Source organism: Bradyrhizobium sp. CCBAU 25360, assembly GCF_028128695.1.
Classification (GTDB): Bacteria; Pseudomonadota; Alphaproteobacteria; order Rhizobiales; family Xanthobacteraceae; genus Bradyrhizobium; species Bradyrhizobium ottawaense.
Genome location: NZ_LBJA01000036.1, coordinates 114015 through 170181 on the forward strand (window position 1 = coordinate 114015; position 56167 = coordinate 170181).

The following is a 56167-nucleotide window of genomic DNA, read 5'->3' on the forward strand; positions in this document are numbered from 1 at the left end:
GACCGCCGGGTTCACCAAGACCCTGGTCAACGGCGTCGATCTCATCGTCGACGGCGGCGTGCGCGACAAGAAGCAGCAGAGTGCGTTCTTTTCCAGCCCGACGCCGGTTCCGGCTTTCTTCTCGTCGACCTATGTCGGTTCCCATCTGACGACATGGTCGATCACGCCGCGGCTCAGCGTGAAGAGCCTGCTGCTCGGCATGCCGTCGCAGCTTCTGACCGGCATCGACTATTACGATGCGAGCTTTGAGCAGAACCGCGGCGCCGGGCAGGGGCTCGCCCCCTGGCACAATTACGACCTCAGGCAGCAGACGGTTGCGGGTTATTTCCAGCACACATTGGGAATCGCCCCCACGACAGACATCTCCTACGGCGCGCGGTTGCAGAACGTCAGTCTTGCGGCACGCGACAATTTCGACCCGGCAGCTCCGTTCAACGCCGACATCGGCGCGTTGCCGCTGACGAGCAACGAGACCCAATATGCGCTGCATCTCGGCGCCGAGCATCGCCTGAACGACCAGGTCTCGCTGTTCGGCCGCGTAGCGCGCGCGTTCCGCACGCCTGATGTCGACGAGCGCCTGTCCTCAGGGCCTTCGTTCGATCCCTTGACCTTCGCTGCGATCCCGCAAACGTTCCAGCTCAAGACCCAGACCTCGCAGGACATCGAGGGCGGTGTTCGCATCAAGGGCGGCGGGTTGCAGCTGCAGAGCAGTCTCTATCTGATGGATCTCACCAACGAGGTCCATTTCAATCCGGTCCTGTTCTACAACACAAATCTTGATCCGACCCGCCGCTACGGCTCTGAGACCAGTCTGTCCTATCGCGTCAACGACGCCCTGCTGCTGCGCTCCGGCGTGGCCTATACAAGTGCGGTCTTCCGCGAAGGTATCTGGGCCGGCAACGACGTGCCGCTGGTCTCGCGCTACACGGCGAGTGCGGGTGTCACCTGGAACATCTGGCAGAATTACGTGGTGCTCGATGCCACCGCGCGCTTCTGGAGCGAGCGTCGCATGGACAACGACCAGGCGGGCACCCAGAAGCCGATCCCCGCCAACGGCACGATCGATCTCAAGCTCAGCGGCCAGGTTGAGCGCTACTTCTGGTCCCTCAGCGTCAACAATGTGCTGAACGCGCTCTACTACGACTACGCCATCGCGAGCACCTTCACGGACGGCCGCTTCAGCGCCTATCCGCTGCCCGGCCGCACCTATCTGCTCAAGGCCGGCGCAACGTTCTGATTTTCGCCAGGGCCGTCACACGCCCTCAAACGGACTAGAATTCGAAGAGAAGGAGATTCAACCATGGCTCTCGGCATCCTGCCGTCTGGTGACGATCGCTCCCGGCTTCACCCGGTCGCGCCGCGCCTTGCGCCGATGTTCTGCTTTGCGCTGCTGACGGCGTCATGCGCGCTCGCAAGCTTTGCGTTCGCGTGCGCCACGCCGTTCGCGGCCTTCGCCGTCATTGCCGCGGCGATGCTGCCGCAGCGTCCGGCGCTGCTCGTCGTCACCGGCGCCTGGCTCGTCAACCAGATCATCGGTTTCGGCGTGCTGCATTATCCCGTTGATGCCAGCACGATTGCCTGGGGCTTCGTCATCGGCGCGGCTGCGCTTCTGGCGACCGCGGCAGCTTCGGCGGTGCTCGGCCTGCTGCCGCAGGGCCGCACGCCGTTGGCGCTGCCGATCACGCTCATCGCCGCCTACGGGATTTACGAGATCGCGCTGCTCGCCGCGACGCCGTTCCTCGGCGGCGAGGGCGCCTTCACCGCCGCCATCGTGACGCGCATCGCTCTGACCTGCGCCGTCTGGCTCGCCGGCCTCGTCGCGATCTGCGAGATCGTCCGTCTGGTCGACCCGGCCGGACGCAAGCGTGCGATGTCGGCCTGAGCGGCCGCTCGTGGCCGTAGCCTGTGTCGCCCTCTGTCAATCCGCGTCGCTGAAAATATTCCACTTTACCGAAATTCGGTTTCGGCGTATGTGTGGTCCATCCCGGCTCACCAAGAGGGGCGATCATGTGTCGTCACGCATCGCGAGCCGGGCTTGCGGTGGACGCGGCAGCGTCGGCACGAGAGGCGCGGGCAGGGCGGGGTGTCCCTGTGAGCCCGAGGCTTCGTGCGACGAGCGGCGCTGTCAGGCTTCGTCTCGTCTGTAAGTTTCCGGCTTCGTCGACAGGGCCAGGAAAAACTGCGGCGAAATGGCGGGCCGCGCGTACGGCAAAACCGTGTGGTCCTGGCCGTCGTTGCTACGGTCAAGCTTCCGCGGAGGTGCGAGCGAGCCCAACCGGGCAGACTGCATCATCCAATTCGCGGGGCGAGGGAGGCCAGAAGGAATGGTCGGCTCCCGGGAGATCACGGCATAAGCCGTCCAGCCACTGCGCAGCGAAGGCGGAGTGATTGGCCACACCTGTACGCTGCTGTGCGGTTCTTTCTGCGTGTGCATTTCGCGCAGCGGACCGCGGGTGCGAGCCAGCACCCGGCCTTCCCTGCGCCCTCTTGGATTGGAGGGTGGAGAGTTGAATCAAAGCTCGGGCGAAATCCGCCGCGAGGACGCGAAGACGTGTCTACGATTTAAATGCAGGTTGGAGGAGTGCCGCCACCTCATACTCCGTCATTGCCGAGCAGGAGAGAGCCTACGTCAAACTCTCGTCTCGTGCCTCGGACGCAGCGCAGCGCCCCGGCGATGCGAAAGCATCGTCCGGTGCGCTGCAGAGCCGGGGCCCATGTCTCCGCGAGCGCTATCTGTGGTTTCTGGGTCCCGGCTCTGCGCCGCAACGCTCGCGCGTTGCGACTTGTCCGGGATACGGGAGGGAGTAGCCAACGAGCGGAAGGGCACACCGACTCACTTGCGCACGCCTGGTCGCCGAGGAGGAGTTGGGCGCAGTGTGCGTGCCACAAAATCTGAAGTTGTGGATCGTCATCTTCCTGAGGGTATTGCAGTAATCCAACCCGTGTCTTCCCGGTAACGATTGTGCTGTCTCCGCAACACTCATCCCGGATTTAACCCTCATCACCGGCGGTTCGCATCGCCGCCGCTTTTTGGCCACACCCGAACATGAATAAAATCACTCTAATGTTTTACGGGCAGCGGCGGTCTTCGAAGGGCCACGAGAAAATCCCAAGGTCGATTCAAATCTTGGCTCTGATTTTTCGGGTCTGAAAGGGTTGACCGAGGAAACTGGTTTGCGATGAACGCGAAGACCGACATCAAGCAGAGGCTGCCGAGCCGTCACGTGACGGAAGGCCCTGCGCGCGCGCCGCATCGGTCCTATTTCTACGCCATGGGTCTGACCACCCAGCAGATCCACCAGCCTTTCGTCGGCGTTGCCTCCTGCTGGAATGAAGCCGCTCCCTGCAACATCGCGTTGATGCGCCAGGCGCAGGCGGTGAAGAAGGGCGTGGCGTCGGCCGGCGGCACCCCGCGTGAGTTCTGCACCATCACCGTCACCGACGGCATCGCCATGGGGCATGACGGCATGCGCTCCTCGCTGCCGTCGCGCGAATGCATCGCCGACTCCGTCGAGCTGACCGTCCGCGGCCATGCCTATGACGCCCTGGTCGGGCTCGCCGGCTGCGACAAGTCGCTGCCGGGCATGATGATGGCCATGGTCCGCCTCAACGTGCCCTCGATCTTCATCTATGGCGGCTCGATCCTGCCCGGCACTTTCCGCGGGCAGCAGGTCACCGTGCAGGACATGTTCGAGGCCGTCGGCAAGCATTCGGTCGGCGCCATGTCGGACGAAGACCTCGACGAGATCGAACGCGTGGCGTGCCCCTCGGCGGGCGCCTGCGGCGCGCAGTTCACCGCCAACACCATGGCGACCGTGTCCGAGGCGATCGGCCTCGCACTGCCTTACTCGGCCGGTGCCCCGGCCCCCTATGAAATCCGCGACGCCTTCTGCATGACCGCGGGCGAGCAGGTGATGGACCTGATCGCCCAAAACATCCGGCCGCGCGACATCGTCACCCGCAAGGCGCTGGAGAATGCCGCCGCCGTGGTCGCCGCCTCTGGCGGCTCGACCAATGCTGCGCTGCACCTACCGGCGATCGCGCATGAGTGTGGCATCAAGTTCGACCTGTTCGACGTTGCCGAAATCTTCAAAAAGACACCATATGTCGCGGATTTGAAGCCGGGTGGCCGTTATGTCGCCAAAGACATGTTTGAAGTAGGTGGCATACCGCTTCTGATGAAGACGCTGCTCGACAACGGCTTCCTGCACGGTGATTGCCTTACCGTCACGGGCCGTACGATCGCCGAAAACCTCAAGAGCGTGAAGTGGAATCCGCACCAGGACGTGGTGCACCCGGCAGACAAGCCCATCACCGTGACAGGCGGTGTGGTCGGTCTGAAGGGCAATCTGGCGCCAGAAGGTGCGATCGTGAAAGTCGCGGGAATGTCCAACCTCAGGTTTACCGGTCCGGCCAGGTGCTTCGACCGCGAGGAGGATGCTTTCGAGGCGGTCCAGAAGCGCACCTACCGCGAAGGCGAAGTCATCGTGATCCGCTACGAGGGGCCCAAGGGCGGCCCCGGCATGCGGGAAATGCTCCAGACCACCGCGGCGCTGACCGGCCAGGGCATGGGCGGCAAGATCGCGCTCATCACCGACGGCCGCTTCTCGGGCGCCACCCGCGGCTTCTGCATCGGCCATGTCGGGCCGGAAGCTGCCATTGGCGGCCCGATCGGGCTGCTCGAGGACGGCGACATCATCGAGATCGACGCGGTCGCCGGTACCCTTAACGTAAAATTGAGCGACGCCGAGCTCGCCCAGCGCAAGACCAAATGGACCGCTCGCGCGACTAACCACACGTCGGGTGCGCTCTGGAAATATGCTCAACAGGTTGGACCAGCGGTCGGGGGGGCAGTGACCCATCCGGGCGGCGCGCACGAGAAACAGTGCTATGCGGACATCTAGGCGTGCCATAGTTGCGTTTGTGTTGGGGGTCGGTGCGCTGGCCGCGCCGGCGCTTGCCTTCGACGGGGCTCCGGTCAACCCGAAGGACGCGACCATCCCGGTCGTGACCACCTTGCCGGGGAGCGCGGCGACCGCACGCGGCAAGGTCGCGCCGGCGGCCGTGCCTCAGGCGACCTCGCTTAGTGCGCTGCAATATGCCGCCGAGGGTGGTCACCCCATCGCGCAGTGGAAGCTCGGCCGCATGTACGCCAATGGCGACGGTGTCGCCCAGGACGATCTGCGTGCCTTCGAATATTTCAGCCGGATCGCCAATGCGCATGCCGAGGACAGCCCGTCGGCACCGCAGGCGCAGATCGTGGCCAACGCCTTCGTCGCGCTCGGCCGCTACTATCTGAGCGGCATCCCGAACTCGAAGGTCAAGTCGGACCCGGAGCGGGCGCGGGAGATGTTCTCCTATGCTGCCTCCTATTTCGGCAATGCCGACGCGCAATACGATCTCGCCCGGCTCTACCTGAAGACGCCGGACGCCTCGCGCGAGGATTTCCGCTACGGCGCGCGCTGGCTCGGCCTCGCCGCGCAGAAGGGCCAGCACGAGGCGCAGGCGCTGCTCGGCCAGATGCTGTTCAACGGCGACCGTCTGCCGCGACAGGCCGCGCGCGGCCTGATGTGGCTGACGCTGGCGCGCGACAGCGCCGGTGCCGACGAGACCTGGATCAAGGAAAGCTACAGCCGCGCCTTCGCCAAGGCCTCCGACGACGACCGCGCCATGTGCCTGCAAATGCTGGAACAGTGGGTGCAGGGCGGCCGCCGCGAGTAGGGCGGCAACTCGGTGCCGGTAGGGTGGGCAAAGCGCAGCGCGCCCACCAACTCTGCGGACGTTAGGCTGCCTCCAGATCCAGATCCGCCCACACCGGCACGTGGTCCGAGGGCTTCTCCCAGCCGCGCACATAGCTGTCGATCCCGACATTGGCCAGCCGGTCGCTGGCCTGTGGCGACAGCAGCAGATGGTCGATCCGCAGGCCCTGGTTCTTCTGCCAGGCCCCGGCCTGGTAGTCCCAGAAGGTGTAAAGCCCGGGTTCATCCGTGACGGCCCGCAAGGCATCGGTGAGGCCGAGGCCGAGCAGGGACTGAAAGCTCTCCCGCGTCTCGGGCTTGAACAGGGCGTCCTCGGTCCAGGCGGCCGGATTGTGCACGTCGCGGGCGTGCGGGATGACGTTGAAATCGCCGGCGAGGATCAGCGGCTCCTCGGTCTTGAGGCGCTCTTTCGAATAGTCAAGAAGCCGGGACATCCATTTGAGCTTGTAGGGATATTTCTCCGTCCCGACCGGATTGCCATTGGGCAGATAAAGGCAGGCGATGCGCAGCACCCCGCGCTTGAGCGTGACCACACCCTCGATGAATCGGGCATGGGCGTCCTCGTCGTCGCCGGCGAGCCCCGACTTGGTCTCGTCGAACCGGAGCTTGGAGAGCAGCGCGACGCCATTGAACGTCTTCTGCCCGTGCGTGACCACGTTGTAGCCGAGCGCCTCGATCTCGAGCCGCGGGAAGGCCTCGTCGACGCATTTGATCTCCTGGAGGCAGACGATGTCCGGCTGGCACTCCCTCAGCCAGGTCAGCAGGAGGTCGATCCGCTGCCGGACCGAGTTCACGTTCCAGGTGGCAACTCTGATGGTCATGTCGGCGGGCTCCGGGCAGGGGCCATGGTTAGAACAAACTGCAAACGCGCCCGTCAAGGACGCCGCAAAATCTCCCACAAAATTAACCCGGCTTAAGCAGGCGGCAGGCCATTGATCGTCAAAAGGTTCCGCGAATGGGATGGCCGGACAAATCGATGAAGCGAACCGAGCCGCGTGACGGCCTGATCGGCGCGTTCCTGTATTGGCTCGGCGGCTTCGAGATCGAGGACGGCCTGACCGCCGATCTCAGCGAGCGCGAGATTCGCCGCATCCGCGCCAAGCAGATCGACGCCGTAACGCGGCTGATCCCCGTGACGATGGCGGTGACGATGCTGAACGTCGCCATCGTGCTGATCCTGTTCTGGGGCCGGGGATGGAACGACTTCCTCGCGATCTGGGGCCTGACGCTCGCCGCCACCGCCTCGCTCGCGGTGCGCGCCTGGCGGCGGTCGCATCAGAACCCGCCGCAGGAGGCCTCGCCCCGCGCCGCGCGGCAGATGCTGCGGCAGGCGGTCTTGCTCGCCGCGATCTGGGGCGCGTTGCCGCTCGCTCTGTTCAGCCGCATCGAGCCGACCAGCCAGCTGATCCTGGCCTGCCTGATGGTCGGCATGATGTCGGGCGGCGCCTTCACGCTGTCGACGTTCCCGCGCGCCGGCCTCGTCTATCTCGCCACCATGACGACCGCCTGCGCCGGGGCGCTATTGCTCTGCGGCGCCGGGCCGTATCTGGTGACGGCGGTGTTCCTGCTGCTGTTCGCATTCTTCATGGCGCGCAGCATCGTCTCGCAGGGCAATCTGTTCCTCGGCAATCTCAAGGCCCAGCTCGAACTCGAACGCCAGACCGAGATCATCTCGCTGCTGCTGAAGGACTTCCAGGAGAACGCCAGCGACTGGCTGTGGCAGACCGATGCCGAAGGGCATCTGGTCGATGTGCCCGAGCGCTTCGCGGACGTCGCTCAGTTGCCGCTGCCGCTATTGAAGGGATCGCATTTCGCCGACGTGCTCGACATGCTGTGCCCCGAGGACAAGAGCGCGGCCTACAACGTCGTCGGCCTGATGGAGCAGAACGAGCCGCTGCACGAGATGAACCTCAAGGTCGTCGCCGGCGGCGAGGCGCGGCTGTGGTCGCTGACGGCCAAGCCGGCCTATGATCGCGAGGGACAATTTTTGGGCTATCGCGGCTTCGGCCGCGACGTGACCGAACGCTGGCGCGCGGAAAAGGCCGAGGCCGAGAGCCGCGCCAAGTCGGACTTCCTCGCCGTGATGAGCCACGAGATCCGCACGCCCATGAACGGCGTGCTCGGGCTTGCCAGCATGCTGCTCGAAACCAAGCTCGATCCGGAGCAGCGCGAGGCCGTGACCACGATCCGCGAGTCCGGCGACAATCTCCAGCGCATCCTCAACGACATCCTCGACCTGTCCAAGCTCGAGGCCGGGCGCTTCACCTTCGAAGTGATCGACTTCGCCCCGCAGGCGCTGGTGGAGGCTGTCGTGACCGTGGTCCGCGCGAGCGCCAAGGGCAAGGGGCTGACGGTCAAGCTGGCACTCGACCCGAACCTGCCGCCGACGCTGCGCGGCGACGTCGCGCGCATCCGCCAGGTGCTGCTCAACCTCGCGTCCAACGCGGTGAAGTTCACCGATGAAGGCGAGGTGACGATCTCGGCGACCTGCCAGGCGCGCCGCGATCTGCTGGCGACCGTCGAATGGACGGTGACCGACAGCGGCATCGGCATCGCCCCCGAAAAGCTTGGCCAGCTCTTCAGCGACTTCGCGCAGGCCGACGCCTCGATCAGCCGCCGCTTCGGCGGCACCGGGCTCGGGCTTGCGATCTCCCGGCGCATCATCGAGCAGATGGGCGGCACCATCGGCGTCACCTCGACGCCGGGCGAGGGATCGACCTTCCGCTTCACGCTGGTCCTGCCCTGGAGCCAGGCGCAGGCCTCCGAGCAGACGGCCGGCCACGATGAGGCCGACGAGCTCAAGACCCGTATCGCCGGTCTCGATCGGCCGCTGAAGGTGCTGGTCGCGGAGGACGATGCGGTCAACCGCATGGTCGTGAGCAAGATGTTGGGGGCCTTCGACGTCGAGCTGCGCGTCGTCACCGACGGCACCGAAGCCGTCGCGGCAGCATCCGAAGGCAATTACGATGTGGTGCTGATGGACGTGCGCATGCCCGACATGGACGGGCTTGCCGCCACCCGCGCGATCCGCGCGCAAGGCGGGCGCTGCGAAGCTTTGCCGATCGTCGCGCTGACCGCCAATGCCTTCCCCGAGGACGTCAGGATCTGCCGCGAGGCGGGCATGTCGGACTTCCTCGCCAAGCCGCTGCGCAAGCCGGCGCTGGTCGCGGCCTTGCTGCGTGCGCTCGACGGCCACGTGATGTCCGAGGACGCGCCGCTGCAGCCGGAACTGTTGCCGGCCGAGATGGAGTGGACGGATGAGGAGAAACAGATAACCGGCGTTTAGCCGGTCAGACCGAGAAGCTGGTGCCGCAGCCGCAGGATGCCGTTGCGTTCGGATTGTTGACGCGGAACGAGGCGCCGATCAGATCGTCGACGAAATCGACCTGCGACCCCGCCAGGAATGGCTGCGAGGCGGAATCGACCAGCACCACCGCATGGTCCTGCTCGATCACGAGATCGTCGTCGGTTCGCGCACGGTCGATGTCGAATTTGTACTGGAAACCCGAGCAGCCGCCGCCCTCGACCGAGATGCGCAGCATCGCGCCAGAGCCTTCGCCCTTGAGGATCTCCCCAATCCGGCGTGCGGCGCGGTCACTGATGGTCACGTCGGTCGTCATGGCTCGTCTCCGATAGTCCCGCGGTCATACCAGGTTCACTTGCCCAATTCATTTGGTATCCCGCGTCCGGCATAGTTAAGTGCAAGGATACGCAGAATCAAATGGATAGGGACTAAATTCGTCGTGTCCGTCGGAATGGCTGCCCCCCATGCGCCCTATGCCTGCGATCCCGACCGCAGCCGCGGCCGGCTGGTCGCGGAGCCGCCGAGCCGGACCCGCAGCCCGTTCCGGCGGGATTGCGACCGGGTGATCCACTCCACCGCGTTCCGCCGCCTGAAGTACAAGACCCAGGTGTTCGTGTTCCACGAGGGCGACCACTACCGCACCCGGCTGACCCATTCGCTGGAGGTGGCGCAGATCGCCCGTGCGCTGGCCCGGCAGCTCGGGCTGGACGAGGATCTCACCGAAACCCTGGCGCTGGCCCACGATCTCGGTCATCCCCCGTTCGGCCATGCCGGCGAGCGGGCGCTGGACGCCTGCCTGAAGGATTTTGGCGGCTTCGACCACAACGCCCAGACGCTCCGCGTCGTCGCTTCGCTCGAGCATCGCTACCCCGATTTCGACGGGCTCAACCTGACCTGGGAGTCGCTGGAGGGCATCGTCAAGCATAACGGTCCGCTGACCGACCGCAGCGGCGCGCCGGTGGGGCGCTATCGCGAGCACGGCATTCCCGTCGGCATCGCCGACTATATCGAGACCTACGACCTCGAATTGTGGAGCTTCGCCTCGCTGGAGGCGCAGGTCGCCGCCATCGCCGACGACATCGCCTATGACGCCCACGACATCGACGATGGTCTGCGTGCCGGCCTGTTCCATCTCGACGATCTCAAGGTGATGCCGCTCACGGCTGAGATCATCGCCGAGACCTCGGCGCACTATCCCGACCTCGAAGACCTCAGGCGCGGTGCCGAGCTGGTGCGCGAGCTGATCTCGCACCTGATCGGTGCGGTGTTCGCGCAGGCGCAGAAGAACCTCGCCGCGGTGAAGCCCCAATCGGCCCAGGATGTCCGCCAGCAGAGCCGGGCGCTGGTCGCATTTCCGGCCGAGGTCGCCGAGGAGGAGGCCGCCATCAAGACCTTCCTCTACCAGCACATGTACCGTCACAAGCGGGTGATGCGGGTGATGGGGGAGGCGGAGCAGATCCTGTTCGACCTGTTCGCGAAATACCTGAAATCCCCGGGTGACCTGCCGCCGGAATGGCTGCTGGGAGCGGAGGCTGACAATGAGGGTGACCGGGCCCGCCGGATCGGCAATTTCATTGCCGGAATGACCGACCGTTTCGCCCTGACCGAGCACCAGCGGCTTTTTGACTCGACCCCGGATTTGCGTTAGGCGGCGGCCATGCCCGACACATCCTCAGCACTGCATCTGTTCGCCGACGTGCTTGCACGCGTGCACGCCGCCTGCCGTACGCTGGCGGCGGAAGCCAACTGGCCCGAGGGCATCGATTTCTCGCGCGTGGTGGTCGAGCCGCCGCGCGATCCCTCCCATGGCGACATGGCGACCAACGCCGCCATGGTGCTGGCGAAAGAGGCAAAGGCCAAGCCGCGCGACCTCGCCGAGCAGATCGCCGAGCGGCTGCGTGCCGACGCGCTGATCGCCAAGGTCGATGTCGCCGGTCCCGGCTTCATCAATCTGACCTTGAGGCCGGCCGCCTGGGCCGAGGCGCTGCGGATGGTCCTGCGCGAGGGCGCCGATTACGGCCGCGTCCGCGGCGGCTCCAAGGTCAATATTGAATATGTCTCGGCCAATCCGACCGGGCCGATGCATGTCGGTCATTGCCGCGGCGCCGTGTTTGGCGACGCGCTGGCGAGCCTGCTCCGTTTCGCAGGCCACGACGTCGCGCGCGAATATTACATCAACGACGCCGGCGCCCAGGTCGACGTGCTCGCGCGCTCCGCGTTCCTGCGGTACCGCGAGGCGCTCGGCGAGGACATCGGTGCGATCCCGGAAGGCCTCTATCCGGGCGACTATCTGAAGCCGGTCGGCGCGGCGCTGGCGAAAGAGCACGGCGACAAGCTCCTCGCGATGAGCGAGGTCGAATGGCTGCCGACGGTGCGCGCCAAGGCGATCGCGATGATGATGGACGAGATCAAGGACGATCTCGCCGCCCTCAACATCCGTCATGATGTGTTTTTCTCGGAGCGCTCGCTGATCGAGACCGGCAACAACAAGGTTGCCGAGACCATCGATTTCCTGAAGGCCAAGGGCGACGTCTACGAAGGCCGCCTGCCGCCGCCAAAGGGCGCGCCGGTCGAGGATTGGGAAGACCGCGAGCAGCTGCTGTTCAAGGCGACGGCTTACGGCGACGACGTCGATCGTCCGCTGATCAAGTCGGACAATTCCTACACCTACTTCGCCGCCGACATCGCCTACCACAAGAACAAGTTCGACCGCGGCTTTGCGGAAATGATCGACGTCTGGGGCGCCGACCATGGCGGCTATATCAAGCGCATGCAGGCGGCGGTAAAGGCGACGACGTCGGGCAAGGGCTCGCTCGACGTCAAGATCGTCCAGCTCGTCAAGTTGCTGCGCAACGGCGAGCCGGTGAAAATGTCCAAGCGGAGCGGGGACTTCGTCACCTTGCGTGAGGTGGTGGATGAGGTCGGCCAGGACGCCGTCCGCTTCATGATGCTCTACAGGAAGAACGACGCCGTGCTCGACTTCGACCTCGCCAAGGTCATGGAACAGTCGCGCGACAACCCGGTGTTCTACGTCCAGTACGGCCACGCTCGCGGCCACTCGATCTTCCGCAACGCGCGGACGGAGGTGTTCCCGGAACTGCCGGAGGATGCCGGCGAGCGGATCGCCTGGCTCGCTGAGTCGGCGGTGGAACGGCTCTCAGACCCCGTCGAGCTCGACCTGCTCAAGCGTCTCGCAATATTTCCGCGCATGCTGGAAGCCGCAGCCGCGGCCCACGAGCCGCACCGAATTGCCTTTTATCTCTATGATTTAGCCAGCGAATTTCATGCACTTTGGACGAAGGGGCGCGATTTGCCCTATTTACGCTTCATTATCAATAATGATGCAGAGCTTACAAAGGCGCGACTGGCCATGGTCCAGGGCGTCGTCTCGGTTCTGGCATCGGGCCTCGCCATCCTCGGCGTCCATGCTCCGAACGAGATGCGGTAGTTTGGGGCGAACTACTTAAGGGGAATATCGGGGGTAACCGGCAGAAGCCGGATCGCTTAGACTTGGTTGAAAGCCTTGTGGGTCGAAAGCCGTGCCTTGGTCGAGGGGCGCGCGGCTTTCCCGAAGGGACGCATCATCACGATGGCCGAACGATATCAGGACAGACCGTTGCCCTCCGATGACTATGGTCGCGGCGGCGCCCAGCATGGCAAGGCGGAGAGCGATCCCTTAGCCGAGCTCGCCCGCCTGATCGGACAGACCGATCCGTTCGCAGCTCAGGGGCGGCCCGGCGCACATCCGCCGGCAGCCCCCGCGCCCGCGCAGGGCTATCAGGACGACGACTATCGGCAAGAGGATCGACAGGACGATTATCAACAGGACTATGCCGAGCAGGCCCCCCCGGCGCAGCCCGGGCCGCCCTCATGGATGCGGCGGGCCAACGTGCAGCCGCAGCCGGCGCCAGCTCCCGAGCCAGACTATCCCGTGTCCGTAAACCCGGTCCACCCGTTGCACCGCTATTCAGCCCAGCCTGCCGCGCCCGAGCCTGAACTTCATCAGCCCCAGGCTTATCAGGATCACGCCTATCAGGCGCAATCCTACCAGGATCAGGCCTCCCAGCAGGATCAGGCTTACCAGCAACAGGCCTATCAGGAGCCACATCAGCAGCCCGATCCGGCGCGTTACGACGATGCGCTCTACGGCCGGCTGGAGGCAGGCGAGCAGGATTATCAGCGCGATCCCGCCTATCCCGACGATCCCTACGCGTATCAGAGCGACTATCCGGAGGCGGAGCTCGAAGAGCCCAAGAAGCAGCGCGGTGGCATGATGACGGTCGCAGCGATCCTGGCGCTTGCCGTGGTCGGCACCGGCGCCGCCTTCGCCTACAAGACCTATGTCGGCTCGCCCCGCAGCGGTGAGCCGCCGATCATCAAGGCCGACAACACCCCGACCAAGATCGTGCCGGCGCCGACGGATTCCTCGGCCAAGGTGCCGGATCGCATGGTGAGCGGCGATGGCACCGAGAAGATCGTGCCGCGGGAAGAGGCGCCGGTCGACGTCAACGCCAAGGCGGGCGGTCCTCGCGTGGTGTTCCCGCCGCTGAACCAGAATGCGAACCCGCCGTCGGTGGCGAGCGTGTCGCCGTCTGCGGTGCCGCCGCCGAGCACGGGCGCGAGCAACGGCACGATGTCGAACAATTCGCCGCGCCCGATCAGGACTGTCGCCGTGAAGGGCGATCAGACCGACAGCGCCACGCCGCAATCGGCCGCTGCCGCCAGGCCAACGGCTGCGCCGAAGCCTGTGGCTGCGCCCGTTGCGCCGGTCGCGCCGCGCAATCCGCCGACCTCGGCCAATGCCAGCGCCAACCAGCCGATGTCGCTGGCGCCGCAATCGGTCCCGGCAGCCGAACCGCCGCAGCGGATGGCTGCGACCACCCCGACGCAAATCGCGCCCGCCAGCAGCGGCGGTGGCGGCTACATCGTGCAGGTCTCCTCGCAGCAGAGCGAGGATAGCGCGGCCGCGTCGTATCGCGTGCTTCAGAGCAAATATGGCAGCGTGCTCGGCTCCCGTTCGCCGGTGATCAAGCGGGTCGACCTCAGCGACAAGGGCAAGGGGGTCGTCTACCGCGCCTTCGCTGGGCCCTATGGTTCGGCAGAGGAAGCGACGCACGCCTGCAACAGCCTGAAGTCCGCAGGCTTGTCCGCCTGCTTCGTCCAGAGGAATTAACGGCCGTTTCCTTGACCCCCTCGCGGGTCAGGGTTAATCGGCCGTTATGAGCACGCGGGCCTTCATTACCGGTGTATCCGGAACGGAACTGACCGCCGTCGAGCGGGAGTTTATCCGCGACCAACGCCCATGGGGCTTCATCCTATTCAAGCGCAATGTCGCAACGCCAGCTCAAGTCGCTGCACTGGTTGCGGAATTGCGGACGGCGGCAGGTGCTGCCGACGCGCCCATCCTGATCGATCAGGAAGGCGGTAGGGTACAGCGGCTCGGTCCGCCGCACTGGCCGGTCTATCCGCCGGGCGCCGTTTTCTCGACCTTGTACGGCACTGATTCGGCGCTCGGGCTCACCGCGGCGCGCCTGTCCGCCCGCCTGATCGCGGCTGATCTTGCCGATCTCGGCATCACCGTGGATTGCCTGCCGCTGGCCGACGTGCCCGTCGAGGGTGCCGATGCTGTCATCGGGAACAGGGCCTATGGCACCGAGCCCGGCAAGGTCGCGGCGATCGCGCGCGCGGTCACCGAGGGCCTAGCGCAGGGCGGCGTGTTGCCGGTGCTCAAGCACATCCCCGGCCATGGCCGGGCCACTGCCGACACCCATTTCAAGCTGCCGACGGTCGATACGCCCAGGGACGAGCTGGAACGGACCGACTTCGCCGCCTTCAAGCCGCTGTCGGACCTGCCGATGGCCATGACTGCACATGTTGTGTTTAGCGCGGTCGACCCCGCCCATCCGGCGACGACATCTGCGACAATGATTGCTGACGTGATTCGCGGCGCAATCGGGTTCCAGGGTTTGTTAATGAGTGATGACGTGTCGATGAACGCGCTGTCGGGGAATATCGCCGAGCGGACCCGCGCCATCTTCGCGGCCGGCTGCGATGTGGCCCTGCATTGCAACGGCAATATCGAGGAGATGCGCGAGGTCGCCGGCCAGACACCTGAGCTGTCGGGCAGGGCGCTGGAGCGGGCGAACGCCGCGCTCGCCGCGCGCAAGGCGCCGCAACCGCTCGATCGCGTCGCCGCACGCACTGAGCTGGACGCATTGATCGCACGGGCAAACACGGCATCGGCATGACCGCAGAAATTCTATCTTTCGAAACCGGGCGGCCCGCAGAGCTTGCCGAGGGTGAGCCGGCGTTGGTGGTGGACGTCGAGGGCTATGAGGGTCCGCTCGATCTGCTGCTCGCGCTGGCGCGGCAGCAGAAGGTCGACCTCGCCAAGATCTCGATCCTGGCGCTGGCCGACCAGTATCTCCACTTCATCGAAGCCGCGCGAAAGATCCGGCTCGAGCTCGCCGCCGATTACCTCGTCATGGCGGCATGGCTCGCCTTCCTGAAGTCGCGCCTGCTGCTGCCGGAGCCGCCGAGCGCGGAAGGCCCGAGCGCCGAGCAGATGGCGACGGCGCTCGCCAACCGCCTGCGCCGGCTGGAGGCCATTCGCGAAGCCGCCAACCGGCTGATGAACAGGCAGCAATTGCTGCGCGACATCTTCCCGCGCGGCGAGCCCGAGCAGATCGCCGAGATCAAGCACCCGAAATACACGGCGACGCTGTACGATTTGCTCACCGCCTACGCCTCGCAGCGCCAGTCGCGCGTGCTGGCGAGCGTGCATCTGGCCAAGCGCACGGTGTGGTCGCTCGCCGAGGCGCGCGCCACGCTGGAGCGGCTGGTCGGCAGCATCAGCGAGCAGGACGATTGGGGCGTGCTCGACGACTTCCTGGTCCGGCACGTCGCCGATCCGACGCAGCGCGCGACGGTGTTCGCCTCGAGCTTTGCTGCTGCGCTCGAATTGGTGCGCGAAGGTCAGCTGGAGCTGAACCAGAAAGAGGCGTTTGCGCCCATCTATTTCCGGAAGGGGCGCCCCAAACCGGTGCCGGACGCAGCTCCTGCGCCTGATGCGCCGGTCGGTTAAGTGCAAGAAGGAGAAGCTGCCATGGCAAGCCTGGCTGAAGTGCGGGTAGAAGAGGCCGAGCCGATGGAGAACGAATCCCAGGCACGTCCCGAGGAATTGCGGCTGCTGGAAGCACTGCTGTTCGCTTCGAGTGAACCGCTGGATACCGCGACGCTGGCCAAGCGCATGCCCGAGGGCGTCGACGTCAAGGCCGCGCTCGAGCAATTGCAGGCCGACTATTCCTTGCGCGGGGTGAATCTCGTTCGCGTTGCGAACAAATGGACCTTCCGCACCGCCGGCGATCTCGCCTGGCTGATGACGCGGGAGAGCACCGAGACCCGCCGCCTGTCGCGCGCGGCAATCGAGGTGCTGGCGATCATCGCCTATCACCAGCCGGTGACGCGCGCCGAGATCGAGGAGATCCGCGGCGTCGTCACCTCGAAGGGCACGCTCGACGTGCTGCTGGAGACCGGCTGGATCAAGCCGCGTGGCCGCCGCAAGACGCCGGGCCGTCCGCTGACCTTCGGAACCACCGAGGACTTCCTGTCGCAATTCACCCTGGAACAGCTTGGCGATCTGCCGGGCCTCGAGGAGCTGAAAGGCACGGGCCTCTTGGATTCGCGCTTGCCGACCGGATTCAGCGTGCCGACGCCGTCGGACGACCCGCAGCTCCGCGAGGACGAGGATCCCTTGGAACCGGGCGAGGATCTCGATCTGGCGCTGGCGCCTGCGGTTGAGCCCGAGACTCCGGACGAGGCACCGGAAGGCGGCCAAGACGAGGGCGGCGAAGGCGGCACCGAAGAGTGAGGCCTTTGCGTTTTACCGGTGCCCTGCGACCGGTTAACACTAGCAAGATTACGTAGTGCCAACAGCGAATTGGCGCTGCCTTGGTCCTTGTTTTTGACACCCGCCAAGCCTAGGTTTCAGTGAAGATCGGCCGGGTCCCCGGCCATGCGCGTTTGGAGGGTTGCAGGATGGGTTCACTCAGCATTTGGCACTGGATCCTGGTGATCGCAGTGGTCCTGCTGCTGTTCGGCCGCGGCAAGATTTCGGATCTGATGGGCGACGTGGCGCAGGGCATCAAGGCGTTCAAGAAGGGCATGCAGGACGACGACAAGCCCGCCGAGAAGCCCGAGCCGGCCAAGTCCATCGAGCACAACAATGCGCCGACCGCGGCGCGGTCCGACGTCGGCAGCAAGGCCGTCTGAGCCAAAGAGCACGCGAGACGCGGGGTGCGGCCCGATCCTGCGCGCAAGGGATTGGGTCGGCTGCGGCTTCGCGTGAACGGAAGACCTCATGTTCGACATCGGGTGGAGTGAACTGGTCCTGATCGGGGTCGTGGCCTTGATCGCCATCGGCCCGAAAGAGCTGCCGGGCGTGCTGCGCATGGTCGGACAGTGGATGGGCAAGGCCCGCAAGATGGCCGCCGAATTCCAGGGCCAGTTTCAGGAAGCGATGCGCGAGGCCGAAATGGCCGATCTCAAGAAGAGCTTCGACGAGGTCAAGGAAGCCGCGACCGGCTTCAATCCGCTGTCCTCGCTCCAGAAGGACGTCAGCGACGCGCTCCGCGTCGACGCGCTGGACAAGCCCGCCGAGACGCCGACCACGACGGCTGTCGAACCACCGGCGACTTCAATTGAAGCGCCTGTCACTCCTACCACTCCGGAAGCGCCGACGCCCGCGACCTTCATGGAAGCCGAGGCGCATGCGGCTGCGAACGAGCCGCTCGCCATCACCCGTGAGGTCGAGCAGGCGCAGGTTGCGCAGGACACCGCGCCATCCGAAGCGATCAAGGACGCCAAAGCGTCATGAGCGACGCCGATATCGAGGCCAGCAAAGCCCCGCTGATGGACCACCTGATTGAGCTGCGCTCGCGGCTGATCAAGGCGCTGCTCGGCTTTGGCGTGGCCTTCATCTTCTGCTTCTTCTTCGCCAAGCAGATCTACAACGTGCTGGTCTGGCCGTTCGTGTGGGTCGCGGGTCCGGAGAATTCCAAGTTCATCTACACGGCGCTGCTGGAATATTTCATCACCCAGCTCAAGCTCGCTTTGTTCGGCGCCGGCTTCATCTCGTTCCCGATCGTGGCGACGCAGATCTACAAATTCGTCGCGCCCGGCCTCTACAAGCACGAGAAGCAGGCCTTCCTGCCGTACCTGGTCGCAACGCCGTTCTTCTTCGTGCTCGGCGCGGCGCTGGTCTATTTCGTCGTACTGCCGATGCTGGTCCGCTTCTCGCTCGGCATGCAGCAGGCCGGCAGCGACGAGACCGCGCAGATCCAGCTTTTGCCCAAGGTCGGCGAATATCTGTCGCTGATGATGTCGTTGATCTTCGCCTTCGGCATCGCCTTCCAGCTTCCGGTGATCCTGACGCTGCTCGGGCGGATCGGCATCGTGACCTCGAAGATGCTGCGCGAGAAGCGCCGCTATTTCATCGTCATCGCCTTCGTCATCGCGGCGGTGCTGACCCCGCCCGACGTGCTCAGCCAGTGCTCGCTCGCGCTTCCCTTGCTCTTGCTCTACGAGGGTTCGATCATCGCGGTGGGGATGGTGGAGAAGAGGGCGGCGGCAGCCTCGCAGGCGACCACCGGCACCGACGTGTCGACGCCGGCCAATCCGGCGGAGTAGAGGCGCTTTCGCTCTATCATAGCGCCATTCAGCCCATGATTCGTCATGCCCGGGCTTGACCCGGGCATCCACGACTTGATCTAAGGCGGCAGATACGTGGATGGCCGGGATTAACCCGGCCATGACGGGAAGACAGCCATGCACGACATCAAATCGATCCGCGACAATCCGCAAGCCTTCGACGCCGGCCTCGCCCGGCGCGGCCTGAAGCCGTTGTCGGCCTCGCTGCTCGCGATCGACGAGACGCGGCGCGCGGCGATCCTGGCCTCCGAGCAGGCGCAGGCTCGGCGCAATGCGGCGTCGAAGGAGATCGGCGATGCCAAGAAGGCGAAGGACGAGGCGCGCGCGGCCAAGCTGATGGCCGAGGTGGCCGGGCTCAAGACCACGATGCCGCAGCTCGAGGCCGCCGCGAAAGCCGCCGATGAGGAGCTGACCAAAGAGCTGTCCGCGATCCCGAACATTCCGTTCGACGAAGTCCCCGACGGTGTCGACGAGCACGGCAACGTGCAGCACCACGTGTTCGGCAACAAGCGCAACTACGGCTTTGCGCCGAAGCTGCATGACGATCTCGGCACCGCGCTCGGTGACATGGATTTCGAGGCGGCGGCAAAGCTCTCCGGCGCACGCTTCGTCGTGCTGAAGAAGGGACTGGCGCGGCTCGAACGCGCGCTCGGCCAGTTCATGCTGAATCTGCACGTCGACGAGCACGGCTATACCGAGATCAATCCGCCGCTGCTGGTGCGCAACGAGATCATGTTCGGCACCGGACAATTGCCGAAGTTCGAGGATGATCAGTTCTGGGCGATCAAGGGCGAGCTCCTTGCCTCGCCCGACCAGGAGCGGCTGAGGACAGAGCGCCTCGGCCTCATTCCGACCGCGGAAGTCTCGCTCACCAACCTCGCGCGCGAATCCATCCTCGACGAGAAGCAATTGCCGATGCGGCTCACCGCGCTGACGCCGTGCTTCCGCGCCGAGGCCGGCGCGGCCGGACGTGACACGCGCGGCATGATCCGTCAGCACCAGTTCACCAAGGTCGAGCTGGTCTCGATCACGACGCCGGAGGTGAGCAAGGACGAGCTGGAGCGCATGCTGTCCTGCGCCGAGCAGGTGCTGCAGCGGCTCGGGCTGCATTATCGCGTGATGACGCTTTGCGCAGGAGACATGGGTTTCTCGTCGCAAAAAACCTATGACATTGAGGTCTGGATGCCGGGGCAGGGCGAGGGCGGGGCATTCCGCGAGATCTCGAGCTGCTCGGTCTGCGGCGACTTCCAGGCACGCCGCATGGATGCGCGCTCGCGCGGTCCCGACGGCAAGCCGCGTTTCGTCCACACGCTGAACGGCTCGGGCACCGCGCTCGGCCGCGCGCTGATCGCCGTGATGGAGACCTATCAGCAGGAGGACGGCTCGATCGCGGTCCCCGACGTGCTTCAGCCCTATATGGGCGGCGTGAAGGTGATCGGGCGCGAGTAGGGCGTGTTACCTGCCTGAAACGCAGAAACGTTTGGTTGCGAAGATCGGGCGGCCGGCTATCCTGCCGGCCACCCGCAACGCGAACCCTCCGTTCATGGCCTTGCACCGCGACATCTTCTGGGTCGGCCGACAATGGGCGGTGACGGGGGCCGGGATCCAGGCCGTCGATCAGCGCCTGCGCGGCGTGCTGGACATCGAGATCGCCCGGCTCTGGGACGACGATCTCGTGCAGAGCCGGCGGGCCAAGCCCGGTGTGAACGCTGCCGACTTCGACAACGCGCTGACGGTGGCGCGCGAACGCTTTCCGCGAGAGCCGGAGCCGGATGCGTTCGTTGTGCAATTGGAGGCGCTCGGCGTGATCGAGGCTGCCGTCGTCAGTCCGGCGGTACCCGCGATGAGTCTGCGTGCGGAGGGGCGGCTGGCGCGCTTCCTTCCGCAATGGCGAATCCGCCGGTAACAGGATTAAGCCGGAACCTGCCGCCGAACCCCAAGCGGTCGGTTTGCCTGATCGGCCGGAGCCGGATAAGACGGCTTGGACCCCGCTTTTTTGGAATCGAACCTCCGCATGCGCATTCTCTGCACCAATGACGACGGCATCCACGCCCCCGGCCTCAAGGTGGTCGAGGAAATCGCGCGCGCGCTGTCCGACGACGTCTGGGTGGTGGCGCCCGAGCTCGACCAGTCCGGCGTGTCGCACTCGCTGTCGCTGAACGATCCCTTGCGCTTGCGCGAAGTCGGGCCGCGGCACTTTGCCGTGCGCGGCACGCCGACCGACTGCGTCATCATGGGCGCGCGCCATATCCTCGGTGCCAAGCTGCCTGACGTCGTGCTGTCCGGGGTCAACAAGGGCCGCAACGTCGCCGAGGACGTGGTCTATTCCGGCACCATCGCCGGCGCGCTGGAAGGCACCATCTTGGGGTTGCCGTCATTCGCGCTGTCGCAGGAGTTCAGCGTCGAGACCCGCGAGCGCCCGCCATGGGACACCGCGCGTAAATTCGGGCCCGACATCTTGCGCAAGGTGATTGCCGCGGGCATTCCGAAGGACACGGTCATCAACGTCAATTTCCCGTCCTGCGCGCCGGAGGATGTGCTGGGCATTCGCGTCACGCGCCAGGGCAAGCGCAATCTCGGTTTCCTCAGGATCGACGAGCGCCAGGACGGCCGCGGCAATCCCTATTTCTGGATCGGATTCGAGCGCGCCGCGATGATGGATACGCCGGCCGACGGCACTGATCTGGCGGCGCTTCGCGAGCGCTATGTCTCGGTCACCCCGCTCAGGCTCGACCGCACCAACGAAGCGTTTTCGGAAGAGCTCAGCGCGACGCTGAAGTAACGCTAAAGCGCGATGCGATCAGGATGAATCGTCATCGCGCTTTAGGTTGTCGTTTAAGCATGATCTTTTCGGAAAACCGCTGCGCACTTTTCCGGATCATGCTTTAGCCACCGCGAAGCGCGGCTTCGATGGTCTTGCCGAGCGCGTCGAGCTGGAACGGCTTCTGGAGCGCCGGCCGGTCGCGGTACTGCTCGGGCAGGCCGGAGGAGCCGTAGCCGGTGGCGAAGATGAACGGGCAGCCTTTCGCCTTGATCACATCGGCGACCGGCGAGATCACCTTGCCGTTGACGTTGACGTCGAGAATGGCGATGTCGAACTCGGTCGCCTGGGCGAGCCGCATGGCCTCGGTGATGTCGCCCGCCTCAGCTGCGACCTTGTAGCCAAGCTCCTCGAGCATGTCCGCGACCATCATCCTGATCATCACCTCGTCCTCGACGAGGAATACAGAGCGGCCGGAAAGCCCTGTCGCGGTCATAGTTGAGTCCCTTGCCCATTGCCAAAAACGTTCGCAGATAACACGAATTGACGCAATGCGCGTTTCGACGAACGGATACCTGAAAATGGTCATCGCGGCTCGCCCATGGCAAGCCAATTTGTGGTCAAATGCTCCAGGCGAAGGTTATCATGGGTTCCTGAGCAGGAACACGATTCCTGCGCCCGGGCTTAACGTCCACCGGACCCGGCACGACAGCACAAGCAGGCAATGACCCCCGATCAGCATCCGCCGGAAAAGATGATGTTTCAGCTCTCGCTGAGGCGTCGGGGCATCAGCGATCAGGCGGTGCTGCGAACCATGGAGGAGGTGCCCCGCGAGCTTTTCGTCGACGAGGCCGATCGCGAGGGCGCTTATCGTGACAGCGCGCTGCCGATCGCCTGCGGGCAGACCATCAGCCAGCCCTTCGTCGTGGCCTACATGACCGAGCAGCTCCAGCTTCAGAAGCGGCACCGCGTGCTCGAGATCGGGGCAGGTTCCGGCTATCAGGCCGCCGTGCTGTCGCGGCTCGCCGGCCAGGTCCTGACCGTCGAACGCTATCGCAAGCTTGCCGATACGGCGCGCGCTCGGCTCGAAAAGCTCGACTGTCACAATGTCGAGGTGATGCTCGGCGACGGGCTCAATCTGGCGCCCAATATCGGCCCGTTCGACCGCATCATCGTCACCGCCGCAGTGGAGCGGCTTCCGGACAATTTGGTCGAGCGGCTCGAGGTCGGCGGAATCCTGATCGCGCCGGTCGGCCCGCATCAGGGCGTGCAGACGCTGGTCCGCCTGACCCGCACCGAAGCCGGGATCGAGCGCAAGGAACTCGTCGAGGTCCGCTTCGTGCCGGCACTGCCCGGGGTGGCGCGGGAGCTGTAGATTTCCGGATCGGCTGCGCGGCCAACATCTTATTGGGAGGGTTAAGCCGTTATTTACTCGGCGCGTGTTTACTTAAAACACCAGTTCTGTTGCGTACGAGTGAGTAACCATGTCCGTCGTCGCCGAGTTGCTTTACTCGCGCCGCGTACCGCAGGTCGCGGTGCTGGCGCTGATCTCCTTCAGCTTCGCAGGGTGCAGCGCCGACATGTCGTCGCGGCTGTCCCAGTCGAACTTCTCCAACCCCTTCTCCTCTGACCAGACCGGTTCGGTGCAGCAGGCCCCGCCGCCGCAGCAGCGCGAGCTGCCGCAATATTCGCGGCCGCAGACGCAGCCGGGCTATTATCAGTCGCAGCCCTTGCCGCCGCCGGCGGTGGCCGCACCGCAATCCTATCCCGTCACGGGTGGTGGTGGCGTGTCCGGAGGCGGGCGCGGCGTCAGCTCCTACGCGCCCCCGGCGCAGCCGCATCTGGAAACCACGGCCACCGTGCCGCCGCGTTCCGTTGCCGCGGCTCAACCGGCCGGAGGGACCAAGATCATCGTCGGCACCAGCGATACGCTCGACGTGCTCGCCAAGCGTTATCGTGTCACGCCGCAGGCGATCCTCGCGGCCAACGGCTACAAGGGGCCGCGCTCGCTCTCGCCCGGCCAGCAGCTGATCATCCCGCATCCGGCCACCGCCGCTGCACCCGCGCCCGCGTTGGCTCCCGTCGCGGCGGCTCCCGCGATGGCGCCTGCAGCCAAGCCGGTTGCGGCGTTGGCTGCGCCGCCGAGCACCCACTTCGTCAATCACGGCGACACGCTCGCCAGCATTGCCCGCAAGAACCATATATCGTCGGCTGAGCTCGCCCGTGCCAACGGCCTCGATCCGTCGGCCAAGCTCAAGCTCGGCACCAGGTTGACCGTGCCCGGTGCCAAGACCGCTGTCCTCGCGGCGCCGGTTGCGGCGGCTCCCGTGGGGGCTGCTCCGGTTGTCGGGACGCTCCAGCCGGTTGCTGCCGCTCCTGCGCCCGCCACCAAGATGGCGGCTGTCGCCGCACCGGTGCAGAGTGCTCGGCTGGCTCAGGCCACGACCAATGTCGAAGAGAAGCCCGCCGAGGCTCCGGCGAAAGCCGCGGAGACCACCAGCGCGCTGCCGACCTTCCGCTGGCCGGTGCGCGGCAAGGTGGTCACCACCTACGGCGCCAAGACCAACGGCAAGTCCAATGACGGCATAAATCTCGCGGTGCCCGAGGGGACGCCGGTCAAGGCGGCCGAAGACGGCGTCGTCGCCTATTCCGGCAATGAGCTGAAAGGTTACGGCAATCTGGTCCTGGTTCGGCACTCCAACGGCTACGTCACCGCATATGCCCATGCGAGTGAGCTGATGGTGAAGCGCGGCGATACCATCAAGCGCGGTCAGGTCATTGCCAAGTCGGGTCAATCCGGGGAGGTGGCGTCGCCGCAGCTCCACTTCGAGATCCGCAAGGGATCGAGCCCGGTTGACCCGCTTCAATTCCTGAACGGGGCGTAAGGCCTAAATTGCCTCCGCATTGAAGCTGTCGTCGCCCGGCCTGGCCGGGCGACCCAGTATTCCAGAGACAGTCATTGTTGAGCCGAAAAGCCACTGCGTACTGGATTCCCCGCTCCAGTGCGCAATTGCGCACAAGGCGGGGAATGACAGTTGTGGGCGGGGCTATAGCTAGCCTTACTTCGCCGTCAGCTTCACGCCGAGCCGACCCGCAAGCTCCTGCACGAACTGCCAGGCGACGCGGCCCGAGCGGGAGCCGCGCGTGGTCGACCATTCCAGCGCTTCGCGCTCCAGTGCCTCGTCGTCGACCTTGACGCCGAAATGGCTGCAATAGCCGCGCACCATGGCGAGGTATTCGTCCTGGCTGCAGCGGTGGAAGCCGAGCCAGAGGCCGAAGCGATCAGACAGTGAAACCTTCTCTTCGACGGCTTCGCCGGGATTGATCGCGGTCGAGCGCTCGTTCTCGATCATGTCGCGCGCCAGCAGATGGCGGCGGTTGGAGGTGGCGTAGAGGATGACATTCTCGGGCCGGCCCTCGATGCCGCCTTCGAGCACGGCCTTCAGCGATTTGTAGGACGCGTCATTGCCGTCGAAGGAGAGGTCGTCGATGAACACGATGAAGTGGAAGCTGGCGTCCCGGAGCTTCTCCATCAGCGTCGGCAGCGTTTCGATGTCCTCGCGGTGGATCTCGATCAGCTTCACCCTGTCCGCCGGCTTGCGCTCCGCGTTGATGCTGGCGTGCGCCGCCTTCACCAGCGACGACTTGCCCATGCCGCGCGCGCCCCAGAGCAGGGCATTGTTGGCGGGCAGGCCATTGGCGAAGCGCTCGGTGTTCTCCATCAGGATGTCGCGCATCCGGTCGACGCCCTTGAGCAGGAACAGCTCGACGCGGCTGACCCGCGGCACGGCTGCGAGGCGGCCGTCGGGGTGCCAGACATAGGCATCCGTCTGCTTGAACGACTCGCGTTCGAGGGCCGGCTTGCCCTGGGCGGACAGGTGCGCCGCAATTGTCTCCAGCGCGCGGACGATGCGCTCCTGGGAGAGGTCTGGGGCTGCCTTGACGGCCCCCTTGGGGCGTTTTGCCGCGATGGGGGCGGGCTTGCGGGCAGGGGTGCGGGGGCCTTTGCCGGCCGGGCTTTTGCTAAGGTTTTTGGGCATGTCCGAAGTTCCTGAGAACGCAGCCTTATCGGGCCTGACGGCGCGCCGCAAGGTGGGTCAAAAGGGCAGTCTGGCAGCGTTGCAATTGGGGCAATGGCCGCTATAGTCCGCGCGAATTTGACCGAACCGGTCGCCTTTGAGGGCCTGACCGGCTTTCCCCCGTTCTCACGAGGATCGTCCGAATGCTGATTACCCCTGCGTATGCCCAGGCCGCGGGCGCCGGCGACACCAACAGCATGTTGATGTCGCTGCTGCCGTTCGCCCTGATCTTCGTGATCATGTACTTCCTGATTCTGCGTCCGCAGCAGAAGAAGGTCCGTGATCATGCCGACCTCGTGAAGAATATCCGCCGCGGCGACACCGTCGTGACCTCGGGCGGCCTCGTCGGCAAGGTCACCAAGGTCGTCGACGACGACCAGATCGAGTTCGAGATTTCCGACGGCGTCCGCGTGCGGCAGATGCGCCAGATGATCTCGGGCGTGCGCGCCAAGGGCGAGCCGGCGAAGGAATCCAAGGATAGCAAGGAAGCCGCCAAGGACGACGCCGCCTCGAAGTGAGCGCGTCCGCGGGCATCTCAAGTCTCCTGATCTGACAGGTCCAGTCGATGTTGTATTTCACGCGGTGGAAGGCGCTCGGGATCATCCTGACGGCGCTGATCGTGTGCCTCTGCGCGGTCCCGAACTTCTTCCCCGAGGCCCAGGTCAAGACCTGGCCCGCCTGGGCGCAGCGCCGGCTCGTGCTCGGCCTTGACCTCCAGGGTGGCTCCTACCTGCTGCTCGAGGTCGATTCCAACTACGTGAAGAAGGAACGGCTCGACCAGGTCCGTGACGACGTTCGCCGCACGCTGCGCGATGCCAAGATCGGCTTCACCGGCGGCGTCACCGTGCGCAACGACGCGGTCGAGGTTCGCATCACCAAGGAATCCGACGCTCAGGCGGCGCTCGCCAAGCTGCGCGAGCTGTCTCAGCCGCTGGGCGGCCTGATGGGATCCAGCGGTCAGCGCGACCTCGAGGTGACCGATGCCGGCGGCGGAGTGATCCGCCTGAGCGTCCCGCAGGCCGCGATGCTCGATCGCCTGCGCAAGACCATCGAGCAGTCGATCCAGATCGTCGAACGCCGCGTCAACGAGCTCGGCACCGTCGAGCCCGTGATCCAGCGCCAGGGCAATGACCGCATCCTGGTGCAGGTCCCCGGACTTCAGGACCCGACCCGCCTGAAGGAACTGCTGGGCAAGACTGCGAAGATGGAATTCCGCATGGTCGACACCTCCGTGCCGCCGGATCAGGCGCAAGCGGGCAGGTTGCCGCCGGAATCCGAACTCCTGATGAGCGCATCGCCGCCGCCCACGCCCTATGTGGTCAAGAAGCAGGTGCTGGTCGCCGGTGGCGATCTGACCGACGCCCAGGCGAGCTTCGACCAGCGCACGGGCGAGCCGGTCGTCAGCTTCAAGTTCAACACCTCGGGTGCGCGCAAGTTCTCGCAGGCCACACAGGAGAACGTGGGCCTGCCGTTCGCGATCGTTCTGGATAACAAGGTGATCTCGGCGCCCGTCATCCGCGAGCCCATCACCGGCGGCCAGGGCCAGATCTCCGGCAGCTTCACCGTGCAATCGGCCAACGATCTGGCGATCCTGCTGCGCGCCGGCGCATTGCCGGCGCCGCTGACGGTGGTCGAGGAGCGCACCGTCGGTCCGGGCCTCGGCCAGGACTCGATCGAGAAGGGCGAACTCGCGGCCTATGTCGGCTCCATCCTCGTCATCATCTTCATGCTGCTGACCTACCGGCTGTTCGGGGTGTTCGCGAACATCGCGGTGGCCATCAACGTCGCCATGATCTTCGGCCTGCTGTCGCTGCTCAACGCCACGCTGACGCTGCCCGGCATCGCCGGCATCGTGCTCACCGTCGGCATCGCCGTGGACTCCAACGTGCTGATCTATGAGCGTATCCGCGAAGAGCTGCGCGGCGGTCGCAACGCGATCTCGGCGATCGACGCCGGCTTCAAGCGGGCGCTCGCGACTATCCTCGATTCCAACATCACAACCTTCATTGCCGCCGCGGTGCTGTTCTACATCGGCACCGGCCCGGTGCGCGGCTTTGCCGTGACGCTCGGCATCGGCATCATCACCACGGTGTTCACCGCCTTCACGCTGACGCGGCTGATCGTCGCCTGGTGGGTGCGGTGGAAGCGGCCGCAGAGCGTGCCGATCTAGGAGCCTGATCGTGACTCACACCGTTCTCATCGGGCTCGGCGTCCTCATTGCCGTCCTCACCGTGGTTGCCGCGCTCGGCCTGCTGCCGTCGCTGCGTATCGTCCCTGACGAAACGCATTTCGATTTCACGCGCTTCCGCCGCATCAGCTTCCCGATCTCGGCGGCGCTGTCGATCGTCGCGATCACGTTGTTCTTCACCCATGGCCTGAATTTCGGCATCGACTTCCGCGGCGGCACGCTGCTGGAGGTCAGGGCGAAGTCGGGCGCCGCCGACATCGCCGCGATGCGCACGACGCTGGATGGATTGCGTCTCGGCGAAGTGCAGTTGCAGCAGTTCGGCGATGCCGCGAACGTCCTGATCCGCGTCGCAGAGCAGCCGGGCGGCGATGCCGCGCAGCAGGAGGCGGTGCAGAAGGTTCGTTCCGCGCTCGGCGATTCCGTCGAGTATCGCCGCGTCGAAGTGGTCGGCCCGCGCGTCTCCGGCGAGCTGCTGGCCTTCGGCATGCTCGGTCTGATGCTCGCGATCGTCTCGATCCTGATCTATCTCTGGTTCCGGTTCGAATGGCAGTTCGCGTTAGGGGCCATGATCGCCAACGTGCACGACATCGTGCTCACGATCGGCTTCATGTCGATCAGCCAGGTCGATTTCGACCTGACCAGTATCGCCGCGCTGCTGACCATTCTCGGCTATTCGCTCAACGACACCGTCGTCATCTACGACCGAATCCGCGAAATGCTGCGGCGCTACAAGAAGATGCCAATGCCGCAGCTGCTCAACGAGTCCATCAACTCGACGCTGTCGCGCTCGATCATCACCCACTTCACGGTGACGCTGGCGCTGCTGGCGCTGCTCCTGTTCGGCGGGCACGCGATCCACAGCTTCACCGCGGTGATGATGTTCGGCGTGGTGCTGGTCGGCACCTACACCTCGATCTTCATCGCGGCGCCGATCCTGATCTATCTCGGCGTCGGCGAGCATCGCGAGGATGCGCCCGATACGGCACCACCGGCGAAGAAAAGCAAGGCATGATCCGAACCGCATGCCCTCGCAGGCGTTTGCGAGGGCAGTAAGCCCATTCGGACGAAGCTCATGGCCGGCGATCCCAATGCACCGCATTTCCCGCGCTCGGCGCCGATCGAGGCCTATGGCAAGGGCGGCTTCGCCTTCGCCGGCATGTCGCATCGGGGCTCGCTGCTGTGCCTGCCCGACGCGATCTGGGCCTGGGACGTGACGGATCCCCAGAAGATCGACCGCTATTCGCTGGACCGGGTCTTCACGGCCGCCAACAGCATCGACACGCTCCTGATCGGCACCGGAACCGGGGTCTGGCTGCCGCCGCCGGCGCTGCGGCAGGCGCTCAAGGCGGTGAGGGTGGTGCTGGATACGATGCAGACCGGCCCTGCGGTGCGCACCTACAACATCATGATCGGCGAACGGCGGCGGGTTGCCGCTGCGCTGATCGCGGTGCCATGAACAGCACATGAGCAGCGCCGCGCCGCCGCCCGATTCCGTCACCTTCTGCGCCGATCTCGTGCGCAGCCATGACTTTCCGCGCTACGTCGCGACGCTGTTCGCGCCCGCCGCCGAGCGCCGAGCGCTGCTGGCGCTCTATGCCTTCAATGTCGAGATCGTCCGCGTCCGCGATCAGGTGAGCCAGCCCTTGCCCGGCGAAATCCGCTTTCAATGGTGGACCGACATGCTCTCCGGCCACGTCCATGGCAGCGCCGAGGGCAATCCGGTGGCGGCGGAGCTGCTGCGCGCGATCCGCGATTTCGACCTGCCGGTCGAGCCGCTGTCGCTGCTCGTCGACGAGCACCAGTTCGACCTCTACAACGACCCGATGCCGACCATGGCGGCGCTGGAAGGCTATCTGGCCGCGACCTCATCGGCGCTGTTCGCTCTGGCGGCGCAGATCCTGGCGCCGCCCTCGGACGCCACCGAGCATCTCGCCCGTCATGCCGGGCTGGCGCAGGGCATCGTCCAGGTCATTGCAAACCTGCCGCGCGACGCCGCGCATCGGCAATTGTTCCTGCCGCAGCAGGTGCTGACGAGCCACGGTTGCAACATGGAAGATGTGTTCGCCGGCAAGGAGACGCCGAATTTGCGTTCCGTGCTGGAGCAACTCGCGGGCGAAGCGAGGCAGCATCTGGCTACGGCCCTGTCGTTGCTGGCGGAGGTGCCGGCAGCGGCGCGGGCAGCATTTCTGCCGATTGGACAGGTGCGGGCCGACCTCAAGCTGCTGTCGCAACCCGGGCGCAATCCCTTCACGCCGAGGCCATCGTCCCGGCTGCGCACGCTGTGGACGCTGTGGCGGGCTTCGCGGTCGCGCGAGTTTACCAAATAGCGGCTGGCTTATCGCCTGAGCCGGCCAAATGCCCTATGCTGTCCTATGGCTGACTTGTCCCCAATCCCACCCTTTGATCTCAGCGGTCAACCGGTCGCCCCAAGCGACATTGCTGCCGCAGCCGAGACGATCAGGGGCGCCGTCGTCGAGACGCCCTGCAGCTACAGCCGCACGCTGAGCAGCATCTGCGGCTGCGAGATCTGGCTCAAATTCGAGAACCTCCAGTTCACCTCCTCGTTCAAGGAGCGGGGCGCGCTCAACCGCCTCACCGCGCTAACGCCGGAGGAGCGCGCGCGGGGCGTGATCGCGATGTCGGCCGGTAACCACGCGCAGGGCGTCGCCTATCACGCCAAGCGGCTCGGCATTCCCGCCACCATCGTCATGCCGGTCGGCACGCCCATGGTGAAGGTCGAGAACACCAGGCATCACGGCGCTGAAGTGGTCGTCACAGGCGCGACGCTGGAGGAGGCGGCCGCGTTCGCGCGAAGCCACGGCGAAGCCAAAAGCATGATCTTCGTCCACCCCTACGACGATCCGCTGGTGATCGCGGGGCAGGGCACGGTCGGGCTGGAGATGATGAGGGCCGTGCCGGAGCTCGACACGCTGGTCGTGCCGATCGGCGGCGGCGGCCTGATCAGCGGCATCGGCATCGCGGCGAAATCGATCAAGCCGTCGCTGCGAATTCTGGGCGTCGAGGCCTGGCTCTATCCCTCGATGTACAACGCCATCCATGACGGCAATCTGCCGGCGCGGGGCGACACGCTCGCCGAAGGCATCGCGGTGAAATCGCCCGGCAAGATCACGACCGAAATCGTCCGACGCCTCGTCGACGACATTGCGCTCGTCAACGAGGCCGAGCTCGAGCGCGCGGTCGCAACCCTGATCTCGATCGAGAAGACGGTCGTCGAGGGCGCCGGCGCCGCCGGCCTTGCCGCGCTGATGTCCGATCCGTCACGCTTTGCCGGCCAGAAAGTCGGTCTCGTCCTGAGCGGCGGCAATATCGACACGCGGCTGATCGCATCCGTCCTCACGCGCGAGCTGGCGCGCGAGGGGCGGCTGACCCAGCTCTCACTCGACATTCCAGACAGACCCGGGCAATTGGCCGCCGTCGCGGCCCTTTTGGCCGAGGCCGGCGCCAACATCATCGAGGTTTCGCACCAGCGGACCTTCTCCGACCTGCCGGCCAAGGCCACACTCCTGCAACTCGTCATCGAGACCCGCGACAGCGCCCATCTCGACGAGGTGATGGCGAAGCTCAGTGCGTCCGGACTGAGCGCGCGCTGCACCTAGGGCACGTTGAAGACGCCAGGCCGAGCCGAGCGCTACTCCGGAAGGCCTGCGATGCGGAGGGCGTCGCCGAGCGAGGAAGCAAGCGCTGGCGCGCAGTTGACGCCCTGAAATTGACGGCCATAGCGGAACGTCGGGTGCAGCTCCAGCACCCGCGCGGCCGCCGCCTTCGCCTCCTGCAATCGTCCAAGCTTTGCCAGCGCCGCGGCCAATTGCACATGGGTGATGCTGTGGCGAGGATTGGCCTGAACCGAGCGGTAAGCGGCGCGGCACGCATCCTCATATCGGCCGTGATGGAAGTGCCCGAGAGCCTGGGCGTCGAAAGCGGCGAAAGCCCATGGATCGAACGGGCTGAGCCGCAGGCCTCGTTCGCTCCATTCGATAGCGCGGTCAGCATCTCCGCCCCAGCCGAGCATGACGCTGCCGAGGATGTAGGTCAGCGCCGATGATGGGCTGATGGCGAGCGCGGCCTCGAACGCGATGAAGGCTGCGGGGCGATCGTGCCCGTCCATGCCGATCGAAAAGCCTGCGAGCGTGAGAGCAAGCGCATCATCCTGGCCATGGGCGATGGCCGAGCGCGCGTGGCGGATCGAGGCCTCGCGATTGGCCTCCTGCAAACCGGCTCGAAGAAACAGGCAATGATGGCACATCGCTGCATTGCCGTGCGCAAGCGCATACGCAGGCTCGAGCGCGATCGCACGTTCGAGCAGCACGAGCGCCTGGGTGACCTGGGCTGGCATGCCGGAATCAACGTCCGGCTGGGCGCGCAGGACGAGATCATAGGCATCCAGGCTGTCCGGCCGCTTGCGCCTGACCCTGTTGATCTCGGCGCGCCGCAGGCTGGGTGCGATCGCACCGACGGTCGACGATGCGATGTCGTCCTGGAGGGCGAAGACGTCTTCGGACCGGCGGTCAAATCGCTCGGCCCATACGTGCATGCCAGTCGACGCATCGATCAACTGACCGGTGATGCGGACCAGCGTGCCGGTCTTGCGGACACTGCCTTCCAGCACGTAGCGTACGCCAAGTTCGCGGCCGACCTGCTTCACGTCCACCGCGCGGCCCTTGTACGCGAACGTGGAATTCCGCGCGATCACGAACAGCCAGTTGATGCGCGAGAGGCCGGTGATGATGTCGTCGACCATCCCGTCGGCAAAATAGTCCTGCTCCTCGTCGCCGCTCAAGTTCGTGAAAGGTAGCACTGCGATCGACGGCCTGTCGGGCAGTGACAGCAACGGCGCTTGCGGTGTTGCTCGTGCGGGATCCGGATCGGGCTTCGTCACGGTCGGACCGACATAGCGATAGCCACGGCGCGGCAGCGTTTCGATCCAACGCGCCTCGCCGGAGATGCCCGCCAGCGTGCGCCGCACCGCCGCGATCTGGACGGTCAGGTTGCTGTCCTCGACGGCCTGGGCTGGCCAGGCCGCCTCGATCAAGGCCTCCTTCGAAACCGGCACACCAGCCTGCCGGACGAGGACCGCCAGCAGCAGCACTGCGCGCTGGCCGAGAGCGGTCGGCTCAGCACCGTGGAACAGGATCCCCGCATCGCCATCGAGCCGAAAGGGACCAAATTCAAGGATCGTGGCCATCGCCGAAGAAGGCCACATTTCGCAGGTTTTTTGCAACGTTTTCCGAACGGCTTCGCGACTTTCCGGCTGGACGGGACCACCATCGCGCGAGCCGTGAGGAACGCTGCAACAGCGATGGAGGTGTACATGACCGCGAAACACGTCATCCGCAGGTCCGGCGAGACCGAGGGGGTCACGCTGCGCGGCCAGCCAATGGCCTTCCTGGTGACGGGCGAGGACACCAGGCACACGAGCATGTTCGACTGGACAATTCCGGCAGGATTCGCCACCGGCCGGCACGTTCATCGTGTTCAGGAGGAGACCTTCTACATGCTCGAAGGCGAGTGTGAATGGTTCGTCGGGGATGAGATTGTCCGGGCAACCCCAGGAACCTTCCTCTTCATTCCTCCCGGTGTTCCCCACAACATCACCAACGCGAGCGAGAAGCCCGCGCGTGTGCTCATGACCGTATCCCCGCCGGGACACGAGCATTACTTCGAGGAGCTGGCGAAGCTGACAGCAAGCGGTCGCCCGGATGCGAAGGCCATCAGCGAGCTACGCGCCCGCTTCGATACCGACCAGCTCTCGGCGCTGACGACAAGAGCTTGAAGCCCAGACGGCGCGACTGTGGACCGACTTCAAGGCCCGGCCGCGCCGGCCTTTTGTTACCGTGCCGCCAGATCCGCCAGATGAGCGATCAGCCGATCGATCTCGGCTTCCGTGTTGTAATAATGCGGCGATGCCCGCACGACATGCGGCAAGGCGCGAAGTTCGGCATCGATGCGCGTGCTCGACGGATCTGAAGCGCCGATGGTGATGCCTGCTGCAGCGGCACTGGCGACAACGGCGTCCGCCTCGTGCCCGTCCAGCGTGAAGCTGACGATGGCACCCGGCGCGCGTCCGAGGTCGCGAATGGTGATGCCGGGAAGGGCCGCGAGGCCGTTGCGAAGACGGCCGGCAAGCATTCGGCAGCGTTGTTCGATCGGAGCGATGCCGATCTCCAGGGCGTAGTCGACGGCGGCGCCGAGGCCCAGCCGGGCCGCGTAATTGTTCTCCCAGGTCTCGAAGCGGCGTGCATCGTCGCGAAGCCGATATTCATCGCGCGAGACCCAGGGCGCGGCGAAGTGATCGATCATCGGCGGCTCGAGCCGTTGCAGCAGTGCGCGGCGAACGTAGAGGAAGCCGGTGCCGCGCGGGCCGCGCAGGAATTTGCGACCCGTGGCCGACAGCATGTCACAGCCGATGGCTTCGACGTCGACCGTCATCTGGCCGACCGCCTGGCAGGCGTCGAGCAGATAGGGAATGCCGCGTGCCCGCGCGATCTTGCCGACCGCTGCCGCCGGATTGACCAGTCCGCCATTGGTCGGGACCCAGGTGATCGCGATGAGCTTTACGCGCTCATCGATCATGCGCTCGAGCGCGTCAACGTCGAGCTCGCCGCTGGCATCGCTCGGCACGACGTCGATCGTCGCGCCGGTCCTCTTGGAGACCTGTAAGAACGCGACATAATTGGCCGCGTATTCCGCCTCAGCAGTCAGGATGCGGTCACCCTTGCGAAACGGAAGCGCGTAGAACGCCATCTGCCAGGCGACCGTCGCGTTCTCCACGAGCGCGATCTCGTCGGGTGCGGCATTCAGCAGACGCGCCACCGAGCCGTAGACCGCTTCGAGCCGGTCGGTCTCGCGATCCGCGGCCGCATAGCCTCCGATCTCGCTTTCCAGATCGATATGCTGCTTCATCGCCGCGACAACGGAGGTCGGCATGAGCGCCGCCCCCGCATTGTGGAGATACGCGAGCCGACTGGCGGCCGGTGTGTCAGACCGAATTTGGTCGATGTCGATCACCAACGCCTCCACTTCTCGCGATCCCTCATGCATGAATTAGACGCGCCGAAGGGGCCGAGCAAGACGTCAGGCCAGGGACGTCGGCTGGATCTCAGATGCAGAGGCCGAGCAGCTTGACGTGGCAGTTGCTCGATTTGGGCTTGCTTGCGGGCGCAGCTTCCCGCTTCACGGCAATTAGGGGCTCCTTGTCCTTGTTCTTCTTGCCCTTGCCCTTCGGCTCATAATCGCCGGCGATCACCATGGCCCAATAGGTGCGCTTGCCGCTGGCATTCCTGGCGCTGGCGATGCCGACGCGGGAGGCGTTGTGCAGCAACAGGTTCTTGCGGTGCCCGGACGAGTCGATCCACTGTCCCAGGGTCTTCTCGAAATTGTCGTAGCCGTAGGCGATGTTCTCGGCGGCGCGGCCCGCGCCGGCGGGCGCGACGCGGCGATTGAAGGGGCCGAGCGCGTCGTGACTGAGGTCATCTTTCGCCGCCATCGCGCGGGCCTGGTCCATGGCGATGCGGTCGAGGGTGGAATCGCGGACGACGCGAACTTCACCGTGCTTGAGGCGGAAGCTGGAGATCAGCTCGGCCGGGGTCTCGGCCATTGCGGGCGCGGCCGCCAGCAGCAGAAGGCCGGCAATCAGGCCGCCCACCAGATGATGCATCATCGTCCCCTGAGCGCCCATGACCCCGCCGCGCCTGCCTTGTCCGACCGCTTCTCTATCGCCAATGTGGACGCTTCAAGGCGAGGGGGGCCGTCAGTGAGTTGGCAGATCCGCCTCGAAGTTGAAGCGGTCGCGCAGATTTTTTCGCTGTTCCAGGATGTCCTTGAGGAAAGCTCGGTCCTGGTCGTTCTTCATCATCGGCTCGATCAGGTCGAGCTGGTTCATGGCAACCAGTTGCAGGATCTCGGTGCGCGGCTTGCCGCCGGCGTCGCGCGGCAGCGCGTGCACCACTTGGATGTGCTCCGGCGGTTTCGGCCCCTTTGCGGCCGCAAGCTCGTTCCGCAACTGGCCTTCGAGCGTGGCCTGGTCGGCTTCGACGAAGGCATAGAGCCCGACGCCGGAGCGGCGGTCCGCGAAAGCCACGATGGCGGTGTCGCGCACGGCCGGGTTTTTGCGGATCAGCTCGGTCAGCACCGGCGCGTCATTCACGAGCCTGCGGCCGCCGCCCTCGCGATCGGTGAAGTTGAACAGGCCGCGCGTGATCGCGCGGTAGATCTTCTTGCCGGTGACAAGCCACAGGCTGGCGGCAAATGACTTCTTCGCAAGGATCTTTCGCTCGCGCGGCGTCAGCGCCTCAGGTGCGTAGGAGCGCTTGTGCTTGAGCAGATGCCGAAGGTCTTCATAGGCCAGGATGCGATAGAGCCGGCCGCGCCGTGCAAAGCAGGCGGCGAGCTGGAAGTCGGTGACATAGGCGAGGCCGTCGCGGCCGACCAGCCAGTTCTGTTCCTTGGCAAGATCGTTGTGGCAGATACCGGCGCGGCGCAGCCGGCGCAGGGCCGCCTTGGCCGAGCGGAAATAGGCGAGGTCGCCGTGCGGCTTTGCCAGATGCAAGGCGACGCCGTCGACGAAGCCGCGCACCAGCGCACGGCGTCCGGCCCACAGCAGCTCCGGACCAACGTTGAGGCCTTTGGCGAGCGCCAGAGCGTGCTTCTCGCGGGCGAACAGATGGCGCGCCAGGAGAAACGACCACCACGGCACCTCGTCGAGCCGGCGCAGCACGGCATCGACCTCGCCGCTCTCGCCGCGGAAGCGCCCGCGCTCGACGGTCGAGAACACGTCGCGCTTGAGCAGCACGCCCTCGGTCCAGCGCGCCGAGAGCGTCGCGGCGTCGTCTTTGGGGAGGCTCATCGCAAACTCACGCGGCTGCGGCAATGCGCAAATGATCGGCGATCCAGCGATCGAGATCGGCGAGTGCCAGTGCGCTCATCGCCTGCTTCTTGGCCACCGTCTTCTCGTTACCGCGCAGGCGCGTGCCGTCGGGTTTCTTCGTCGGCGCGGTCGCAAGCGGTGGGAATAGACCGAAATTGATGTTCATCGGCTGGAACGACCGTGTGCCGGGCTCGATGGTCTCGATATGGCCGCCGGTGATGTGGCCGAGCAGCGATCCGAGCGCGGTCGTGCCAGGCGGGCTGACAAGCGTCTCGCCGCGCGCGTCCGCGGCTGCATAGAGACCGGCGATCAGGCCGACGCTGGCCGATTCCACATAGCCCTCGCAGCCCGTCATCTGGCCGGCGAAGCGCAGCCGCGGCTGCGCGCGCAGGCGCAGCTGACCGTCGAGAAGCTTTGGCGAGTTCAGGAAGGTGTTGCGATGCAGGCCGCCGAGGCGGGCGAACTCGGCCTTCGCCAGCCCGGGAATGGTGCGGAAGATGCGCTGCTGCTCGCCATACTTCAGCTTCGTCTGGAAGCCGACGATGTTGTAGAGCGTGCCGAGCTTGTTGTCCTGGCGCAGCTGTACGATCGCGTAGGCTTTGGTCGTGGGATCGTGCGGGTTGGTGAGGCCGACCGGCTTCATCGGGCCGTGGCGCAAAGTCTCGGGGCCGCGCTCCGCCATCACTTCGATCGGCAGACAGCCGTCGAAATAGGGTGTGTTGGTCTCCCACTCCTTGAACTCGGTCTTCTCGCCGGCGATGAGCGCAGCGACGAAGCCGTCATACTGCTCCTTGGTCATCGGGCAGTTGATGTAGTCCGCGCCGGTACCGCCGGGGCCGACCTTGTCGTAGCGCGACTGGAACCAGGCCACCGACATGTCGATGGATTCACGATGCACGATCGGCGCGATCGCGTCGAAGAAGGCGAGCGCGTTCTCGTCGGTCAGCTCGCGGATGGCATCGGCCAGTGGAGCGGAGGTGAGGGGACCGGTTGCAACGATGACGTTGCTCCAATCGGCCGGCGGCAGGCCCTTGACCTCGCCACGGGCGATCTGGATCAGGGGATGGTCGTTCAGCGCCTTGGTGACGGCCGCGGAGAAGCCGTCGCGGTCGACGGCGAGAGCGCCGCCAGCAGGCACCTGGTTGGCGTCGGCTGCACGCATGACCAGCGAATCGAGCCGGCGCATTTCGGCATGCAGCAGGCCGACGGCGTTGTTGGCGGCGTCGTCCGAGCGGAACGAATTGGAGCAGACGAGTTCTGCGAGCCCGTCGGTGCGGTGCGCTTCGGTCATGCGGGTCGGCCGCATCTCGTGCAGCACCACGGGCACGCCGGCCTTGGCCACCTGCCAGGCGGCTTCAGAGCCGGCAAGGCCGGCGCCGATCACGTGCACGATGTTGGATTGAGGTCCTGTCATGGGGCGGACAGGTAGCGCTTTTCGGCGGGGAGTGGAATCGCCGAGATCGAGTTTTCTGCCGCTAGATGCGACAACGCCCGCACGAGGCGGGCGCTATCGGTCCGTTCCGGTGGAAGGGCTGAAACGATATCAGCCCTGATACTGACCGGCGGCAACGCGCGGGATGTCCGAGCGATCGAGGCCGATATCGGCCAGTTCGCGATCGCTGAGCTGGGACAGCTCGGCAACATTGCGCTGATAGTCCCGGAAGGCCTGGATCATGCGGATGAGCGAGAGCAGCATTGGTAGTCTCCTGTAGTTCGATTCAGCCCTTGCCCGGACTGCATCGTTGAAATGAATATAAGTGAGAGTGGTGCAGTGCGAAAGTTCCGATGTTGCGATGCAGCTAAGCGAGTAACGCATACCGTGGGTAAGGGACGCTTAACCTCTCGCCAGCCTCGCCCAAGGCTTCGGCCGTATGCATCGAATCTAGCCACAAACGCCCGTGTAATCACGGGTTTAAGGGCAATCGATTGATCTCGATCATAGCCGAAATAAGTTGCGTACCTGTCACCGGGAAGTCGATCGATCAGCGTCTACACCCAAGTCCGGCATGCGTGATTCGCATGAGAAGGACGTTGTTGTTATGAATATTTATTCATTTCTGTTGAGATCGGCTGGAGGGTCAGGAAGGGTCCCGACAGCCTTGGCCAGTCAGATTTGGCGGCGGAACGACCCCTCACGCTTAGATCGCGCGCGCGCACACGCCAAGGGTGTGGCGATGATTACCAGGATGTAATGAAAATCAGAAATTTCGCATGCGGCTCTGCGTGGCGCGCAACATCACGCAATTCTCGCGGGGAATTTATTGCGGCAAGTTGCCGCGTCCGGGGGAAAGTCGTGGTGCAGAGGCCGGCAATGTCGCCGGGTCTGTCCCAAGATCAAGAGAAGGAAGGTAACGTCATGACGAAGTTACTCGGGGTTATCGCAATCGCCGCCGTCGCGTTCGCCGTCGCGCCGGCCCAGGCCGCCAAGCACGCCACGGGCGGTTGCAGCTCGGCCAATCTGGAGAAGACGGAGACCGCGATCGAGAACATGGCCGACGGTGACAGCAAGTTTGTGGCGCAGAAGGAGATCGCGGCTGCGCAGGATTCGCTGCTCAACGGCAAAATGGGCGCATGCGGCGCGCATCTGAACAAGGCGATGCACGCCACCATGGGCAAGTGATGGGTAGGTAGACGCACAAGAGAGGGCCGGTCGCCGGGCGATCGGCCCCTACGCGTTTGTTGATGGGTGTTTAGGGGGCGCGCGCCAGCTGGGTGGCGAAATAGGCGACGGTCTTGGAATAGACCTCGCTCTTGTTCCACTGCTGCAGCACCGCGAAATTCGGACTGCCCGGCTGCCAATCCTTGCCCTTTTGCCAGCCATAGCCGGCAAGATAATTGGCGGTGGAGGCGAGCACGTCGGGCGCGTTGTGCAGGAGGTCGCGCTTGCCGTTGCCGTCGAAATCGACGGCGTATTTCATCCAGGACGACGGCATGAACTGGGTCTGGCCGAGCTCGCCTGCCCAGGCGCCCTTCATCTCGGCTGGCACGAGATCGCCGCGCTGGACGATGCGCAGTGCGTCCAGCAGCTCGGCGCGAAACTGCTCCGCGCGCCGGCAATCATAGGCCAGTGTTGCGAGTGAGCGGATCGTGCCGAACTTGCCGGTGTTGACGCCGAAATCGGTCTCCAGGCCCCAGATCGCGACCAGGACCTCGCCGGGAACGCCATAGGTCTGCTCGATGCGCGACAGCACCGAGCCGTACTGCTTCATCCTGTTGGAGCCGCGTTCCAGACGCGGCGGCACCATGCGGCCGGAAAATTCCTCGAAGGTCTGGGCGAAGACCTTTTGCGAGCGGTCGCGGTTGAGCACGCTCTGATCGAGCGTCACGCCGGCGAGACCAGATGCAATGGCCTGCTGTGAAATGCCCTTGGCCGCAGCGTCGGTCTTGAAGTCCGCAAGCCAGGCATCGAAATTGCCCGAGCCGCAGGCAACCGCGGCGAACGCTGGCTGGGCGGACAGGATTGACGCGGAGAGAGCGAAGGCTGCGAGAGCGAGACGAGAAATCGTCGAGGTCATTCGAGGTAATGAATTCCGTGAAGCGATCTGGCCGGCCGGCAATCTCGATCGGAACCGCGGCCAAAGCAAGGCGTGCGACAGGCCGCGATCCTGCCCGAACCAGGGCAGGATCGCATGTCACGATATCGTCAGGCGTCCGTCCTGTTACGCCAGGGGAAGAGGTTGGCCGGGAAGTCGGCAGCCGGCTTGCGCGGACGATGCGGCGGGGGCGGCACCGGACGTGCACCGGGCTCCGAGACGATCACCTTGCGGTAGAGATGCCAGGTGGCATGGCCGAGCAGGGGGATCACCACGGCAAGGCCGAGGAACGCCGGGATCGTGCCGAGCGCGAGCAGGACCGCGACGATCAAGCCCCAGGCCGCCATCGGCACCGGGTTCCTGGCGACCACGCGCAGCGAGGTGCTCATCGCCTCGAACGCGCCGGCATGGCGGTCCAGCATCAAGGGGAACGACACGGCGCTGATGCACAGCGCGGCGAGCGCGAACAGGAAACCGACGCCGCAGCCGACCACGATCAGCCACCAGCCCTGCTGCGTCGTCAGCACGCGCGTCATGAAGTCCGAGAGCCCGGTGACGCCCTCATAGCCGAACGCCGCGACATAGATCGCCTGCGCGGTCGCAACCCAGGTCACGAACAGCGCGAGCAGCAATGTGCCGAGGCCGAGCATCGCCCCGAACGAAGGCGAGCGCAGCACCTCCATCGCATCCCAGGCGCTGGCTTCCTCATAGCGTTCGCGCCGGCTGGAGAGCTCGTAGAGACCGAGGGCCGCGAAGGGCCCGATCAGCGCGAAGCCGGCGGCCAGCGGAAACAACAGTGGCAGCACCGAATAGCCCATCACCACGCGGGCGAGCACGAGGCCGAGCACCGGATAGATCACGCAGAGAATGATGGCGTGGCTCGGCACGGCCTTGAAATCTTCCCAGCCGCGCCTCAGCGCATCGTGCAGATCGGACAGCTGGATGGTTCGGATCACCGGTCCAGCCGCATCAGTGGGCTGGGCCATCGTGGGGACATTGCCCTGGTAGAGTGTGGCCATGGTCGCTAGCTCCCTTGCCGAGCGGCCGAATTCGGCGCCGGCAAACGGCGCGAGCGGCCGCCATTCTCTGAAGTCCCGCGATCCCGACCAGACGCGAATTCCGGATGACATCGCGAGCTGAGCTGGAAGCGTACGCCCATTTGCGAGTCCTGTCCCTCACGCTTGGGTGAAATTCGATGCCGCAGCGCAACTCGACGGTGTCATTCGGTCGTCATTTCGCCGCAGATAAGCTGATGCTGCGTGCTGGCTCGCGGAACTTTGCGGGCGCTACGCAGTAACTTGGTCTATAAGTGCCACTCAAGGCCCTTCCAACGGATCCTTTTCGGGGAGCAGACATGAGCATTTTCGGGAAAATCATGAGCGCGATCTTCGGCAGCCAGCCTGCTTCCGCCGCGCCCGCCGGTGGCGCAGCGCCGGGCAGTGCGCCCGCAGGCGCCGCGCCGGACGCTTCGGCTCCGGCAGGCGCGCCCATGGCCGCGGTCGACGTGGCAGCGATCGTCGACAAGGCGGTGGCCGCGCACAAGGGCGAGAAGCTGGAATGGCGTACCTCGATCGTCGACCTGATGAAGGCGCTCGACATCGATTCCAGCCTCGCTGCGCGCAAGGATCTCGCCAAGGAGCTCGGCTACAGCGGCGACATGAATGACTCTGCCAGCATGAACGTCTGGCTGCACAAGCAGGTGATGTCCAAGCTCGCCGCCAATGGCGGCAAGCTGCCGCCGGAGATCAAGCACTGACTGCAAGCACTGACCGACCGCCGGTCGTGTCGCAAGGGCCCGCAGTCGCGCGGGCCCTTTTGCTTTCAGGCGAACAGATCCGCGTCCTCCGGATGCCTGTCGAGATAGTCGACGACGAAGCCGCAGCCGGCAATCACCTTGCGGCCGTCGCGCCGGATCAGATCCAGCGCGCCCTTGATCAGCTCGGAGGCGATGCCGCGGCCGCGCAGCGCGCGGGGCGTCTCGGTGTGGGTGATGATGACCGCCGTCGGGGTCAGCCGGTAATTGGCGAAGGCGACCTCGTTGCCAACATCGAGTTCGAAGCGGCTCCTGTCCTTGTTGTCCCGTACCGATGCCACCATGCAAGATCCTTCCGCCGTGCGTCTGACGCGTTGATCTAGGAGCCCGTCCCCGTCCTTGGCAAGGCGCGGCCATGGGAGCTTGCCGCACGGCAGATATCTGCAAACGCGCGTGCCTGTAGCTGCAGCGCAGTACGAGAAGCCATCCTTGGTGAACACCACGCCGGCTCCAATAATTACCGGCGACACCCTTGCAAGTTCCACGGCGGCTCCCACGTCCTCTCAAGGACATACGCCCGAATGCGGCCGGCAGGGTCGCTAGACATTCGGAGTGTCATGATTGCCAGCCGCAGACGTATGCCTCTTTGCAGGAGGTTACGATGTCGGACTTTGGTTTCTTGAATACTCATCGAACATGGGAAGACTGGTGCGGGATGCTGCTCGGCGCGCTCATCGTGGCTTCGCCGTGGTTTCCCATCCAGGATCCGGCGATTGCCGGGCACCCGACGGCGATCCTGAATACGGTCGCAATCGGCCTGGTCGTTTTTGGCATCAGCCAGCTCGAATATGTCGCCTTGCAGCGCTGGCAAGAGGTGACGACGATCCTCGTCGGACTGTGGCTCATCGCCTCGCCTTACGCCCTCGGCTATTCCGCTGACGGCTTTCTCCGCATCTACCACACGAGCCTCGGCGCGGCGGTGGTGCTGCTGGGCATCCTTCAGCTGTGGCAGGACTGGGATCTGAATGATCAGGACATGCTCAAGCACGGACGATAGGCCGTAGATGTCGGCAGGCCCGCTGGCTTCGGGCGGCGGGCCTGTGCTCTCACCTCGCCACGAGGTCGAAATAGTCCGGATGCTTTTCGATCCATGCCTTCACGAACGGGCATTGCGGGATCAGCTTCAATCCGGCGGCGCGGACCTGGTCGAGAGCGCCTTGCACCAGCTTCGAGCCGACGCCCTTGCCGCCGAGCTCCTTCGGCACGTCCGTATGCTCGAATGTGATGACGTTGCCATCGAGCTTGTAATGCTCGGTCGCAAGATTGCCATCCACTGCGAGCTCGTAGCGGCAGTGGTCCTTGTTGTTGATGACGTTGCTCATGTTGTCGCCCCTCCAGCTGCCAGCCTCGCGCACCAAGTCATAACGCACGGTCGCGCCGGCCGGTTTCCGATGTTGAGGTCGTTCGGTTCAATCGGCCGCTTTGGCGAGCCTGGAATCTTCGGGCTGCTGCGGCGCGCGCAGGCATCCCTGGCAGATGACCAGGGAGCGGTTGACCCTGGCATCCTGCTCGGCCTCGCTGGCATCCTGCGCCTGCCACCATTCCTTCGACTGAGGCTGAAGTCCGGCCTGCGATGTGTTGCGCTCGGATCGGGCCGCGGTCCGTGCTGGTTGTGCGGCTGCCCGCGGTCGATTGGGATCCTCGCCGGCGCCATCCCAGGCGTAACGCGCAGGCCTGAAGGCGGGATCGGAGGCCAGATGCGCCTGCGGCGCCACGGCACATCCGGCGAGCGCCAGCGACAACAGGAGGAAGGCGGGCGCTTTGACCATGATGCTGCACTCTGTACGCGAGAACTGAGCGAGGGTGCGCCGATCATGTTTAAAATTCCCTGAACGATTGCGGCCGCGCCGGCGACAAACGCGCATGCGCTATTTGATGCTTCTGCTCGCTCTGTTCGTCTCCGCCGCGCGCGCGGAGGATGCAAAGCCGTTCAATCCCTCCGACTATCCGCCCGGCGTGCAGACGGCACTGCGCTACGCCAACGAGGAATGCACCAGCCAGGACGGTGGCGAGGTGACCTTCGCGCCCGATACCGTGCGCAAGATCGACCTGACCGGTGACGGCCGCGACGACTACATCGTCGATTTCCAGGACACCAAATGCGGCGATCGCGAGACGACCTATTGCGGAACTGGCGGCTGCGTCATCAACATCCTGGTGGCGCTGCCGGACGGCGACGTTCGCCCGGTGTTTGACGGCTATGTCCTCCGCTACAAGATCATGGCCCCGCCGATGAAGCGCGGCGCTGCGCGCACCGTCCGCTTCGATCTTCATGGCAGCTTCTGCGGCGGCTTTGGCCCGCAGACCTGCGTCAAGCAGAAGGCGATCACGGCGACGCCGTTTGCGTTCAAGCAGCCGTAGGGGAGCCGTGCATCCGCCGGCCTTGCAGGGGCGCGGGCGATGGCGATAAATGGGATGCAATGAGCCGGCGGCCAGCGCGCCGTCCGCCCTCGAAGAGGAATCCCCATGCAGCCCCTGCGCATGTCCCGCCGCGTCATGAATCTCGCTCACATGCTGACCCAGAATGCGCGGCGGCATGGCGCGCGTCCCGGTTTCGTCTGGGGTGACAAGTCCTGGAGCTGGCGCGAGATCGACGCGCAGGTCTCGGCGCTGGCGGCGGCGCTCGCCGCGCGTGGCATTGCCAAGGGCGACCGTATCCTGGTCCATTCCAAGAATGGCGCCGAGATGTTCTTCTCGATGTTCGCCGCGTTCCGGCTCGGCGCGGTCTGGGTGCCCACCAATTTCCGCCTGATGCCGGATGAGGTCACCTATCTCGCAGAGGCCTCCGGCGCCAAGGCGTTTCTGTGCCATGTCGATTTTCCCGAGCATGCGGCGGCCGTGAAAGGCGGCGCGCTCGAGTTCACCTGGAGCGTCGACGGCAAGGGCGCGTTCGGCGAGCGCTCGGTTGCTGAGGCCATTGCCTCGCAGGCCGGCGCCAATGTCGCGAATGTCGCTGTCGAGCACGACGATCCCTGCTGGTTCTTCTTCACCTCGGGCACCACCGGCCGCTCCAAGGCCGCGGTGCTGACTCACGGCCAGATGGGCTTTGTGATCACCAACCATCTCGCCGATCTGACGCCCGGCGTCACCGAGAACGACGCCTCGCTGGTGGTGGCGCCGCTGTCGCATGGCGCCGGCGTGCATCAACTGGTGCAGACCGCGCGCGGCGTCTGCACTGTCTTGTTGCCGACCGAAAAATTCGACATCAACGAGGCATTCCGCCTGATCGAGATCCATCGGGTCGCCAATCTCTTCACGGTGCCGACGATCCTGAAGATGATGGTCGAGCACCCCGCCGTCGACAAATACGATCATTCCTCGCTGCGTCACGTGATCTATGCGGGGGCACCGATGTATCGCGAGGATCAGAAGACCGCGCTGAAGAAGCTCGGCAAGGTCATCGTGCAGTATTTTGGCCTCGGCGAGGTCACCGGCAACGTCACCGTGCTGCCGGCAGCGCTGCACGATCCCGAGGACGGCCCGCACGCGAAGATCGGCACCTGCGGCTTCGAGCGTACCGGCATGCAGGTCTCGATCCAGGACGACGAGGGCCGCGAGCTCGCGGCCAACCAGAGCGGCGAGATCTGCGTGATCGGGCCGGCGGTGCTCGCAGGCTATTACGACAATCCCGAAGCCAATGCGAAGGCGTTCCGCAACGGCTGGTTCCGCACCGGCGACCTCGGCCACATGGATGAAGAGGGGTTCGTCTACATCACGGGCCGCGCCTCCGACATGTACATCTCCGGCGGCTCCAACATCTATCCGCGCGAGATCGAGGAGAAGATCTTGACGCATCCCGCGGTCGGCGAGGTCGCCGTGCTCGGCGTACCCGATGCGACCTGGGGCGAGGTCGGCGTCGCCGTCTGCGTGGCGCGTGCCGGCGAGAAGGCAGTGAGCGAAGCCGAAATGGCGGCGTTCCTCTCGCCGAAGGTGCCGCGCTACAAGATGCCGAAGCGGTTCTTCTTCTGGGAGGCGCTGCCGAAATCCGGCTATGGCAAGGTCCCCAAGCGCATGGTGCGCGACGAGCTCGAGGCGCGCGGGCTGCTCGATCTCGACAAGACGAAGACAGGCTGAGCGCAGGTGATGAGGAGTATCACGCAGCCGGGCGCGCCCATCGCGGAACGCATTCAATGGGTGGAGGCGAGGGGGCGCGCCTTCTCGTTCACGCTTCCGGCAGGTCTGCCGCTGCTGGAAGCCGCGCGGCGTGGCTTTGCGGCGGAGGGATTTGCCGGCGGCGTGCTCAACTTCCAACACGGCGCGCTCGGGCCGTTCGCCTATGTCATGCCGGCGCTGTCGAAGACCGGCGAGAACGCGGCGTTCTATAGCGACACGTACCGGCCCGGCGGCGTGACGCGCACGAAGCTCGGGAGCATGACGCTCGGCATGCGCGACGGCGTGCCGTTCTTTCACTGCCACGGGCTGTGGACGGAGGCGGACGGCAAGGCGAGCGGTGGCCACATGCTGCCGGACGAGACTGTTGTCGCCGAACCGTTCGAGGTCGAGGCCTTCGGCCTTGATGGCGCGATGTTCGCCGCCGAGTCCGATCCCGAGACCAATTTCAAGCTGTTCGGGCCGGTGGCGGCTGCGAGCAGCGGCGCGCGCACCACGGCCAGCGCCTTCGCGCTGCGGCTGCGCCCCAATCAGGATCTTGCTGGCTCCCTCGAAGACTTCTGCCGCACGCATGGCATCGCGCGCGCGAAGATCCATGGTGGCGTCGGCTCGACCATCGGCGCGCGCTTCAGCCATGGCGGCGTGACCGAGCCGTTTGCGACCGAGCTTGCGGTGACGGCCGGTCTGATCGCGCCCGGGCACTCCGGTGCGATCGAAGCGGCGCTCGACGTCGCGCTGGTCGACTACACCGGCGGCTTGGCGGAGGGGCGGCTGGTCCGCGGCGACAATCCCGTGCTGATGACGATGGAGCTGGTGCTGGAGGCGCTGGACTAGGTTGCGACCGGGGCTCGCGCCGGGAGCCCCTGCCACTTGCGCGGCATCATTGTTCCCGTTACGTTCCGGTTTGAGATCGCCGGTGGCGGAACGGACGGAGAGACGACCATGAGCCGGCGAGGTCATCGCACGATCAACCTGCCAGCACCGTATCTGAAGCGGGTCTGGCTCGACCCGTCGAAAGTTCACGATCGCGAGGCCTATCCGTTTTGCCTGCCCATCTTCCCGGATGATTTCGAGCTCAATTTCGACGCTGCCATCACGATTATCGTTGGAGAGAACGGCACCGGGAAGTCGACGATCCTCGAGGGCATCGCATCACTCGCCGGCTACGACGATGCCGGCGGCGGCAAGGGCTATATGCCGGTCGACCATTCCGAGGCGCGCGAGAAGATGGGCGGCCAGCTCGGCAAGGCGCTCCGCGCGAGCTGGCTGCCGAAGATCAGCAATGGCTGGTTTTTTCGTGCCGAGAGCTTTTTCTCGGTCGCGCGGTATCTGGACAAGGCCGCGCGTGATGCCGGCCAGGCCGGTCCCGATTTCCTGTCGCACTCCCACGGCGAAGGCTTCCTGCGCTTCTTCGAGGAGCGTTGTCAGCGCCAGGGCATCTTCATCTTCGACGAGCCGGAATCGGCGTTGTCGCCGGCGCGCCAGATCGAGTTTTTGAAGCTGCTGCGACGCATGGAGGATTCCCGGATCTGCCAGGTCATCATGGCGACCCATTCGCCGATGCTGATGGCGTATCCCAATGCGCGGCTGCTGCGGCTGGCGAAATATGGGCTGGAGCCGGTGACGGTCGAGGAGACGGATCATTACCGGTTGATGCGGGAGTTTTGTGCTGACCCGCGCGGGTTTGTGGAGGCGACGCTGGAGGAATAGCTGAACGTGTCTGACGGCTGTTCTCTCCGCTGTCGTTGCGAGGAGCCCTTGCGACGAAGCAATCCAGGATCTTTCCGCGGCGGCAGTCTGGATTGCTTCGCTGCGCTCGCAATGACGGTAGGTGGAGTAGCGGCATTTTCCGCTCTGGTGTCCCGGACAAGCTGCAACGCGCATAGCGCGTCGAAGACGCGCGTAAACGCGCTTATGGCGTTGCGGCGCAGAGCCGGGACCCAGGAGCCGCAGGTGTCGTTGCGGCGTGGGCCCCGGCTCTGCTGCGCATCACTTCGTGCTGCGCCGCGTCCGGGGCACGAGACTGTCGGTGAAGGTCTGGCACAGGCTTTCATCCTCGCGGCACATCGTGCCCGAGCTTTTGCTTCAGTTGCCACCCTCAAAAGTGCCGAGGGCGCAGGGAAGGCCGGGTGCCGGCTGGCACCCGCGGTCCACTGTGCGAAAGCGTGTGCTTAAAAAGCTGCACAGCGGCATACAGGTGTAGCCAAACATCCGGCCTTCCCTGCGCAGTGGGTTTACGGCTTATGTCGTGCTCTCCCCGGGGAGCGATGCACTATTGCCCCCGTCGCCTTGCGGATGGCTGATGCGCGCACCCGGTCGGGCCCGCGACATCACCGCAACACTTGGCGCACAGACCCCGGGCGCCAGGACCACACGATTTTGCCGTACGCAGGCTGCACCGGTCGTGTGCGCGTTAGTCCTTGCTCACGGTGTGACCCGCCCTGCAAACCACCTTCGCGCCGACGCCGCCTGCGTCCACCACGTCCCATCCCGCGTGTCGTGACGATCGCGTTGCGCCCCTCGGCCGGGTTGGGATGATCGTCTATACTATAATCCGAAATTCTGATAAAGAGAAATATTTCGGTTTGGCGGTGTTGACCCTTCCCGTGGGTGTTTTGCCCGCCGGGTCGCGCAAGGGCTTGTGGGTCGCGCCGGGCTCCGCCGCAACGGCGCCACGAACCGGTCTCCCCTCGGCCCCAAAATGCGCTAGGATGACCGCAGCGCGCATTCCAAGTCGCGCACGATCAACTGGACGTAAGAGGAAACGAGATGAGGGTGACGATTGGACGGCGCACGGCTGTGGCTGGCGCGCTGGCTGTGTGTGGGGCGGCAGGCTTGACGGCAGCCTTCGGGCCGTTTTTTTCACCGGCGGCCTGGGCGCATGGGCCGACCCGGCAGAAGGTGCGGGAATCCATCGAGATCAACGCGCCGCAGGACAAGGTCTGGGCCGCGATCCGCAACTTCCAGGACATGGGCTGGCTTCCGCCTGTCACCAAGACCACCGGCGAGAAGGGCAACGAGATCGGCGCGACGCGCCAACTGACGCTGACGGGCGGGGCGACTGTCGATGAGGAGCTCTACAAATACGAGCCCGACATGATGAGCTATTCGTACCGGATCACCAAGGTCGACGTGAAGGTGCTGCCGGTGACCAATTATTCCTCGACGTTGACGGTGTCGCCGGCTTCCGACGGCAAGTCCAAGCTGGAATGGGCCGGGGCATTCTACCGCGGCTTTCCCAACAACGATCCGCCGCCGGAGCTGAGCGACGAGGCCGCGGTGAAGGCGGTGAGCGGGCTCTACAAGGCCGGCCTCGAAGCCCTGAAGAAGAAGATCGAGAGCGGTAGCTGATCGTGCGGATGCTGGTTCTGGCGGCGCTCGCCGCCAGCCTTTGTCATGCCAGCCTCGGCAGCGCCGCTGCCGAGGAGGCGTTCGTCACCAACCAGCTCAGCGACGATCTGATGGTCGTGGATCTCGCCGCCGCGCGTAGCGTCGCGACCATCCCGATCGGCGGCAAGCCGGCCGGCGTCGCCGTCAGCGCGGACGACCGCTTTGCCTATGTGACGAGCCCGGACGCCAAGGCGGTGACGGTGGTGGACGCCGCAGCCCGGCAGGTGGTCGGGCGGATCGAGGTCGGCGGCGGGCCGCTCGGCATTGCCGTGGCGCCCGATGGCCGCACCGTCTATGTCGCCGATTGGTATGCAGCCGCGGTGCGGGTGATCGACGCCGCGAGCCGCAGCGTCACGGCCAGCATCGCGGTCGGCGCCTCGCCATCGGGCCTGGCGGTGACGCCGGACGGCAGGCTGCTGCTCTCGGCCGACCGCGACGACGACATCGTCTCGGTCGTGGACACGGCGACGCGCCAGCGCAAGGCGACCGTCAAGGTCGGCACCCGACCATTCGGTGTCACCATCGATGCCGAGGGCAAGCGCGCCTACACCGCCAATGTCGGCTCCGACGACGTCTCCGTGATCGACATCGCCGCTGGCCGCGAGGTCGGCCGCGTGCCGGTCGGCATGCGCCCCTATGCGGTGGCGCTGACGCTGGGCCGGGGCTTCGTCACCGACCAATATGGCGGCACCGTCAGCGTGTTCGATCTGGCGAGCCTGAAGCCGGTCAAGCGCATCAATGTCGGCGACTATCCCGAAGGCATCGCTGCGACCGCCGACGGCAAGCGCGTCATCGTCGCCTGCTGGGAGAGCAACACGCTAAGCATCATCGACGCGACTGATCTGAAGGTGATCGGCGAGATCAAGACCGGCGACGGCCCAAGGGCGTTCGGGGTGTTCCTGCGCAGGACGGAGTAGGGTGTGTAGGGTGTGTAGGGCGGATTAGCGAAGCGTAATCCGCCATCTTGCATCGACGATCGGTCGGCGGATTACGCTTCGCTAATCCGCCCTACGATTACACAACACGTCCGCAATCTCGTCCATCCGCTCGAACACGTGATCCGGCCCGTGCGCGCGCAGCGCCGCCGGGGCCGCATAGCCCCAGCACACTGCGCCGCAGGCAATCCCGACGCTGCGCGCTGCCTCGATGTCACGGACCTCGTCGCCGATAGCGACGACCTGGTTTGGCGCCACGCCGGCGCGGCGGATGACGCGGTGGAATTTCGCGGGCTTGCCGAACAGCGATGCCGAGCAGTCGAAATGCGAAAACAGCGCGGCGGCCTCGCCAAGCTTTTCGCGCGCATTGGCCTCGCTGTCCGATGTCACCAGCGCGAGCTGCACGCCGTTGTCCGCCAGCGTCCGCAGCATGGTCTCGACACCTCCAAACAGCGGGATCTCGCTAGCTGCCTCTCCCTTCAGCCGCCGCGCATGCCGCGCGATTGCCGGTAGCTTCCACAAGGGTACCTCAAGGTGGCTGAGGATCTCGCGCGTCGAGGCATGCCGCAGTCCCTCGACGTCCTCATCCCGCACGCGGCGAAAGCCGAAGCGGTCGGCGATGTCGTTGACGGTGCGCAGGAACCACGGGAAGCTGTCGGCCAGCGTGCCGTCGAGATCGAAGATGGCGAGGGTGTAGGGCATGGGGGAAGGGGAGTCTGGTCGAGCTAAGTGGCCGGATGTACAAGACGGAAGCAGGAAGACAAAGATGCCGGTCGATCAGATTCAACTTAGCAAGTTCTTGAGCTTCGTGCTGAGACACAAGCCCGATGAGATCGGCTTGACGCTCAGTGCCGAGGGCTGGGTCAATATTGACGAATTGCTTGAGAAAGCCAATGCAACAGGGACGATGTTTGACCGAGCTGACCTGCTCGGCGTCGTCGCAAGCAGCGACAAGAAGCGATTTTCGCTATCAGCCGACGGACTGAAGATCCGGGCCGCCCAAGGGCACTCTGTATCGGTGGAGCTCGGCTTGCCACCCCAAGAACCGCCCTCAGTCCTCTACCACGGGACGGCGACGCGATTTGTCGAAGCGATCCTCGCGGAGGGCTTGAAACCGCAGGCGCGCCAACAAGTGCACCTGTCCTCCGATGAGGAGACCGCGCGGCAAGTGGGGCAGCGCCATGGCAAGCCCCACATCTTCAAGGTCGATGCCGGCGGCATGTATGCGCGCGGTTTCAAGTTCTATCGCGCCGACAATGGGGTCTGGCTGACCGATACAGTGCCGCCGGAGTTCTTGGCCCCGGCGACGAGCAAATGACATAATGGGAAGCCGCGGAGAGGCTGCTACTCCGCCGCCTCGCTCGTGCTCCTTCGCTTCGGCTTCCTCGCCTTCTTCAGCACCGGCTCCAGAAACTTGCCCGTGTAGCTCCGCGGCGCCTTGGCAATGTCCTCCGGCGGGCCCCAGGCGACGATCTCGCCGCCGCCGTCGCCGCCTTCGGGGCCGAGGTCGATGACCCAGTCGGCGGTCTTGATGACTTCGAGATTGTGCTCGATGACGACGACCGTATTGCCCTGCGCGACGAGCTCGTGCAGCACTTCCAGGAGCTTCTTGACGTCGTGGAAGTGCAGGCCGGTGGTGGGCTCGTCCAGGATGTAGAGCGTGCGGCCGGTGGCGCGCTTCGACAGCTCCTTGGCGAGCTTGACGCGCTGGGCTTCACCGCCCGAGAGGGTCGTCGCTTGTTGGCCCACGTGGATGTAATCGAGCCCGACGCGGTGCAGGGTCTGAAACGTCTCGCGCACGCGCGGCACCGCCTTGAAGAACTCGGCGGCTTCCTCGACGGTCATGTCGAGGACGTCGGCGATGCTCTTGCCCTTGAATAGCACCTCCAGCGTCTCGCGGTTGTAGCGCTTGCCCTTGCAGACGTCGCAGGTGACGTAGACGTCGGGCAGGAAGTGCATCTCGATCTTGATGACGCCGTCGCCCTGGCACGCCTCGCAGCGGCCGCCCTTGACGTTGAAGGAGAAGCGGCCGGGCTCGTAGCCGCGCGCCTTGGATTCGGGCAGGCCGGCGAACCATTCGCGGATCGGCGTGAAGGCACCGGTATAGGTCGCGGGGTTGGAGCGCGGGGTGCGGCCGATCGGCGACTGGTCGATGTCGATGATCTTGTCGATGTGCTCGAGGCCCTCGATGCGGTCGTGCGGGGCCGCACCCTCGCTGGCATTGTTCAGCTTGCGGGCGATGGACTTGTAGAGCGTGTCGATCAGCAGCGTCGACTTGCCGCCGCCGGACACGCCGGTGACGGCGGTGAACAGGCCGAGCGGAATTTCGGCGGTGACGTTCTTGAGATTGTTGCCGCGCGCATTGACCACCTTGATGGTGCGGCGATGGTTCGGCGGCCGCCGCTCCGGCACCTCGACCTCGAGCTCGCCGGTCAGGTACTTGCCGGTGAGCGATTTCGGGTTGCGCATGATCTCGGCGGGCGTGCCTTCGGCAATGATGTTGCCGCCATGCATGCCGGCGCCGGGGCCGATGTCGAGGACGTGGTCGGCGAGCAGGATGGCGTCCTCGTCATGCTCGACCACGATCACGGTGTTGCCGAGGTCGCGCAGCCGCTTGAGGGTGTCGAGCAGGCGCGCGTTGTCGCGCTGGTGCAGGCCGATCGAGGGCTCGTCCAGCACGTAGAGCACGCCCGTCAGGCCCGAGCCGATCTGCGAGGCCAGGCGGATGCGCTGGCTCTCGCCGCCGGACAGCGTGCCGGAGGAGCGGGAGAGGGTGAGGTAGTTGAGGCCGACGTCGAGCAGGAAGGTGAGACGCTCGCGGATTTCCTTCAGGATGCGGCCGGCGATCTCGTTCTGCTGCGCGTTGAGCGCCTCGGGCACGGTCTCGAACCATGCGCCGGCGCCCTTCACCGACAGCTCGGAAATCTCGCCGATATGCTTGCCGCCGATCTTGACGCAGAGCGCCTCGGGCTTGAGCCGAAAGCCCTTGCAGCCCTCGCAGGGCACGTCGTGGAAATACTTCGCCAGCTCCTCGCGCGCCCACTCGCTCTCGGTTTCCCGATAGCGGCGGTTGATGTTGGTGATGACGCCCTCGAACGGCTTCTTGGTGTCGTAGGAGCGCACCCCGTCCTCGTAGGAGAACTTGATCTCGTCCTCGCCGGAGCCGTGGAGGATGGCGTTCTGCGTCTTCTTGGCCAGGTCCTTCCACTTGGTGGTCAGCGTGAATTTGTAGTGCTTGCCGAGCGCAGTCAGCGTCTGCACGTAATAGGGCGACGACGATTTGGCCCAGGGCGCAATCGCGCCCTTACCGATCGCGAGCTCCTTGTCGGGGATGACGAGGTCTTCGTCGACATGCTGCTCGACGCCGAGGCCGCCGCAGGCCGGACACGCGCCATAGGGGTTGTTGAACGAGAACAGGCGCGGCTCGACCTCGGGAATGGTGAAGCCAGAGACCGGGCAGGCGAACTTTTCCGAGAACAGGATGCGCTCGGGTCCGCTCTTGTCGTGGATCTTGGCGGTCTTCTTCTTTTCCTCGGCGGGAGCCGCCGCCGGCGCGTCGGCGAATTCGACGACGGCGAGGCCTTCGGCGAGTTTCAGCGCGGTCTCAAAGCTCTCGGCGAGGCGCTGGCCGATGTCGGCGCGCACCACGATACGATCGACCACGACGTCGATGTCGTGCGGGAATTTCTTGTCGAGAACAGGCGCTTCCGCAAGCTCGTGGAAGGTGCCGTCGATCTTGACGCGCTGAAAGCCCTTCTTGAGCCATTCGGCGAGCTCCTTGCGGTACTCGCCCTTGCGACCGCGCACGACGGGCGCGAGCAGATAGAGGCGGGTGCCCTCGGGCAGCGCCAGCACGCGGTCGACCATCTGCGAGACGGTCTGGCTTTCGATCGGCAGGCCCGTGGCCGGCGAATAGGGCACGCCGACGCGGGCCCAGAGCAGGCGCATGTAGTCGTAGATCTCGGTGACGGTGCCGACGGTGGAGCGCGGGTTCTTCGACGTCGTCTTCTGCTCGATCGAGATCGCCGGCGACAGGCCGTCGATCTGGTCGACGTCAGGCTTCTGCATCATCTCGAGGAACTGGCGCGCATAGGCCGACAGCGATTCGACGTAGCGGCGCTGGCCCTCGGCGTAGATGGTGTCGAAGGCGAGCGAGGATTTGCCGGAGCCGGAGAGGCCGGTGAACACCACCAGCTTGTCGCGGGGAATCTCGACGTCGATGTTCTTGAGGTTGTGCTCGCGCGCGCCACGGATCGTAATTGCGCGCAGGCTGGAGCCCGCGTTCTGTTGTTGGCGCTTCGCCTTGATCACTTCATCCATCCGAGTTGCCCTCAAGGAATCCCATGGGTGCGCGACCGCGCCAATAAAAAAGGCGCGCTCGCCCGGAACCGGGATCGGCGCCGATGGGGTTGTCAGCGAACGTAGGAAGAACGGAGACGGATTTCCAGTGGGACTTGCGAATCGTCAACGGAATGTTGGCGCGCTGGCGGCATCTGGCAGCAGTTGCTGTGCGGAACTGCGCGGGAAGCTGCCGCGAAAACAAAAAGGCCGGCGCAAGGCCGGCCTTTCGTGACGATGGGACGTCGGTAGCGATCAGGACTTCAGATCAATACCGGGCGACCACGGGGCCGCCGAAAGTGTAGTTGAGGCGGACGGTGCCCATGTCGACGTCCTGCTTGATCCGATCGATACGGTCGTTGACGCCGAGGATCGTGAACGAGTTGTTGCGCTTGCCCATGAACAGATGGTCGTATTCGATCGCCACGGACCAGTTCGGTGCGAAGCCGAATTCGATGCCGGTGCCGACCGCGCCACCCCAGCGCGTCTCGCTTGCGCTGTCGAGGACCACGCCGCCCAGCAGGCCGTTATATTTGGCGTGCGTGACGGCCGCGCCACCCTTCACGTACCAGAGCACGTTGTTCCAGGCATAGCCGACCTGGCCGGTGAACAGGCCAAGCGCGTCGATCTTGGTCTGGTTGACCAGCGGCCCAAGCACCACGCTCGTATTCGAGCCCTTCAGGTTGGCCCAGTCGCCTTGGGCTTCAAGGCCGAACACCCAGTTGGCCGACTGCCAGCGATAACCGACCTGTCCGCCGACGACGCCGCCGGTCGCATTGTGACAGCCTTCAGCCGTGTCCGGACCCGCAACACCGAAGATGTTGTTGACGTCCCAGCAATTGCGGCTCGAGGCGCCGCCGCCGTTGATACCGATGTAGAAACCGCTCCAATTGTACATCGCGATCGGCGCGACCGGAGCCTTGGTGTAGGGGCGGGCCGCCAAATCGGCCGCCGAGGCCGGTGCCAACGCGCTGAGTGCGAACAAACCGGCCGAAGCCAGCAAAAGCTTCTTCATATCCATTCCCCAGTTCCGTTTCTCTTTCTGACCTTCCGGAAAGCGGAAGAGCCAGCGGACCTATGACCCGACTAATGTCACTGCTTTACACCATTAAAGCCAAAGGTTGTGTCACCCGGGCGCCACATCTCTCCGAAAACGCGAGCGAGCCGGTTGGCGCGCGAAAAAACAAAAAGGCCGGCGCGAGGCCGGCCTTTCGTGACGATGTGACGTCGGTAGTGATCAGTGCTTCGCAGATCAGTACTTGGCAACCACCGGGGCGCCGAAGTGGTAGTTCACGCCGACCTGCACGGTGTGGAAGTTGAGCGTGCCGGTGGTGACCGGAGCGCCGAGACCGGAGAAGTAGGTCT

Annotated in this window: 55 protein-coding genes (2 of these 55 only partly in view); 36 read left to right on the forward strand and 19 right to left on the reverse strand. The window is 65.2% G+C overall.

What is annotated here, in order from left to right; genetic code table 11:
* The 4 genes from XH81_RS13460 to XH81_RS13475 all read left to right on the forward strand — a co-directional run.
* Window positions 1-1237 carry the 3' portion of a TonB-dependent receptor gene (locus XH81_RS13460; protein WP_097668907.1) on the forward strand. The gene continues 992 nt to the left of window position 1, outside the view, so the window shows 1237 of its 2229 coding nt (coding positions 993-2229); its start codon lies beyond the left edge, outside the window; it ends in the stop codon at window positions 1235-1237.
* Between the two features lie 63 nt (window positions 1238-1300).
* The gene (locus XH81_RS13465) at window positions 1301-1882 is read left to right on the forward strand and encodes a hypothetical protein (RefSeq protein WP_028141614.1); all 582 of its coding nucleotides are present in this window, start codon (window positions 1301-1303) and stop codon (window positions 1880-1882) included.
* A gap of 1297 nt (window positions 1883-3179) precedes the next feature.
* Window positions 3180-4904, forward strand: a complete 1725-nt coding sequence (gene ilvD, locus XH81_RS13470) for a dihydroxy-acid dehydratase (protein ID WP_028145391.1) — start codon at window positions 3180-3182, stop codon at window positions 4902-4904.
* A complete protein-coding gene (locus XH81_RS13475; protein ID WP_028145390.1) occupies window positions 4891-5721 on the forward strand; it encodes a tetratricopeptide repeat protein in 831 nt (276 codons plus the stop codon). Before ilvD ends, XH81_RS13475 begins: the two co-directional genes overlap by 14 nt.
* Window positions 5722-5782: 61 nt before the next feature.
* Here the strand turns inward: XH81_RS13475 and xth are convergent, their stop codons facing one another.
* The gene (gene xth, locus XH81_RS13480; protein WP_038949167.1) at window positions 5783-6580 is read right to left on the reverse strand and encodes an exodeoxyribonuclease III; all 798 of its coding nucleotides are present in this window, start codon (window positions 6578-6580) and stop codon (window positions 5783-5785) included.
* 134 nt (window positions 6581-6714) lie between these two features.
* Here xth and XH81_RS13485 point away from each other — a divergent pair, with 134 nt between their 5' ends.
* Window positions 6715-9045 carry an ATP-binding protein gene (locus XH81_RS13485; protein ID WP_028145388.1) on the forward strand — a complete coding sequence of 777 codons (2331 nt, stop codon included), beginning with the start codon at window positions 6715-6717 and terminating at the stop codon, window positions 9043-9045.
* 4 nt (window positions 9046-9049) lie between these two features.
* Here XH81_RS13485 and erpA read toward each other — a convergent pair whose 3' ends face one another.
* Window positions 9050-9379 carry an iron-sulfur cluster insertion protein ErpA gene (gene erpA, locus XH81_RS13490; RefSeq protein WP_028145387.1) on the reverse strand — a complete coding sequence of 110 codons (330 nt, stop codon included), beginning with the start codon at window positions 9377-9379 and terminating at the stop codon, window positions 9050-9052.
* A 123-nt stretch (window positions 9380-9502) separates the two neighbouring features.
* On the opposite strand from erpA, the gene XH81_RS13495 reads away from it, so the two are divergent.
* From XH81_RS13495 to surE, 12 genes are all read left to right on the forward strand, one after another.
* The gene (locus XH81_RS13495) at window positions 9503-10711 is read left to right on the forward strand and encodes a deoxyguanosinetriphosphate triphosphohydrolase (protein WP_028145386.1); all 1209 of its coding nucleotides are present in this window, start codon (window positions 9503-9505) and stop codon (window positions 10709-10711) included.
* 9 nt (window positions 10712-10720) lie between these two features.
* Window positions 10721-12511: an arginine--tRNA ligase gene (gene argS, locus XH81_RS13500; protein ID WP_028145385.1), complete on the forward strand. Its 1791-nt coding sequence runs from the start codon at window positions 10721-10723 to the stop codon at window positions 12509-12511.
* Between the two features lie 141 nt (window positions 12512-12652).
* Window positions 12653-14236 carry an SPOR domain-containing protein gene (locus XH81_RS13505; RefSeq protein WP_028145384.1) on the forward strand — a complete coding sequence of 528 codons (1584 nt, stop codon included), beginning with the start codon at window positions 12653-12655 and terminating at the stop codon, window positions 14234-14236.
* Window positions 14237-14282: 46 nt separating this feature from the next.
* Window positions 14283-15311, forward strand: coding sequence for a beta-N-acetylhexosaminidase (gene nagZ / locus XH81_RS13510; protein ID WP_028145383.1), 1029 nt, complete (start codon window positions 14283-14285; stop codon window positions 15309-15311).
* A complete protein-coding gene (locus XH81_RS13515) occupies window positions 15308-16147 on the forward strand; it encodes a segregation and condensation protein A (protein ID WP_018317872.1) in 840 nt (279 codons plus the stop codon). Before nagZ ends, XH81_RS13515 begins: the two co-directional genes overlap by 4 nt.
* Before the next feature lie 21 nt (window positions 16148-16168).
* Window positions 16169-16933: an SMC-Scp complex subunit ScpB gene (gene scpB, locus XH81_RS13520; protein ID WP_271596249.1), complete on the forward strand. Its 765-nt coding sequence runs from the start codon at window positions 16169-16171 to the stop codon at window positions 16931-16933.
* A 167-nt stretch (window positions 16934-17100) separates the two neighbouring features.
* On the forward strand, window positions 17101-17334 hold the full coding sequence (locus tag XH81_RS13525) for a twin-arginine translocase TatA/TatE family subunit (RefSeq protein WP_028145381.1): 234 nt from the start codon (window positions 17101-17103) through the stop codon (window positions 17332-17334).
* A gap of 88 nt (window positions 17335-17422) precedes the next feature.
* Window positions 17423-17938 (forward strand): Sec-independent protein translocase protein TatB, encoded by a 516-nt coding sequence (gene tatB / locus XH81_RS13530; RefSeq protein WP_028145380.1) that lies wholly within the window; start codon window positions 17423-17425, stop codon window positions 17936-17938.
* On the forward strand, window positions 17935-18750 hold the full coding sequence (tatC, locus tag XH81_RS13535) for a twin-arginine translocase subunit TatC (protein WP_028145379.1): 816 nt from the start codon (window positions 17935-17937) through the stop codon (window positions 18748-18750). The genes tatB and tatC overlap by 4 nt, the downstream gene beginning before the upstream one ends.
* 138 nt (window positions 18751-18888) lie before the next feature.
* Window positions 18889-20220, forward strand: coding sequence for a serine--tRNA ligase (serS, locus tag XH81_RS13540; protein WP_271596250.1), 1332 nt, complete (start codon window positions 18889-18891; stop codon window positions 20218-20220).
* Between the two features lie 94 nt (window positions 20221-20314).
* Complete coding sequence (locus XH81_RS13545) at window positions 20315-20677, forward strand: hypothetical protein (RefSeq protein WP_038949158.1); 363 nt, start codon at window positions 20315-20317, stop codon at window positions 20675-20677.
* 108 nt (window positions 20678-20785) lie between these two features.
* A complete protein-coding gene (gene surE, locus XH81_RS13550) occupies window positions 20786-21553 on the forward strand; it encodes a 5'/3'-nucleotidase SurE (RefSeq protein WP_018317879.1) in 768 nt (255 codons plus the stop codon).
* 103 nt (window positions 21554-21656) lie between these two features.
* Here the strand turns inward: surE and XH81_RS13555 are convergent, their stop codons facing one another.
* Entirely contained in the window at window positions 21657-22028 is a 372-nt protein-coding gene (locus tag XH81_RS13555; protein ID WP_008547195.1) for a response regulator, read from the reverse strand.
* A 228-nt stretch (window positions 22029-22256) separates the two neighbouring features.
* Here XH81_RS13555 and XH81_RS13560 point away from each other — a divergent pair, with 228 nt between their 5' ends.
* A complete protein-coding gene (locus XH81_RS13560) occupies window positions 22257-22907 on the forward strand; it encodes a protein-L-isoaspartate(D-aspartate) O-methyltransferase (protein WP_028144473.1) in 651 nt (216 codons plus the stop codon).
* Between the two features lie 109 nt (window positions 22908-23016).
* A complete protein-coding gene (locus XH81_RS13565; RefSeq protein ID WP_028144474.1) occupies window positions 23017-24417 on the forward strand; it encodes a LysM peptidoglycan-binding domain-containing M23 family metallopeptidase in 1401 nt (466 codons plus the stop codon).
* A gap of 174 nt (window positions 24418-24591) precedes the next feature.
* Here the strand turns inward: XH81_RS13565 and XH81_RS13570 are convergent, their stop codons facing one another.
* Entirely contained in the window at window positions 24592-25572 is a 981-nt protein-coding gene (locus XH81_RS13570; RefSeq protein ID WP_028144475.1) for an ATP-binding protein, read from the reverse strand.
* A 182-nt stretch (window positions 25573-25754) separates the two neighbouring features.
* Between XH81_RS13570 and yajC the strand changes: the two genes are divergently transcribed.
* From yajC to XH81_RS13600, 6 genes are read left to right on the forward strand one after another with little or no spacing between them, the layout of a single operon-like run.
* Window positions 25755-26129 carry a preprotein translocase subunit YajC gene (yajC, locus tag XH81_RS13575; protein ID WP_014495068.1) on the forward strand — a complete coding sequence of 125 codons (375 nt, stop codon included), beginning with the start codon at window positions 25755-25757 and terminating at the stop codon, window positions 26127-26129.
* Window positions 26130-26176: 47 nt separating this feature from the next.
* Complete coding sequence (gene secD / locus XH81_RS13580) at window positions 26177-27781, forward strand: protein translocase subunit SecD (protein WP_028144476.1); 1605 nt, start codon at window positions 26177-26179, stop codon at window positions 27779-27781.
* A 10-nt stretch (window positions 27782-27791) separates the two neighbouring features.
* On the forward strand, window positions 27792-28811 hold the full coding sequence (gene secF / locus XH81_RS13585; protein ID WP_028144477.1) for a protein translocase subunit SecF: 1020 nt from the start codon (window positions 27792-27794) through the stop codon (window positions 28809-28811).
* A gap of 60 nt (window positions 28812-28871) precedes the next feature.
* A complete protein-coding gene (locus XH81_RS13590; RefSeq protein WP_028144478.1) occupies window positions 28872-29255 on the forward strand; it encodes an Mth938-like domain-containing protein in 384 nt (127 codons plus the stop codon).
* A gap of 7 nt (window positions 29256-29262) precedes the next feature.
* The gene (locus XH81_RS13595) at window positions 29263-30126 is read left to right on the forward strand and encodes a phytoene/squalene synthase family protein (RefSeq protein ID WP_028144479.1); all 864 of its coding nucleotides are present in this window, start codon (window positions 29263-29265) and stop codon (window positions 30124-30126) included.
* A 45-nt stretch (window positions 30127-30171) separates the two neighbouring features.
* Entirely contained in the window at window positions 30172-31416 is a 1245-nt protein-coding gene (locus tag XH81_RS13600) for a threonine ammonia-lyase (protein ID WP_028144480.1), read from the forward strand.
* A 32-nt stretch (window positions 31417-31448) separates the two neighbouring features.
* Here the strand turns inward: XH81_RS13600 and XH81_RS13605 are convergent, their stop codons facing one another.
* Window positions 31449-33002: a winged helix-turn-helix domain-containing protein gene (locus XH81_RS13605; RefSeq protein ID WP_028144481.1), complete on the reverse strand. Its 1554-nt coding sequence runs from the start codon at window positions 33000-33002 to the stop codon at window positions 31449-31451.
* Between the two features lie 126 nt (window positions 33003-33128).
* Between XH81_RS13605 and XH81_RS13610 the strand changes: the two genes are divergently transcribed.
* Window positions 33129-33590, forward strand: coding sequence for a cupin domain-containing protein (locus tag XH81_RS13610; RefSeq protein ID WP_028144482.1), 462 nt, complete (start codon window positions 33129-33131; stop codon window positions 33588-33590).
* Between the two features lie 56 nt (window positions 33591-33646).
* Here the strand turns inward: XH81_RS13610 and XH81_RS13615 are convergent, their stop codons facing one another.
* The 5 genes from XH81_RS13615 to XH81_RS13635 form a co-directional block, all read right to left on the reverse strand.
* A complete protein-coding gene (locus XH81_RS13615) occupies window positions 33647-34825 on the reverse strand; it encodes an aminotransferase class V-fold PLP-dependent enzyme (RefSeq protein ID WP_028144483.1) in 1179 nt (392 codons plus the stop codon).
* A gap of 91 nt (window positions 34826-34916) precedes the next feature.
* Window positions 34917-35474, reverse strand: a complete 558-nt coding sequence (locus XH81_RS13620; protein WP_028144484.1) for a CAP domain-containing protein — start codon at window positions 35472-35474, stop codon at window positions 34917-34919.
* A gap of 93 nt (window positions 35475-35567) precedes the next feature.
* Window positions 35568-36662, reverse strand: coding sequence for a serine/threonine protein kinase (locus XH81_RS13625; protein ID WP_028144485.1), 1095 nt, complete (start codon window positions 36660-36662; stop codon window positions 35568-35570).
* 7 nt (window positions 36663-36669) lie between these two features.
* Window positions 36670-38097: a methylenetetrahydrofolate--tRNA-(uracil(54)-C(5))-methyltransferase (FADH(2)-oxidizing) TrmFO gene (gene trmFO / locus XH81_RS13630; protein WP_028144486.1), complete on the reverse strand. Its 1428-nt coding sequence runs from the start codon at window positions 38095-38097 to the stop codon at window positions 36670-36672.
* Window positions 38098-38226: 129 nt separating this feature from the next.
* Complete coding sequence (locus tag XH81_RS13635) at window positions 38227-38379, reverse strand: DUF1127 domain-containing protein (protein ID WP_007590701.1); 153 nt, start codon at window positions 38377-38379, stop codon at window positions 38227-38229.
* 597 nt (window positions 38380-38976) lie between these two features.
* Between XH81_RS13635 and XH81_RS13640 the strand changes: the two genes are divergently transcribed.
* Complete coding sequence (locus XH81_RS13640; RefSeq protein WP_028144487.1) at window positions 38977-39303, forward strand: hypothetical protein; 327 nt, start codon at window positions 38977-38979, stop codon at window positions 39301-39303.
* 70 nt (window positions 39304-39373) lie between these two features.
* Here the strand turns inward: XH81_RS13640 and XH81_RS13645 are convergent, their stop codons facing one another.
* Together XH81_RS13645 and XH81_RS13650 are read right to left on the reverse strand one after the other, a co-directional pair.
* On the reverse strand, window positions 39374-40198 hold the full coding sequence (locus XH81_RS13645) for a lytic murein transglycosylase (RefSeq protein WP_028144488.1): 825 nt from the start codon (window positions 40196-40198) through the stop codon (window positions 39374-39376).
* A 128-nt stretch (window positions 40199-40326) separates the two neighbouring features.
* The gene (locus XH81_RS13650) at window positions 40327-41235 is read right to left on the reverse strand and encodes a DUF2189 domain-containing protein (RefSeq protein WP_028144489.1); all 909 of its coding nucleotides are present in this window, start codon (window positions 41233-41235) and stop codon (window positions 40327-40329) included.
* A gap of 335 nt (window positions 41236-41570) precedes the next feature.
* Here XH81_RS13650 and XH81_RS13655 point away from each other — a divergent pair, with 335 nt between their 5' ends.
* Window positions 41571-41972, forward strand: a complete 402-nt coding sequence (locus tag XH81_RS13655) for a DUF3597 domain-containing protein (RefSeq protein ID WP_028144490.1) — start codon at window positions 41571-41573, stop codon at window positions 41970-41972.
* Window positions 41973-42037: 65 nt separating this feature from the next.
* Here XH81_RS13655 and XH81_RS13660 read toward each other — a convergent pair whose 3' ends face one another.
* Window positions 42038-42313 (reverse strand): GNAT family N-acetyltransferase, encoded by a 276-nt coding sequence (locus tag XH81_RS13660; RefSeq protein WP_271596251.1) that lies wholly within the window; start codon window positions 42311-42313, stop codon window positions 42038-42040.
* Window positions 42314-42630: 317 nt separating this feature from the next.
* On the opposite strand from XH81_RS13660, the gene XH81_RS13665 reads away from it, so the two are divergent.
* Window positions 42631-43026: an SPW repeat protein gene (locus XH81_RS13665; protein ID WP_028144492.1), complete on the forward strand. Its 396-nt coding sequence runs from the start codon at window positions 42631-42633 to the stop codon at window positions 43024-43026.
* A 49-nt stretch (window positions 43027-43075) separates the two neighbouring features.
* On the opposite strand, the gene XH81_RS13670 is transcribed toward XH81_RS13665, so the two are convergent.
* Together XH81_RS13670 and XH81_RS13675 are read right to left on the reverse strand one after the other, a co-directional pair.
* Complete coding sequence (locus tag XH81_RS13670; RefSeq protein WP_212475492.1) at window positions 43076-43351, reverse strand: GNAT family N-acetyltransferase; 276 nt, start codon at window positions 43349-43351, stop codon at window positions 43076-43078.
* Window positions 43352-43438: 87 nt separating this feature from the next.
* A complete protein-coding gene (locus tag XH81_RS13675) occupies window positions 43439-43798 on the reverse strand; it encodes a hypothetical protein (RefSeq protein WP_212475491.1) in 360 nt (119 codons plus the stop codon).
* A 94-nt stretch (window positions 43799-43892) separates the two neighbouring features.
* On the opposite strand from XH81_RS13675, the gene XH81_RS13680 reads away from it, so the two are divergent.
* The 6 genes from XH81_RS13680 (at window position 43893) to XH81_RS13705 (ending at window position 50446) form a co-directional block, all read left to right on the forward strand.
* Window positions 43893-44390 (forward strand): hypothetical protein, encoded by a 498-nt coding sequence (locus XH81_RS13680; RefSeq protein ID WP_212475490.1) that lies wholly within the window; start codon window positions 43893-43895, stop codon window positions 44388-44390.
* A 105-nt stretch (window positions 44391-44495) separates the two neighbouring features.
* Window positions 44496-46103 carry an acyl-CoA synthetase gene (locus XH81_RS13685; protein ID WP_212475489.1) on the forward strand — a complete coding sequence of 536 codons (1608 nt, stop codon included), beginning with the start codon at window positions 44496-44498 and terminating at the stop codon, window positions 46101-46103.
* A gap of 9 nt (window positions 46104-46112) precedes the next feature.
* On the forward strand, window positions 46113-46973 hold the full coding sequence (locus XH81_RS13690; RefSeq protein ID WP_212475488.1) for a PCC domain-containing protein: 861 nt from the start codon (window positions 46113-46115) through the stop codon (window positions 46971-46973).
* A 108-nt stretch (window positions 46974-47081) separates the two neighbouring features.
* Window positions 47082-47849: an AAA family ATPase gene (locus XH81_RS13695; protein ID WP_028144498.1), complete on the forward strand. Its 768-nt coding sequence runs from the start codon at window positions 47082-47084 to the stop codon at window positions 47847-47849.
* Window positions 47850-48908: 1059 nt separating this feature from the next.
* Complete coding sequence (locus XH81_RS13700; RefSeq protein ID WP_028144499.1) at window positions 48909-49490, forward strand: SRPBCC family protein; 582 nt, start codon at window positions 48909-48911, stop codon at window positions 49488-49490.
* Window positions 49491-49492: 2 nt separating this feature from the next.
* Window positions 49493-50446, forward strand: a complete 954-nt coding sequence (locus XH81_RS13705) for a YVTN family beta-propeller repeat protein (protein ID WP_028144500.1) — start codon at window positions 49493-49495, stop codon at window positions 50444-50446.
* An 81-nt stretch (window positions 50447-50527) separates the two neighbouring features.
* Here the strand turns inward: XH81_RS13705 and XH81_RS13710 are convergent, their stop codons facing one another.
* Window positions 50528-51166 carry an HAD family hydrolase gene (locus XH81_RS13710; RefSeq protein ID WP_028144501.1) on the reverse strand — a complete coding sequence of 213 codons (639 nt, stop codon included), beginning with the start codon at window positions 51164-51166 and terminating at the stop codon, window positions 50528-50530.
* Between the two features lie 64 nt (window positions 51167-51230).
* Here XH81_RS13710 and XH81_RS13715 point away from each other — a divergent pair, with 64 nt between their 5' ends.
* The gene (locus tag XH81_RS13715; protein WP_028144502.1) at window positions 51231-51782 is read left to right on the forward strand and encodes an RNA 2'-phosphotransferase; all 552 of its coding nucleotides are present in this window, start codon (window positions 51231-51233) and stop codon (window positions 51780-51782) included.
* Between the two features lie 26 nt (window positions 51783-51808).
* Here XH81_RS13715 and uvrA read toward each other — a convergent pair whose 3' ends face one another.
* The 3 genes from uvrA to XH81_RS13730 form a co-directional block, all read right to left on the reverse strand.
* A complete protein-coding gene (gene uvrA, locus XH81_RS13720; RefSeq protein ID WP_028144503.1) occupies window positions 51809-54784 on the reverse strand; it encodes an excinuclease ABC subunit UvrA in 2976 nt (991 codons plus the stop codon).
* Window positions 54785-55070: 286 nt separating this feature from the next.
* On the reverse strand, window positions 55071-55817 hold the full coding sequence (locus XH81_RS13725; protein ID WP_095424308.1) for an outer membrane protein: 747 nt from the start codon (window positions 55815-55817) through the stop codon (window positions 55071-55073).
* A gap of 237 nt (window positions 55818-56054) precedes the next feature.
* A protein-coding gene (locus XH81_RS13730; RefSeq protein ID WP_097668666.1) for an outer membrane protein crosses the window boundary here: on the reverse strand, window positions 56055-56167 show its final stretch. It continues 562 nt past the right edge of the window; 113 of the gene's 675 nt are visible here — the last part of the coding sequence; its start codon lies off the right edge, out of view; its stop codon occupies window positions 56055-56057.

Excerpts from the sequence above, each read along its gene's own strand:
- XH81_RS13465 (WP_028141614.1), top strand. The coding sequence starts at position 1,301 with ATGGCTCTCGGCATCCTGCCGTCTGGTGACGATCGCTCCCGGCTTCAC.
- ilvD (WP_028145391.1), top strand. The coding sequence starts at position 3,180 with ATGAACGCGAAGACCGACATCAAGCAGAGGCTGCCGAGCCGTCACGTG.
- XH81_RS13475 (WP_028145390.1), top strand. The coding sequence starts at position 4,891 with ATGCGGACATCTAGGCGTGCCATAGTTGCGTTTGTGTTGGGGGTCGGT.
- xth (WP_038949167.1), bottom strand. The coding sequence starts at position 6,580 with ATGACCATCAGAGTTGCCACCTGGAACGTGAACTCGGTCCGGCAGCGG.
- XH81_RS13485 (WP_028145388.1), top strand. The coding sequence starts at position 6,715 with ATGGGATGGCCGGACAAATCGATGAAGCGAACCGAGCCGCGTGACGGC.
- erpA (WP_028145387.1), bottom strand. The coding sequence starts at position 9,379 with ATGACGACCGACGTGACCATCAGTGACCGCGCCGCACGCCGGATTGGG.
- argS (WP_028145385.1), top strand. The coding sequence starts at position 10,721 with ATGCCCGACACATCCTCAGCACTGCATCTGTTCGCCGACGTGCTTGCA.
- XH81_RS13505 (WP_028145384.1), top strand. The coding sequence starts at position 12,653 with ATGGCCGAACGATATCAGGACAGACCGTTGCCCTCCGATGACTATGGT.
- nagZ (WP_028145383.1), top strand. The coding sequence starts at position 14,283 with ATGAGCACGCGGGCCTTCATTACCGGTGTATCCGGAACGGAACTGACC.
- XH81_RS13515 (WP_018317872.1), top strand. The coding sequence starts at position 15,308 with ATGACCGCAGAAATTCTATCTTTCGAAACCGGGCGGCCCGCAGAGCTT.
- scpB (WP_271596249.1), top strand. The coding sequence starts at position 16,169 with ATGGCAAGCCTGGCTGAAGTGCGGGTAGAAGAGGCCGAGCCGATGGAG.
- XH81_RS13525 (WP_028145381.1), top strand. The coding sequence starts at position 17,101 with ATGGGTTCACTCAGCATTTGGCACTGGATCCTGGTGATCGCAGTGGTC.
- tatB (WP_028145380.1), top strand. The coding sequence starts at position 17,423 with ATGTTCGACATCGGGTGGAGTGAACTGGTCCTGATCGGGGTCGTGGCC.
- tatC (WP_028145379.1), top strand. The coding sequence starts at position 17,935 with ATGAGCGACGCCGATATCGAGGCCAGCAAAGCCCCGCTGATGGACCAC.
- serS (WP_271596250.1), top strand. The coding sequence starts at position 18,889 with ATGCACGACATCAAATCGATCCGCGACAATCCGCAAGCCTTCGACGCC.
- XH81_RS13545 (WP_038949158.1), top strand. The coding sequence starts at position 20,315 with ATGGCCTTGCACCGCGACATCTTCTGGGTCGGCCGACAATGGGCGGTG.
- surE (WP_018317879.1), top strand. The coding sequence starts at position 20,786 with ATGCGCATTCTCTGCACCAATGACGACGGCATCCACGCCCCCGGCCTC.
- XH81_RS13555 (WP_008547195.1), bottom strand. The coding sequence starts at position 22,028 with ATGACCGCGACAGGGCTTTCCGGCCGCTCTGTATTCCTCGTCGAGGAC.
- XH81_RS13560 (WP_028144473.1), top strand. The coding sequence starts at position 22,257 with ATGACCCCCGATCAGCATCCGCCGGAAAAGATGATGTTTCAGCTCTCG.
- XH81_RS13565 (WP_028144474.1), top strand. The coding sequence starts at position 23,017 with ATGTCCGTCGTCGCCGAGTTGCTTTACTCGCGCCGCGTACCGCAGGTC.
- XH81_RS13570 (WP_028144475.1), bottom strand. The coding sequence starts at position 25,572 with ATGCCCAAAAACCTTAGCAAAAGCCCGGCCGGCAAAGGCCCCCGCACC.
- yajC (WP_014495068.1), top strand. The coding sequence starts at position 25,755 with ATGCTGATTACCCCTGCGTATGCCCAGGCCGCGGGCGCCGGCGACACC.
- secD (WP_028144476.1), top strand. The coding sequence starts at position 26,177 with ATGTTGTATTTCACGCGGTGGAAGGCGCTCGGGATCATCCTGACGGCG.
- XH81_RS13590 (WP_028144478.1), top strand. The coding sequence starts at position 28,872 with ATGGCCGGCGATCCCAATGCACCGCATTTCCCGCGCTCGGCGCCGATC.
- XH81_RS13595 (WP_028144479.1), top strand. The coding sequence starts at position 29,263 with ATGAGCAGCGCCGCGCCGCCGCCCGATTCCGTCACCTTCTGCGCCGAT.
- XH81_RS13600 (WP_028144480.1), top strand. The coding sequence starts at position 30,172 with ATGGCTGACTTGTCCCCAATCCCACCCTTTGATCTCAGCGGTCAACCG.
- XH81_RS13605 (WP_028144481.1), bottom strand. The coding sequence starts at position 33,002 with ATGGCCACGATCCTTGAATTTGGTCCCTTTCGGCTCGATGGCGATGCG.
- XH81_RS13610 (WP_028144482.1), top strand. The coding sequence starts at position 33,129 with ATGACCGCGAAACACGTCATCCGCAGGTCCGGCGAGACCGAGGGGGTC.
- XH81_RS13620 (WP_028144484.1), bottom strand. The coding sequence starts at position 35,474 with ATGCATCATCTGGTGGGCGGCCTGATTGCCGGCCTTCTGCTGCTGGCG.
- XH81_RS13625 (WP_028144485.1), bottom strand. The coding sequence starts at position 36,662 with ATGAGCCTCCCCAAAGACGACGCCGCGACGCTCTCGGCGCGCTGGACC.
- trmFO (WP_028144486.1), bottom strand. The coding sequence starts at position 38,097 with ATGACAGGACCTCAATCCAACATCGTGCACGTGATCGGCGCCGGCCTT.
- XH81_RS13635 (WP_007590701.1), bottom strand. The coding sequence starts at position 38,379 with ATGCTGCTCTCGCTCATCCGCATGATCCAGGCCTTCCGGGACTATCAG.
- XH81_RS13645 (WP_028144488.1), bottom strand. The coding sequence starts at position 40,198 with ATGACCTCGACGATTTCTCGTCTCGCTCTCGCAGCCTTCGCTCTCTCC.
- XH81_RS13650 (WP_028144489.1), bottom strand. The coding sequence starts at position 41,235 with ATGGCCACACTCTACCAGGGCAATGTCCCCACGATGGCCCAGCCCACT.
- XH81_RS13655 (WP_028144490.1), top strand. The coding sequence starts at position 41,571 with ATGAGCATTTTCGGGAAAATCATGAGCGCGATCTTCGGCAGCCAGCCT.
- XH81_RS13660 (WP_271596251.1), bottom strand. The coding sequence starts at position 42,313 with ATGGTGGCATCGGTACGGGACAACAAGGACAGGAGCCGCTTCGAACTC.
- XH81_RS13665 (WP_028144492.1), top strand. The coding sequence starts at position 42,631 with ATGTCGGACTTTGGTTTCTTGAATACTCATCGAACATGGGAAGACTGG.
- XH81_RS13670 (WP_212475492.1), bottom strand. The coding sequence starts at position 43,351 with ATGAGCAACGTCATCAACAACAAGGACCACTGCCGCTACGAGCTCGCA.
- XH81_RS13675 (WP_212475491.1), bottom strand. The coding sequence starts at position 43,798 with ATGGTCAAAGCGCCCGCCTTCCTCCTGTTGTCGCTGGCGCTCGCCGGA.
- XH81_RS13680 (WP_212475490.1), top strand. The coding sequence starts at position 43,893 with ATGCGCTATTTGATGCTTCTGCTCGCTCTGTTCGTCTCCGCCGCGCGC.
- XH81_RS13685 (WP_212475489.1), top strand. The coding sequence starts at position 44,496 with ATGCAGCCCCTGCGCATGTCCCGCCGCGTCATGAATCTCGCTCACATG.
- XH81_RS13690 (WP_212475488.1), top strand. The coding sequence starts at position 46,113 with ATGAGGAGTATCACGCAGCCGGGCGCGCCCATCGCGGAACGCATTCAA.
- XH81_RS13695 (WP_028144498.1), top strand. The coding sequence starts at position 47,082 with ATGAGCCGGCGAGGTCATCGCACGATCAACCTGCCAGCACCGTATCTG.
- XH81_RS13700 (WP_028144499.1), top strand. The coding sequence starts at position 48,909 with ATGAGGGTGACGATTGGACGGCGCACGGCTGTGGCTGGCGCGCTGGCT.
- XH81_RS13710 (WP_028144501.1), bottom strand. The coding sequence starts at position 51,166 with ATGCCCTACACCCTCGCCATCTTCGATCTCGACGGCACGCTGGCCGAC.
- XH81_RS13715 (WP_028144502.1), top strand. The coding sequence starts at position 51,231 with ATGCCGGTCGATCAGATTCAACTTAGCAAGTTCTTGAGCTTCGTGCTG.
- uvrA (WP_028144503.1), bottom strand. The coding sequence starts at position 54,784 with ATGGATGAAGTGATCAAGGCGAAGCGCCAACAACAGAACGCGGGCTCC.
- XH81_RS13725 (WP_095424308.1), bottom strand. The coding sequence starts at position 55,817 with ATGAAGAAGCTTTTGCTGGCTTCGGCCGGTTTGTTCGCACTCAGCGCG.